Source organism: uncultured Marinobacter sp., from assembly GCF_913055835.1.
GTDB lineage: Bacteria > Pseudomonadota > Gammaproteobacteria > Pseudomonadales > Oleiphilaceae > Marinobacter.
The window spans coordinates 57,672-113,617 of record NZ_CAJXKQ010000009.1 but is presented as its reverse complement, the minus strand read 5'-3'; the positions used below and the strand labels follow the sequence as shown (position 1 = coordinate 113,617).

55 protein-coding genes (2 of these 55 cut by a window edge) are annotated in these 55,946 nt (G+C 57.7%); 19 read left to right on the top strand and 36 right to left on the bottom strand.

Annotated features, from left to right (window positions below; genetic code table 11):
• A protein-coding gene (mutY, locus tag QZ534_RS07505) for an A/G-specific adenine glycosylase (RefSeq protein ID WP_296933285.1) crosses the window boundary here: on the bottom strand, positions 1–511 show its 5' portion. 557 nt of this gene lie to the left of the window's left edge; the window shows 511 of its 1,068 coding nt (coding positions 1–511); the start codon lies at positions 509–511; its stop codon lies off the left edge, out of view.
• Entirely contained in the window at positions 511–2,676 is a 2,166-nt protein-coding gene (locus QZ534_RS07500; RefSeq protein WP_296933283.1) for an AsmA family protein, read from the bottom strand. Before QZ534_RS07500 ends, mutY begins: the two co-directional genes overlap by 1 nt.
• A gap of 193 nt (positions 2,677–2,869) precedes the next feature.
• Here QZ534_RS07500 and QZ534_RS07495 point away from each other — a divergent pair, with 193 nt between their 5' ends.
• The 5 genes from QZ534_RS07495 (at position 2,870) to hisF (ending at position 6,313) form a co-directional block, all read left to right on the top strand.
• Positions 2,870–3,331 carry an SRPBCC family protein gene (locus QZ534_RS07495; protein ID WP_296933268.1) on the top strand — a complete coding sequence of 154 codons (462 nt, stop codon included), beginning with the start codon at positions 2,870–2,872 and terminating at the stop codon, positions 3,329–3,331.
• 138 nt (positions 3,332–3,469) lie between these two features.
• Positions 3,470–4,063, top strand: a complete 594-nt coding sequence (hisB, locus tag QZ534_RS07490) for an imidazoleglycerol-phosphate dehydratase HisB (RefSeq protein ID WP_014578250.1) — start codon at positions 3,470–3,472, stop codon at positions 4,061–4,063.
• Between the two features lie 31 nt (positions 4,064–4,094).
• On the top strand, positions 4,095–4,733 hold the full coding sequence (gene hisH / locus QZ534_RS07485) for an imidazole glycerol phosphate synthase subunit HisH (protein ID WP_296933266.1): 639 nt from the start codon (positions 4,095–4,097) through the stop codon (positions 4,731–4,733).
• A gap of 59 nt (positions 4,734–4,792) precedes the next feature.
• Positions 4,793–5,530: a 1-(5-phosphoribosyl)-5-[(5-phosphoribosylamino)methylideneamino]imidazole-4-carboxamide isomerase gene (gene hisA / locus QZ534_RS07480; protein ID WP_296933264.1), complete on the top strand. Its 738-nt coding sequence runs from the start codon at positions 4,793–4,795 to the stop codon at positions 5,528–5,530.
• A 9-nt stretch (positions 5,531–5,539) separates the two neighbouring features.
• On the top strand, positions 5,540–6,313 hold the full coding sequence (gene hisF / locus QZ534_RS07475) for an imidazole glycerol phosphate synthase subunit HisF (RefSeq protein WP_296933263.1): 774 nt from the start codon (positions 5,540–5,542) through the stop codon (positions 6,311–6,313).
• Between the two features lie 194 nt (positions 6,314–6,507).
• On the opposite strand, the gene QZ534_RS07470 is transcribed toward hisF, so the two are convergent.
• From QZ534_RS07470 to gpmM, 4 genes are all read right to left on the bottom strand, one after another.
• Positions 6,508–7,323, bottom strand: a complete 816-nt coding sequence (locus QZ534_RS07470; RefSeq protein WP_296933262.1) for a divergent polysaccharide deacetylase family protein — start codon at positions 7,321–7,323, stop codon at positions 6,508–6,510.
• Positions 7,320–8,726, bottom strand: a complete 1,407-nt coding sequence (locus QZ534_RS07465) for a S41 family peptidase (RefSeq protein WP_296933261.1) — start codon at positions 8,724–8,726, stop codon at positions 7,320–7,322. Before QZ534_RS07465 ends, QZ534_RS07470 begins: the two co-directional genes overlap by 4 nt.
• 97 nt (positions 8,727–8,823) lie before the next feature.
• Positions 8,824–9,957: a peptidoglycan DD-metalloendopeptidase family protein gene (locus QZ534_RS07460; RefSeq protein ID WP_296933260.1), complete on the bottom strand. Its 1,134-nt coding sequence runs from the start codon at positions 9,955–9,957 to the stop codon at positions 8,824–8,826.
• Between the two features lie 20 nt (positions 9,958–9,977).
• A complete protein-coding gene (gpmM, locus tag QZ534_RS07455; RefSeq protein WP_296933258.1) occupies positions 9,978–11,525 on the bottom strand; it encodes a 2,3-bisphosphoglycerate-independent phosphoglycerate mutase in 1,548 nt (515 codons plus the stop codon).
• A gap of 147 nt (positions 11,526–11,672) precedes the next feature.
• Here gpmM and QZ534_RS07450 point away from each other — a divergent pair, with 147 nt between their 5' ends.
• On the top strand, positions 11,673–12,089 hold the full coding sequence (locus QZ534_RS07450) for a rhodanese-like domain-containing protein (protein ID WP_008169323.1): 417 nt from the start codon (positions 11,673–11,675) through the stop codon (positions 12,087–12,089).
• Positions 12,090–12,233: 144 nt separating this feature from the next.
• On the top strand, positions 12,234–12,737 hold the full coding sequence (secB, locus tag QZ534_RS07445; RefSeq protein ID WP_064227537.1) for a protein-export chaperone SecB: 504 nt from the start codon (positions 12,234–12,236) through the stop codon (positions 12,735–12,737).
• Positions 12,738–12,786: 49 nt separating this feature from the next.
• Here the strand turns inward: secB and trmL are convergent, their stop codons facing one another.
• The 5 genes from trmL to traF all read right to left on the bottom strand — a co-directional run bounded on the left by trmL (position 12,787) and on the right by traF (position 17,909).
• Positions 12,787–13,251: a tRNA (uridine(34)/cytosine(34)/5-carboxymethylaminomethyluridine(34)-2'-O)-methyltransferase TrmL gene (gene trmL, locus QZ534_RS07440; RefSeq protein ID WP_296933256.1), complete on the bottom strand. Its 465-nt coding sequence runs from the start codon at positions 13,249–13,251 to the stop codon at positions 12,787–12,789.
• Positions 13,252–13,257: 6 nt separating this feature from the next.
• Positions 13,258–14,436 (bottom strand): acetyl-CoA C-acetyltransferase, encoded by a 1,179-nt coding sequence (locus tag QZ534_RS07435; RefSeq protein ID WP_296933254.1) that lies wholly within the window; start codon positions 14,434–14,436, stop codon positions 13,258–13,260.
• 127 nt (positions 14,437–14,563) lie between these two features.
• The gene (locus QZ534_RS07430) at positions 14,564–15,310 is read right to left on the bottom strand and encodes a pteridine reductase (RefSeq protein WP_296933253.1); all 747 of its coding nucleotides are present in this window, start codon (positions 15,308–15,310) and stop codon (positions 14,564–14,566) included.
• Between the two features lie 10 nt (positions 15,311–15,320).
• Positions 15,321–16,442: a multifunctional CCA tRNA nucleotidyl transferase/2'3'-cyclic phosphodiesterase/2'nucleotidase/phosphatase gene (locus QZ534_RS07425; RefSeq protein WP_296933251.1), complete on the bottom strand. Its 1,122-nt coding sequence runs from the start codon at positions 16,440–16,442 to the stop codon at positions 15,321–15,323.
• Positions 16,443–16,586: 144 nt separating this feature from the next.
• On the bottom strand, positions 16,587–17,909 hold the full coding sequence (gene traF / locus QZ534_RS07420; RefSeq protein WP_296933249.1) for a conjugal transfer protein TraF: 1,323 nt from the start codon (positions 17,907–17,909) through the stop codon (positions 16,587–16,589).
• A gap of 248 nt (positions 17,910–18,157) precedes the next feature.
• On the opposite strand from traF, the gene QZ534_RS07415 reads away from it, so the two are divergent.
• Both QZ534_RS07415 and QZ534_RS07410 read left to right on the top strand, forming a co-directional pair.
• Positions 18,158–18,706 carry an LPP20 family lipoprotein gene (locus tag QZ534_RS07415; protein ID WP_296933246.1) on the top strand — a complete coding sequence of 183 codons (549 nt, stop codon included), beginning with the start codon at positions 18,158–18,160 and terminating at the stop codon, positions 18,704–18,706.
• A gap of 18 nt (positions 18,707–18,724) precedes the next feature.
• A complete protein-coding gene (locus QZ534_RS07410; protein ID WP_296933244.1) occupies positions 18,725–19,930 on the top strand; it encodes a flagellar assembly protein T N-terminal domain-containing protein in 1,206 nt (401 codons plus the stop codon).
• A gap of 12 nt (positions 19,931–19,942) precedes the next feature.
• Here the strand turns inward: QZ534_RS07410 and QZ534_RS07405 are convergent, their stop codons facing one another.
• The 8 genes from QZ534_RS07405 to yegQ all read right to left on the bottom strand — a co-directional run bounded on the left by QZ534_RS07405 (position 19,943) and on the right by yegQ (position 28,187).
• Positions 19,943–20,413, bottom strand: coding sequence for a SufE family protein (locus tag QZ534_RS07405; protein ID WP_296933242.1), 471 nt, complete (start codon positions 20,411–20,413; stop codon positions 19,943–19,945).
• Complete coding sequence (gene sufT, locus QZ534_RS07400; protein WP_296933240.1) at positions 20,414–20,956, bottom strand: putative Fe-S cluster assembly protein SufT; 543 nt, start codon at positions 20,954–20,956, stop codon at positions 20,414–20,416. It lies immediately after the preceding gene.
• Between the two features lie 80 nt (positions 20,957–21,036).
• A complete protein-coding gene (locus QZ534_RS07395) occupies positions 21,037–21,390 on the bottom strand; it encodes an iron-sulfur cluster assembly accessory protein (RefSeq protein WP_296933238.1) in 354 nt (117 codons plus the stop codon).
• A gap of 13 nt (positions 21,391–21,403) precedes the next feature.
• Positions 21,404–22,657, bottom strand: coding sequence for a cysteine desulfurase (locus QZ534_RS07390; protein WP_296933236.1), 1,254 nt, complete (start codon positions 22,655–22,657; stop codon positions 21,404–21,406).
• Between the two features lie 6 nt (positions 22,658–22,663).
• The gene (gene sufD, locus QZ534_RS07385) at positions 22,664–23,950 is read right to left on the bottom strand and encodes a Fe-S cluster assembly protein SufD (protein ID WP_296933234.1); all 1,287 of its coding nucleotides are present in this window, start codon (positions 23,948–23,950) and stop codon (positions 22,664–22,666) included.
• A gap of 12 nt (positions 23,951–23,962) precedes the next feature.
• Positions 23,963–24,736: a Fe-S cluster assembly ATPase SufC gene (gene sufC, locus QZ534_RS07380; RefSeq protein WP_296933233.1), complete on the bottom strand. Its 774-nt coding sequence runs from the start codon at positions 24,734–24,736 to the stop codon at positions 23,963–23,965.
• Between the two features lie 206 nt (positions 24,737–24,942).
• Complete coding sequence (sufB, locus tag QZ534_RS07375) at positions 24,943–26,391, bottom strand: Fe-S cluster assembly protein SufB (protein WP_296933231.1); 1,449 nt, start codon at positions 26,389–26,391, stop codon at positions 24,943–24,945.
• 476 nt (positions 26,392–26,867) lie between these two features.
• Positions 26,868–28,187, bottom strand: a complete 1,320-nt coding sequence (gene yegQ, locus QZ534_RS07370; protein ID WP_296933229.1) for a tRNA 5-hydroxyuridine modification protein YegQ — start codon at positions 28,185–28,187, stop codon at positions 26,868–26,870.
• Between the two features lie 157 nt (positions 28,188–28,344).
• Between yegQ and QZ534_RS07365 the strand changes: the two genes are divergently transcribed.
• Positions 28,345–28,701, top strand: a complete 357-nt coding sequence (locus tag QZ534_RS07365; protein WP_296933227.1) for a helix-turn-helix transcriptional regulator — start codon at positions 28,345–28,347, stop codon at positions 28,699–28,701.
• A 6-nt stretch (positions 28,702–28,707) separates the two neighbouring features.
• Here QZ534_RS07365 and fabB read toward each other — a convergent pair whose 3' ends face one another.
• Together fabB and fabA are read right to left on the bottom strand one after the other, a co-directional pair.
• A complete protein-coding gene (fabB, locus tag QZ534_RS07360) occupies positions 28,708–29,919 on the bottom strand; it encodes a beta-ketoacyl-ACP synthase I (RefSeq protein WP_296933226.1) in 1,212 nt (403 codons plus the stop codon).
• Positions 29,920–29,930: 11 nt separating this feature from the next.
• Positions 29,931–30,440 (bottom strand): bifunctional 3-hydroxydecanoyl-ACP dehydratase/trans-2-decenoyl-ACP isomerase, encoded by a 510-nt coding sequence (gene fabA / locus QZ534_RS07355; RefSeq protein ID WP_296933224.1) that lies wholly within the window; start codon positions 30,438–30,440, stop codon positions 29,931–29,933.
• 220 nt (positions 30,441–30,660) lie between these two features.
• Between fabA and QZ534_RS07350 the strand changes: the two genes are divergently transcribed.
• Positions 30,661–31,176 (top strand): SRPBCC family protein, encoded by a 516-nt coding sequence (locus QZ534_RS07350; protein WP_296933222.1) that lies wholly within the window; start codon positions 30,661–30,663, stop codon positions 31,174–31,176.
• An 8-nt stretch (positions 31,177–31,184) separates the two neighbouring features.
• On the opposite strand, the gene QZ534_RS07345 is transcribed toward QZ534_RS07350, so the two are convergent.
• Entirely contained in the window at positions 31,185–32,369 is a 1,185-nt protein-coding gene (locus QZ534_RS07345; RefSeq protein ID WP_296933220.1) for an NnrS family protein, read from the bottom strand.
• 123 nt (positions 32,370–32,492) lie between these two features.
• On the opposite strand from QZ534_RS07345, the gene QZ534_RS07340 reads away from it, so the two are divergent.
• A complete protein-coding gene (locus QZ534_RS07340) occupies positions 32,493–32,864 on the top strand; it encodes a SirB2 family protein (protein WP_104321597.1) in 372 nt (123 codons plus the stop codon).
• 1 nt (position 32,865) lies between these two features.
• Here QZ534_RS07340 and QZ534_RS07335 read toward each other — a convergent pair whose 3' ends face one another.
• Positions 32,866–33,687 carry an ion transporter gene (locus tag QZ534_RS07335; protein WP_296933216.1) on the bottom strand — a complete coding sequence of 274 codons (822 nt, stop codon included), beginning with the start codon at positions 33,685–33,687 and terminating at the stop codon, positions 32,866–32,868.
• A 221-nt stretch (positions 33,688–33,908) separates the two neighbouring features.
• Here QZ534_RS07335 and QZ534_RS07330 point away from each other — a divergent pair, with 221 nt between their 5' ends.
• The gene (locus tag QZ534_RS07330) at positions 33,909–35,261 is read left to right on the top strand and encodes a hypothetical protein (protein WP_296933215.1); all 1,353 of its coding nucleotides are present in this window, start codon (positions 33,909–33,911) and stop codon (positions 35,259–35,261) included.
• Between the two features lie 24 nt (positions 35,262–35,285).
• On the opposite strand, the gene QZ534_RS07325 is transcribed toward QZ534_RS07330, so the two are convergent.
• Together QZ534_RS07325 and QZ534_RS07320 are read right to left on the bottom strand one after the other, a co-directional pair.
• On the bottom strand, positions 35,286–35,744 hold the full coding sequence (locus QZ534_RS07325; protein ID WP_296933213.1) for an EVE domain-containing protein: 459 nt from the start codon (positions 35,742–35,744) through the stop codon (positions 35,286–35,288).
• A gap of 99 nt (positions 35,745–35,843) precedes the next feature.
• Complete coding sequence (locus QZ534_RS07320; RefSeq protein WP_296933211.1) at positions 35,844–37,205, bottom strand: nitrate/nitrite transporter; 1,362 nt, start codon at positions 37,203–37,205, stop codon at positions 35,844–35,846.
• Between the two features lie 309 nt (positions 37,206–37,514).
• Here QZ534_RS07320 and QZ534_RS07315 point away from each other — a divergent pair, with 309 nt between their 5' ends.
• Both QZ534_RS07315 and QZ534_RS07310 read left to right on the top strand, forming a co-directional pair.
• A complete protein-coding gene (locus QZ534_RS07315) occupies positions 37,515–37,976 on the top strand; it encodes a universal stress protein (RefSeq protein WP_296933210.1) in 462 nt (153 codons plus the stop codon).
• A 47-nt stretch (positions 37,977–38,023) separates the two neighbouring features.
• Positions 38,024–39,526: an MFS transporter gene (locus QZ534_RS07310; RefSeq protein ID WP_296933207.1), complete on the top strand. Its 1,503-nt coding sequence runs from the start codon at positions 38,024–38,026 to the stop codon at positions 39,524–39,526.
• Between the two features lie 104 nt (positions 39,527–39,630).
• Here the strand turns inward: QZ534_RS07310 and QZ534_RS07305 are convergent, their stop codons facing one another.
• The 3 genes from QZ534_RS07305 to QZ534_RS07295 all read right to left on the bottom strand — a co-directional run bounded on the left by QZ534_RS07305 (position 39,631) and on the right by QZ534_RS07295 (position 43,217).
• On the bottom strand, positions 39,631–40,047 hold the full coding sequence (locus QZ534_RS07305; protein WP_296933206.1) for a globin: 417 nt from the start codon (positions 40,045–40,047) through the stop codon (positions 39,631–39,633).
• Between the two features lie 161 nt (positions 40,048–40,208).
• Positions 40,209–41,801, bottom strand: coding sequence for an antiporter (locus QZ534_RS07300; protein ID WP_296933204.1), 1,593 nt, complete (start codon positions 41,799–41,801; stop codon positions 40,209–40,211).
• Between the two features lie 258 nt (positions 41,802–42,059).
• Positions 42,060–43,217 carry an NnrS family protein gene (locus QZ534_RS07295; protein WP_296933202.1) on the bottom strand — a complete coding sequence of 386 codons (1,158 nt, stop codon included), beginning with the start codon at positions 43,215–43,217 and terminating at the stop codon, positions 42,060–42,062.
• Positions 43,218–43,290: 73 nt separating this feature from the next.
• Between QZ534_RS07295 and QZ534_RS07290 the strand changes: the two genes are divergently transcribed.
• A complete protein-coding gene (locus QZ534_RS07290; protein WP_296933200.1) occupies positions 43,291–43,854 on the top strand; it encodes a YIP1 family protein in 564 nt (187 codons plus the stop codon).
• On the opposite strand, the gene QZ534_RS07285 is transcribed toward QZ534_RS07290, so the two are convergent.
• Positions 43,855–44,544, bottom strand: a complete 690-nt coding sequence (locus QZ534_RS07285) for a hemolysin III family protein (RefSeq protein WP_296933198.1) — start codon at positions 44,542–44,544, stop codon at positions 43,855–43,857.
• Between the two features lie 166 nt (positions 44,545–44,710).
• Here QZ534_RS07285 and wrbA point away from each other — a divergent pair, with 166 nt between their 5' ends.
• Positions 44,711–45,310 carry an NAD(P)H:quinone oxidoreductase gene (wrbA, locus tag QZ534_RS07280; protein ID WP_296933197.1) on the top strand — a complete coding sequence of 200 codons (600 nt, stop codon included), beginning with the start codon at positions 44,711–44,713 and terminating at the stop codon, positions 45,308–45,310.
• A 92-nt stretch (positions 45,311–45,402) separates the two neighbouring features.
• On the opposite strand, the gene QZ534_RS07275 is transcribed toward wrbA, so the two are convergent.
• Entirely contained in the window at positions 45,403–46,110 is a 708-nt protein-coding gene (locus tag QZ534_RS07275; protein ID WP_296933196.1) for a Crp/Fnr family transcriptional regulator, read from the bottom strand.
• A 172-nt stretch (positions 46,111–46,282) separates the two neighbouring features.
• Between QZ534_RS07275 and QZ534_RS07270 the strand changes: the two genes are divergently transcribed.
• The gene (locus QZ534_RS07270; RefSeq protein ID WP_296933195.1) at positions 46,283–47,200 is read left to right on the top strand and encodes an AEC family transporter; all 918 of its coding nucleotides are present in this window, start codon (positions 46,283–46,285) and stop codon (positions 47,198–47,200) included.
• On the opposite strand, the gene QZ534_RS07265 is transcribed toward QZ534_RS07270, so the two are convergent.
• Positions 47,197–47,850 carry a cation transporter gene (locus tag QZ534_RS07265; RefSeq protein WP_296933192.1) on the bottom strand — a complete coding sequence of 218 codons (654 nt, stop codon included), beginning with the start codon at positions 47,848–47,850 and terminating at the stop codon, positions 47,197–47,199. The two genes, QZ534_RS07270 and QZ534_RS07265, sit on opposite strands and share 4 nt — an antisense overlap.
• A gap of 262 nt (positions 47,851–48,112) precedes the next feature.
• Between QZ534_RS07265 and feaR the strand changes: the two genes are divergently transcribed.
• Positions 48,113–49,027, top strand: a complete 915-nt coding sequence (gene feaR, locus QZ534_RS07260; protein ID WP_296933191.1) for a transcriptional regulator FeaR — start codon at positions 48,113–48,115, stop codon at positions 49,025–49,027.
• A gap of 63 nt (positions 49,028–49,090) precedes the next feature.
• Here feaR and QZ534_RS07255 read toward each other — a convergent pair whose 3' ends face one another.
• The 5 genes from QZ534_RS07255 to QZ534_RS07235 all read right to left on the bottom strand — a co-directional run.
• Positions 49,091–50,500, bottom strand: coding sequence for an aldehyde dehydrogenase family protein (locus QZ534_RS07255; RefSeq protein ID WP_296933189.1), 1,410 nt, complete (start codon positions 50,498–50,500; stop codon positions 49,091–49,093).
• Between the two features lie 107 nt (positions 50,501–50,607).
• Positions 50,608–51,948: a hypothetical protein gene (locus tag QZ534_RS07250; protein WP_296933187.1), complete on the bottom strand. Its 1,341-nt coding sequence runs from the start codon at positions 51,946–51,948 to the stop codon at positions 50,608–50,610.
• A gap of 73 nt (positions 51,949–52,021) precedes the next feature.
• Positions 52,022–54,298, bottom strand: a complete 2,277-nt coding sequence (locus QZ534_RS07245; protein WP_296933185.1) for a stalk domain-containing protein — start codon at positions 54,296–54,298, stop codon at positions 52,022–52,024.
• Positions 54,299–54,534: 236 nt separating this feature from the next.
• The gene (cadR, locus tag QZ534_RS07240) at positions 54,535–54,993 is read right to left on the bottom strand and encodes a Cd(II)/Pb(II)-responsive transcriptional regulator (RefSeq protein ID WP_296933183.1); all 459 of its coding nucleotides are present in this window, start codon (positions 54,991–54,993) and stop codon (positions 54,535–54,537) included.
• A protein-coding gene (locus tag QZ534_RS07235; RefSeq protein WP_296933181.1) for a sensor histidine kinase crosses the window boundary here: on the bottom strand, positions 54,990–55,946 show its 3' portion. 399 nt of this gene lie beyond the right edge of the window; 957 of the gene's 1,356 nt are visible here — the last part of the coding sequence; the start codon falls outside the window, past its right edge — the gene reads right to left on this strand; the stop codon is at positions 54,990–54,992. Before QZ534_RS07235 ends, cadR begins: the two co-directional genes overlap by 4 nt.

Sequence of the window (55,946 nt, the reverse complement as noted above, 5' to 3'; positions counted from 1 at the left end):
TATGCTCTTCCGCCCGTTGCCAGAGCTGTTTGAGGACGGCGGTCTGTCCGGGCCAGCCGGGGATCGCATGGTAGCGCGCCAGTACCCGTTTGACATTGCCATCCAGGATAGCGGCGCGAATCCCAAAAGCCTGGGCCAGTATGGCGGCGGCTGTGGAGCGGCCGATGCCGGTGAGGGATTCAAGCTCTTCCTGGGTTTGTGGAAACTCGCCACCAAAATCCCGAACGACCGTTTGCGCCGCTTTCTGCAGGTTGCGGGCCCGGGCGTAGTAACCGAGGCCAGACCAGTGGCTGAGTACATCATCCACGGGGCCTTCGGCCAGGGCGTGGACGTCCGGGAAACGTTCCATGAACGCTTCAAAGTAGGGGATAACGGTGGTTACCTGGGTTTGCTGCAACATGATTTCCGACACCCACACCCGATAGGCGTTCCGGTTGTGATGCCACGGCAGGTCATGCCGGCCGTGGCTGTCGTACCATTGCAGCAGTTTGTTGGCGAAGCTGTCCGGCATCAGTTGAACAGGCCCTTCAGTTTGTCGCCGATCTGCTCCTGGACCTTTTCCTTCACCTTTTCCTCTGCTTTGGCTTTGGCCTTGTCCACTTCTTCGCGGGCTTTTGCCTTGGCGGCATTTTCCGCGATGGTCTTCAGGGTGTCCCGGAAGCGGGAGCCATCAAAGGAGCAAAGGCCGGCCGGGTCTTCGGCGAAATTGCCGCGGCACTCTACAGGAATAACCGCATTTTCCACGTATTCGGTGACACGGCAGGCGTTGTCCCTGTGAATCTCACCGACGATTCTCAGGCCCACCTCGTAGTCCAGCTGGCTCTGGGCAATATCCACGGTGCCATTGCCCTCAAGACGCATACCGGCCAGTGCTGCCACCAGATCGGTGTTATTCAGGGTGTTGCCATTGATGTCGAGGGTGCCGCGCATGTCGTTGAACGGTGTGCTGGTGCCCCAGTCTGTGGTTGTCAGATCTTCCTGGTTGACCAGGGCGATGCCCTGGCAGGCCATGCGGGTCAGGTTCATGCGGCGGAACTCGCCCTCTGCCAGGTTGAAGCTGATCTGGCCGTCAGCGTTGCTACGCAAGGCTGAAATCCGGTTGCCGGTGGTGGTGGCGTTGATCTTGAGGTTGGCGCCGCCGGCGAGCATATCCACCTCGGCCAGGTCGGTAAGCAGGGGAAGGGTCTGCACGTTGGAAACGTCTGAACCCACGGTCCATTTCGGATTGTCGCTGCGGGCGTCGATGGTCACGTTGGCGCCGAAGCTGCCCTCGTAGAGTTTGCCGCTGAATTCATCAATTTTGAGCAGGCCGCTTTTCGCGGTGGTGCTGGCTTTGATTTCGTTGATGGTCAGGTTGCTGACGATCAGCTGGCCGAGGCCCAGATCAATATCCAGTAGCAGGCTGCGGAGGGTCTCCAGGGGCAGAAGGTCGCCTTCGGGTCCGGCTGCAGCGGTTTCCTGGGATGCGGGTGCTTCCTCGGTTTCTCCCTCAGCTTGAGGGGGCAGGTACCGGTCGGCATTCAACTGGTCGCCCTGCAAGTTAAAGACGATGCCTGAGTCGGCCAGGTTGTAACTGCCGGAGCCATTGAAGGTAGTGTCATCCAATTTGATGGTCAGGTCGGTGAGCTCCACCTTTCCGGCCGGGCCGCCAATGCCGGTGGAAAAGGCGACGGCTTCAAGCACGTCCGGATCGCTGGTTTCCACCGCGGGCTGGCCCAGGTTGTTCAGAAGATCCTTAAGCGAGAACTCGGCAATGGATACCTCGCCACTCAGGGTCGGCTTGTCGCCGAATCCGGTCACATCCAGATCGGTAGACAGATTCAGGTTAGCCAGGCTGGCGGTAGAGCCGCTCAGGTTGGCGGTTTCGTTTTCCAGGTTTGCCCTGGCCGAGCCTTCGAGTTCAGCCGTGACCTCTTTGCCGCCGAACGGCTCGCCGGTCATGTCGAACACGGCATTCAGGCCGGATACGGCGAATTCGTTGAGCGCCTCGTTGGCGGCAAGGCGGGCGCTGATACTGCCGTCCACTTCGAAAGTGGGCTGGGTGGTGGCTACCCGGAACCCGATTTCCAGCGGAAACTCGGAGCCCAGCGTGATGTTGCTGGCGTTAACGGTGAAGTTCTCCAGTGTGACCGCCTGCCCGGTGCTCTTGTCGGTGTAGTGCAACTGGGCGTTGCTGATCTGAACGTTTTCAACGTTGAAGTTCAGAGGCTCGCCGCCGGCGCCCTCGCTATCCTGTGCCTGCTCATCCTGGGTCCCGGCTGTTTCCTCGGTTGCCGCTCCCGCCGCCTTCTCGGGCATGATCCGGTTCCAGTTGCCTTCGCCCTGTTCGTTTACTTCAAGCCGGGCGTCCAGTCCGTCCAGCACGAAGGTGTTTACCCGTGGCGACATGGCAATCAATGACCAGAAATCGATCTGGGCGACCAACTGCTCCAGGGCCACAAAACGATCGCCTTCCAGTTTGGCCTCTACGGAATTCAGCTCCAGGCCAAGCGGAATAAAAGACCAGCCAATGTCTCCTTCCAGAATCAGGTCCAGGTTCGTTGCATCCTCAACGGCCTGTTCAATCTGGGGCTTGTAGTCGTTGGGATTGATCACAGCCATGGCAATGGCAACGGCAGCCACGGCAAGAATGATCAGTGCAACGATGGCAATCAGCACATAACGGACGGCTTTCATGATTCAGGCTTCCTTCCTAATGTTGGGAGCTTGCAGTATTCGCGGCGAATACCAACGCCAATGACCCAAAGGATAACGCAGGGTTAACAAATTAACAGCGCGGGAGTATGACAATGCGGTAGTGTTGGGCCAAAATACACCTCCCTGATTTTCCGACTACATTGATACCTATAAACACAAGAAGGAGTTGGCCGTGGCTATTACCGTTTCGATTGAGCTGAACCGGGAACTGGAGATTCCGGGAAGCTATGATGAAGTGTTTGATCTGCTGGCGGATGTGCCACGTTCAGCCAGTCACTTTCCGAAGGTTCATAAGCTGACCGATCTTGGCGACAACGCGTACCGTTGGGAAATGGAAAAAGTGGGCGTCGACAAGCACGCAATCCAGTCCGTTTACGCCTGCAAATACCATTCGGACAAAGACGCCGGACGAATTACCTGGGAGCCGGTAAAAGGCGAGGGCAACGGGGTTGTGAGCGGCTCCTGGACCATCAAGTCCAAGGGTGACAATGCCACCGCCGTGAAGTTCCAGACCAGTGCCGAGTTGACCGTGCCCCTGCCAAGCCTGCTTAAACTGGCCATCAGCCCGGTTATCAAGCACGAGTTCAACAGTCTTGTGGACACCTACATGAATAACCTCAAGAAGGCATTCTGACAAATCCCTGTCTGCCAAATGGCCGCATTTCGCTATCGCAGTGATTAAACCGGTTGTGGGACTCCGGCGGACATAAAAGGTATAATCGCCGGATCGATTACTTCCGGCGTTATGCCGCTAAATTGTCACGGAGTCCCCATGGCCGAACGTAAGGCTCGGGTAGAACGAAATACCCTTGAAACCCAGATCACCGTTGAGATTGATCTCGACGGCACCGGTAAATCCAGTTTCGACACCGGCGTGCCCTTTCTGGAGCACATGATGGATCAGATTGCCCGTCATGGCCTGGTGGATCTGAACATCGTTTCCAGGGGGGATCTGCACATCGACGACCACCACACCGTGGAAGACATCGGTATCACCCTTGGCCAGGCCTTCAAGCAGGCTGTTGGCGACAAAAAGGGCATCCGCCGCTATGGCCACGCCTATGTGCCGCTGGATGAAGCTCTCTCCCGGGTGGTTATCGACCTGTCCGGCCGCCCTGGCCTGATGATGGATGTGCCTTATACCCGCGGCGCCGTGGGTGGCTTCGACGTTGATCTGTTCGAGGAGTTCTTCCACGGCTTCGTAAATCACTCCATGGTGACCCTGCACATCGACAATCTGAAGGGCAAGAATACCCACCACCAGATTGAAACCGTGTTCAAGGCCTTTGGTCGCGCGCTTCGCATGGCTATTGAAATGGACGAGCGTATGGCCGGCATCACCCCGTCCACCAAAGGTTCGCTGTAAGCCTTCACGAAACAGGACACCGCATTTAACTATGAAGACCGTCGCCATCATCGACTACGGTATGGGGAACCTGCATTCTGCTCGCAAAGCAGTGGAGCATGTGGCCCCCGATGTCCGGGTACTGGTCACCGATAACGCCAGCCAGATCCGTGAAGCCGACCACGTTATCCTTCCCGGTGTGGGCGCTATCCGCGACTGCATGCACGAGATCCGTCGGCTGGAAGTGGATACGCTGGTACGGGAGGTGTCCCGGGATCGACCGTTCCTGGGCATTTGTGTGGGCATGCAGGCCCTTATGTCCCGCAGTGAGGAAAATGGTGGTGTTGACTGCATCAACCTGTTCCCGGCAGAAGTGCGTTTTTTCGGCGAAAACCTGGTGGAAAACGGTGAGCGTCTGAAAGTACCCCACATGGGCTGGAATGAGGTCTACCAGACTATTGATCATCCGCTCTGGCACAACATCCCGGACGGCGACCGCTTCTATTTTGTGCACAGTTATTACGCTGAAGCGAAAGGCAATGCTGAGATGGCCGGTCGCGCGCACTACGGCGTGGACCTGGCGGCAGCGGTGGCAAGAGACAATATTTTTGCGGTGCAATTCCACCCGGAGAAGAGTGCCCGGGCTGGTTTGCAGTTGCTCAAGAATTTTACAAACTGGACTGGAAAGTAAGCAGACCGGTACGCAGTAGCCCTCCTGGTTGCTCTATTTTCCGATAGGAAAGAAATACTATGCTGATTATCCCTGCCATTGATCTCAAAGACGGCAAATGCGTACGCCTTCGCCAGGGCCGCATGGACGACTCCACGGTGTTTGGTGACGACCCTGTCGATATGGCCACCCGCTGGGTGGAAGCCGGCGCCCGCCGCCTGCACCTGGTTGACCTGAATGGAGCGTTTGCTGGCGAGCCGGTCAACGGTGAGATTGTCCAGGCCATTGCCCGCAAATACCCGGAGCTGCCGATCCAGATCGGCGGTGGTATCCGCTCGGCGGAAACCATCGAGGCCTACCTGAAGGCCGGCGTGCAGTGGGTCATCATCGGCACCAAGGCCGTGAAAGAGCCGGAATTTGTGACCGAGATGTGCAAGAAATTCCCGGGCCACATCATTGTTGGCCTGGACGCCAAAGACGGCCGCGTGGCGACAGATGGCTGGGCCGAAGTCTCGGAGGTGATGGCCACCGATCTCGCCAAGCGCTTTGCCAACGACGGCGTGGATGCCATTGTTTACACCGATATCAGCCGAGACGGCATGATGCAGGGCGTCAATGTGGAGGCTACGGCGGCGCTGGCCGAAGAGGGTGGCATTCCGGTTATCGCCTCTGGTGGCGTGACCAATATGGATGATCTGAAACGCCTGGCTACCGTGGCGGATAAGGGCATCCTTGGTGCCATCACGGGCCGTGCTATCTATGAAGGCACCCTGGATGTAGCGGAAGCCCAGGCTTTCTGCGATAGCCTGAAGGGGTAAGGAATACTTATGGCTCTGGCAAAACGCATCATTCCCTGTCTTGATGTCGACAAAGGCCGCGTGGTGAAGGGCGTCAATTTCGTCGATATCCGCGATGCCGGCGACCCGGTGGAAGTGGCCCGCCGATACAACGAGCAGGGTGCCGACGAAATCACCTTCCTCGACATCACGGCCAGCCATGAGAGCCGTGACACCACCTACGAGACCGTTGAACGAATGGCGGCTGAAGTCTTCATTCCGCTGACAGTGGGCGGTGGCGTGCGCACTGTGGATGATATACGCAAACTGCTGAATGCCGGTGCCGACAAGGTTTCGATCAACACCGCAGCCGTGTTCAACCCCGAGTTTGTTCGGGAAGCGGCGGAGCGCTTTGGCAGCCAGTGTATTGTGGTGGCCATTGATGCCAAGCGAGTCAGTAAAGAGGGCGAGGAACCCCGATGGGAAATCTTTACCCACGGTGGCCGCAAACCCACGGGGCTGGACGCCGTTGAATGGGCGCGCAAGATGGTGGAGATGGGTGCTGGTGAGCTACTGCTGACCAGTATGGACCGGGACGGTACCAAGATCGGCTTTGATCTGGGGCTGACCAAAGCTATCAGCGATGCGGTGATTGTGCCGGTGATTGCCTCCGGCGGTGTCGGAGAGCTGCAGCACCTGGCCGATGGCGTTACCCAGGGCGGCGCGGACGCTGTGCTGGCGGCCTCTATCTTTCACTTCGGGCAGCACACCATTCCTGAGGCGAAGTCCTTTATGAAGGCCCAGGGCATAGAGGTTCGTGATTAGGGTGAGTGGTTTGTCGGATTACGACTTCGTCTAATCCGACCTACTGTTATCCGCGGGTGTTTCTATCGTAGGTCGGATTAGGCGCAGCCGTAATCCGCCTGTTACCTCCCATGCAATCCACTCGTAGGTCGGATTAGGCAAATGCAATCCACTCGTAGGTCGGATTAGGCAAAGCCGTAATCCGACAGTGCAGGTTACTTTTTCTGCGCAAAAGCAGGTCGAATGGCCTGCTTTTCTCCTTCCGCAAACATTTCCCGATTGCCGTTGCGCATGGCCCAGAGGCCACTGACGGTGGCAATTGCGATGCCTTGCTCATCGAGTTTTGGCAGGTGCTTTTCCAGGTAATCCACAGTGACCTTGTGAGGATGGCCAATGCCGATGGCGCTGCCGTTTTCCCGGGCGCGCTTGATCAGCAGTTTGAACTGGCGGTCCACAAATTCCTCGGTTTGCTCATGGTCGAGAAACACGTCCCGGGTCATGGTTGGAATCCGGTAGGCGGCTGCGACGTCACCAGCAACAGATGAGGCGATGGTGCGGCTGTCGATAAAGTAAACCGGGTAGCGGAACAGCTCCTTCATCACCCAGTCCATGGGCTGCAGTTGCTGGGTCAGCAGGCTGCCCATGTGGTTGTTAACGCCCTGGACGTGTGGAATGGACTGCAGCGCCCTGCGCAGAGTCGTTGTCACACTCTGTTCGTCCATGTCTGGCGTCAGACCACCCGGGCCGAGACCATAATTGCGGGTATTGGCCATGGGGGCATGCAGCATGATCTCCTTGTGCTGCTTGTGGGCAAGGCGGGCAAGACTGTCGGTATGCCGGCGATAGGGCAGGAATGCCAGGGTGAGCGGCTGATCCATGTTGGCCAGTCGCTCGCCTTCAGCGAGGCTGTGGCCCATGTCATCGATAATGATGGCAATGGTCGGGGGCAGAGCTGTTCTGGCCCGTTCCGCCGACACTGCGCCGGCGGCAATGCAGAATGCCAGGGCCAGCAGAGTACTCGCCACTCTCACTGATCGTTTCCTTCTGCCTTGTCCTTTTTGTTGGGGTTCAGAATCCGGATGCCTTTAAGCAGGTTCAGTGCCGAGCGCAACTGATAATCCCGGTCCGCCATGGAGCCGGATTGGCCCTCTGCGCTGTTTTCCTCGTTTTGCTGTTCGCCCTCATTCTGGCCTTCAAGATGCCCGCTCAGGTCTGCTTCGGTAAAGAAGGGCTTGCTGTCGAGTTCCTTCAGCTCCGCCGGGCGTACTTCGATGTCCGGTTTGATACCGGTTGCCTGGATGGAGCGTCCATCGGGCGTGTAATAGCGCGCGGTGGTCATCTTGATGGCATGGGTCTCATCCAGCGGAATCACTGTCTGAACGCTGCCCTTGCCGAAGGATTTAGTACCCATCACCACGGCCCTTTCATGGTCCTGGAGGGCACCGGCGAGGATTTCCGAGGCGGAGGCAGATCCGCCATTGATCAGAACCACAATGGGCGTGCCTTCCATGATGTCACCAGCCCGTGCGCTGAAGCGCAGGCGGGAGCTCTGGATGCGGCCTTCGGTGTAGACGATCAGTCCTTCATCAAGCAGGGCATCGGCAGACTCTACAGCGGCTTGCAGCACACCGCCCGGGTTGTTTCGCAGGTCGATGATGAGCCCGTCAAGGTCCCGGCCAAGTTCGTCTTCCAGCCCGTTGAGGGCATCCTTGAACTGTGAGCCCGTATCGGCCTGGAACTGGGTAATGCGGACATAGCCGTAGCCATTCTCCAGCATGCGGGATTTCACGCTGGTCACCTTGATGATGTCGCGCTCCACTTCGATTTCGATGGGTGCGCTTTCGCCCTCACGCATGATAGTGAGTGTCAGGATCGAGCCGGGTTTACCCCGCATAAGCTGAACGGCTTCCTCCAGGCTCATGCCTTTGACCGGCTTTTCATCAAGTTTGATGATCAGGTCGCCGGCCCGTACGCCCGCCTTCTGTGCCGGCGTGTCGTCGATGGGCGCAATCACTTTCACGAAGCCGTTTTCCATGCCCACTTCAATGCCCAGGCCGCCGAACTCGCCGGAGGTGCTTTCTTCCAGCTCTTCGTAGTCTTTCGGTGCCAGGTAGGTGGAGTGTGGGTCAAGGTCTGACAGCATGCCCTTGATAGCGCTTTCGAGGAGCTTGCGATCGCTCACTTCCTCTACGTAGGCATCCTTTATGCGGCTGAATACCTCGGTGAACTTGCGGAGGTCTTCCAGCGGCAGTTGTTTCTCGGGATCCGGCAGGCTGATTTCTACCCTTTCGCCGTTCTGGATGCCTTCCAGCAGCTGTTCGGTGGCGGCGTCTTCATCCTGGGCCCAGGCCAGTCCGGAAGCGGTTGCGAAACAGGTGGCGAGCGCAATGCTGCGCAATGGAAAGGCGTGGAGTGTACTTCTGACCCGTTTCATTCACATATCCCGTTTTTATTCCGATAGTTGGACTGGATTCCCTGATTCCGGACAGTATGGCGTTACCCGCGGCGTTTGTCAGCCCTCCAGGGGCTTCTCAGTTTGCCAGCCACCGGCCGGGGTTGTCGGGCTTGCCATTGTGCCGGACTTCAAAATACAGGGCCGGGGAATCGGTGCCACCGGTACGGCCAGCCTGGGCGATGGGCTCGCCGGCAGCCACCCAGTCCCCGGGGCTGGTGAACAGGCTGCTGCTGTGGCCGTACAGTGTCATGTAGCCGTCACCGTGATTAATGATGGTGATCAGGCCAAATCCCCTCAGCCAGTTAGCAAACACGACCCGGCCATAATGTATGGCGCGGATCTCCGCTTCCTCCCCGGTAGCGATAAGCAGGCCATTACGCCGGAGTTTGCCGTCGGCATAACGCTCACCGTACCGGCTCAATACCCGGCCCTCTGCCGGCCAGGGCAGCTTGTTGCGCAATGAAGCGAAGGGCTGGGACTCATTGGGTGAGGGTATGTTATTAATGGCCTGTTGCACTTCCTCAAGCAGATTTTCCAGCCGCTTGCGATCCGATTCCAGCTCTTCCCGTTCGCTGCGGCGGTTCTGGATATCGGCATTGAGCGCTGCCAGGGTCTGCTGGCGTTCCTGTCTGGATTCGGTCAGCTCCTGCTGGCGCTTGGCGACGTTCTCTTCCGTCCTTGCCAGCTCAACACGGGTTGACTGCACTTTAGCCTGAGTGCTTCTGAGTTCCTGCAAGCTTTTCCGGAACGCCTCCAGCCGAGTAACCGTGTCCTTACTGAGGTATTCGTAGTAGGTCATGGTCCGGGCAATCTTGTCCGGATCAATTTCATTGAGAAGAACCTTCACTGCCGGCGCATCCCCTTCCATCCAGGCTGCGCGGATCTGCTTCTTGAGGCTGTCCCGCTGGCGGTCTAGTGTGCGGGTCAGTTCCTGCGCCTCGTTCTCCAGTTCCCGGAGTCTTTGCTGCTGCTGTTCTGCCTGCTGTCGCAGGGAGCGACGCTCGCGGGTCAGGCGGCTGATGTTCTTTTCGGTCGCGGCAAGCTGCCGCTCCAGGGAGGAGCGGTCTTCTTCGGCATCTTCCAGCCAATCATCGATATCCTCAATGCGCTCCTTGAGTTCCTCGATCTGCGCTGGTGTGACATCCTGCTGGGCGAGTGCCGGCGCTGCACCCAGAGAAAGGATGAGCGCCAGAATTGCGGTAAGTCGCAAAGGTTGTTTCCGTACCAGGATCAACCGATTTCAACCAGGCTGTGCCCGGTCATTTCTTTCGGTTTCTCCAGTCCCATCAGGGTGAGCAGCGAGGGCGCAACGTCGCTCAGACTGCCGTCGTTCCTGAGCACAACCTTGCGGTGACCGGTGTATACCAGTGGCACCGGGCCGATGGTGTGGGCGGTATGAACCTGGCCGGAGTTCGGATCGGTCATCTGTTCGCAGTTGCCATGGTCGGCGGTGATCAGGGCCTCGCCGCCAACTTCATCCAGGGCCTCAACAACGCGCTTCACGCACTCGTCCAGGCATTGGGCTGCCTTGATGGCCGCATCGAGCTTGCCGGTGTGGCCAACCATGTCACCGTTGGCGTAGTTGCAGACTACCAGATCGTATTTGCCGCTCTTGATAGCTTCTACCAGCTTGTCTGTGACTTCTGGCGCGCTCATTTCAGGCTGCAGGTCGTAGGTGGCAACTTTGGGAGAGGGCACCAGGATACGGTCTTCGCCTTCGAACGGCGTTTCCAGGCCACCATTGAAGAAGAAGGTTACGTGGGCGTATTTCTCGGTCTCGGCAATGCGCAGCTGGGTTTTGCCCTGCTTCGCCATATATTCGCCAAGGCCATTGGTAAGCTGCTCCGGCGGGTAGGCGCAGGAGGTTTTGATGTCGGCCGCGTACTCGGTCAGCATGACGAAATCGGCCAGTTCCGGGTGCTTCTTGCGCTCGAAGCCATCGAAATCCTTTTCAACAAAGGTGCGGGTCATTTCCCGGGCACGGTCGGCTCGGAAATTCATGAACAGAACTGTATCGCCATCGTTGATGGTGCCCTCGGGCTCGCCCGGTGCATGGATGCGCGTTGGTGTTACGAACTCGTCGTTTTCCCCCCGCTCGTAGGCCTGTTCCAACCCGGATACCGGATCGGCCGCGGTGAACTCTGCGGTGCCCTGGGTCATCAGGTTGTAAGCGGATTCCACGCGGTCCCAGCGGTTGTCCCGATCCATGGCATAGTAACGGCCCACAATCGACGCAACCCGGCCGACACCCAGGCTCTTGAGCCTGGCCGCCGCTTTTTCCAGCGACGGTTTGGCGCTGCGGGGTGGCATGTCGCGGCCATCAAGGAAGGCATGAATGTAAACTTCCTTCGCCCCGCGGGCGGCAGCCAGTTCAGCGGCAGCAATAATGTGGTCCTCGTGGCTGTGAACACCACCGGGAGACATCAGACCCATGAGGTGAACGGCGCGGCCGCTCTGGACGGCTTTGTCGATTGCGGAGCACAGTACCTCGTTCTTCTGGAAAGTACCGTCTTCGAGATCCTTGTCGATACGAGTCAGGCTTTGATAGACCACGCGCCCTGCGCCCAGGTTCATGTGGCCAACTTCCGAGTTACCCATTTGCCCCTGCGGCAGCCCCACAAACATGCCCGAAGTATTGATCAGGGTCTTGGGCTGGTTCTGCCAGAGTTTGTCCCAGAACGGGGTGCTGGCGTTGCTGATGGCGTTGTCTTCAGCCGGGTCGCGGTGGCCCCAGCCGTCCAGGATAATCAGTGCAGTCGGCTTGCGCATTGCAGTCATCATTCAGTCCGGAAGTAAAATGTTAGTAAATTTACTAAAACGAAAATTGAGTTTATCTATTTTCGCATTTACTGGCCAGTTTCGTCACCTTCTGTCCGGGGGGCAGGCTGTGTATAATCCGGCCAAACTCATTATCAGGGTAAATTCATGGACCGGTTGTTTGAATTTGTCGTTAACCACTACATTCTTGTGTCGCTGTTCGTGGCATTTCTGGTCGCCATCCTTATTCTGGAGTCCCGTCGTGGCGGTGCCAAGATTTCGGCCCAGGGCGCGGTTAATCTGATTAACAAGGATGAAGCCGTTGTAGTCGACATCCGGGACCGCAAGGAGTTTGGTGAGGGCCGCATCACCGGCTCAATCAACATTCCCCTGAACAGTCTCAAGAGCCGCGTTGGCGAGCTGAGCAAGTTCAAGGACAAGCAGATCATCGTTGCCGACAAGATGGGCCAGCATTCCGCCATGGCGGTCAAGCAGCTGAATGCGGAAGGCTTCAGCAATGTTGTTCGTCTGAATGGCGGTGTTGCGGACTGGAAGGCAAGCAACCTTCCGCTGGTTAAGAAATAGGTCGGCCCTTGATCTGAAGAGCATTCTGCCGCACTGTTTCACATTAGCCGGCCCGGCCTGAACGTAGAATGTCCCGGCAGCAAGCTCTAGAGCATCCCATAACAACGGGCCCTGAGCCCACGATTGAGAACGAAAGGACTGAAAATGGCTGAGAATCAGCAAGCCGCAGCAGGCAGTGACAACCAGAACCAACCCCAGTTTGCCCTTCAGCGTATTTATGTGAAGGACCTGTCTTTTGAATCGCCCAACTCTCCCACCGTGTTTCAGGAGCAGTGGAAGCCGCAGGTTAACCTGGATCTGAATACCTCCCACAATAAGGTCAGCGACAACCAGTATGAGGTTGTGCTTTCCCTGACCGTTACCGCGAAAGTCGGTGAGAAAGTGGCTTATATCGTCGAGATCCAGCAGGGCGGTGTGTTCCTGGTTCAGGGCATCGAAGGTCAGCAGCTGGGCCAGATGCTGGGCGCCTACTGCCCGACTATCCTGTTCCCTTACGCTCGCGAAGCGATCGACGGCATTGTGAACAAGGGCAGCTTCCCGGCCCTGATGCTGGCGCCGGTGAACTTCGATGCCATCTATGCCCAGGCGCTCAAGCGCAAGCAGGAAGAAGCTGCGGGTGAGGCAAACGAAGAGCAGCAGACTCACTGATCTGCGGTAAGTGAAGAAGTAATAAAGAAACCGGCTCCGGCCGGTTTTTTTATGTCGCTCCGTAGAATCCCAGCTGCCGCCAGGCCTCGTAAACCACCAGGGCTGCGGTGTTGGAGAGATTCAGGCTGCGGCTTTCCGGTTGCATCGGAACCCGCAGGCGGTGCTCGGGCAACAAACCCTCGCGGACATCAGCGGGAAGGCCGCGGGTTTCCGGGCCGAACATCAGGTAGTCGCCATCCTGGTAGCGCACTTCATGATAGTGGGTGCTGCCTTTGGTGGTCAGCCCGAACAGGCGTCCGGGCTGCTCGCTGGCCAGGAAGTCCTGGTAGTTCCTGTGGATCTTGACCGTGGCATACTCGCTGTAATCCAGCCCGGCCCGCCGCATCTGTTTGTCTTCCAGGTTAAAACCCAGTGGTTCAATAAGATGCAGCTGGCAGCCGGTGTTGGCGCACAGCCGGATGATATTGCCGGTATTCGGCGGTATCTCCGGCTCGTACAGCACAACGTGAAGCATGAACGCTTAGCGCTCGACGGCCAGGGCAACGCCCATGCCGCCTCCGATGCACAGCGTGGCCAGACCTTTGTGCACGTCACGGCGAACCATCTCATGCAGCAGGGAGACCAGGATGCGGCAGCCGGATGCGCCGATAGGGTGGCCCAGGGCAATGGCGCCACCGTTTACGTTTACCTTACTGGTGTCCCAGCCCATGTCGCGATTCACGGAAATGGCCTGGGCAGCGAAGGCTTCATTGGCTTCCACCAGGTCCAGTTCATCCGTGCTCCAGCCGGCAAGCTTTAGGCAGCGCTGGCTGGCGGGAATCGGGCCGGTGCCCATGATGGTGGGGTCCACGCCGGCGTTGGCGTGCGCCTTGATGGTGGCGATCGGGGTCAGTCCCAGTTCCCTGGCCTTTTCGGCACTGCACACCATCACAGCAGCGGCGCCATCGTTCAAGGAGGAGGCGTTGCCGGCGGTGACTGTGCCGTCCTTCTTGAAGGCCGCGCGCAGGTTGCCCAGCCCTTCGGCCGTGACGCCATCGCGAGGTCCTTCGTCGCGGTCCACGACAATCGGGTCGCCCTTACGCTGGGGGATGGAAACCGGAACAATCTGGCCATCAAAATAGCCGGCTTCGCGAGCGGCGGCGGCTTTCTGCTGGGACGCCGCAGCAAACTCGTCCTGCTCTTCACGGCTGATGCCGTACTTCTCGACGATATTCTCGGCGGTAATGCCCATGTGGTAATCGTTGAAGGCATCCCAAAGGCCGTCCTTGATCATGGTATCTACCATGGACCAGTTGCCCATGCGCTGGCCGTTACGGCTGTTGGGCAGTACATGGGGCGCCTGGCTCATGCTTTCCTGGCCACCGGCAATCATCAGTTCGGCGTCGCCGCAGCGAATCGCCTGCACCGCCATGTGCACGGCTTTCAGGCCGGAACCGCAGACCTTGTTGATGGTCATTGCGGGTACAGAGGCAGGAATGCCGGCGTTGATGGCAGACTGGCGAGCCGGGTTCTGGCCGCAACCGGCGGTAAGCACCTGGCCGAGCACCACTTCGTTGATCTGGTCGCCGGCGACGCCGGTTTCTTCGAGCAGTGCCTTGATAACGGCAGTTCCCAGCTGGTCTGCGCTCAGGCTGGAGAGACCTCCGCCAAAGGTTCCGATAGCAGTACGGCGGGCGGCAACAATTACGACATCACGCATGGGAAATCTCCGGATCAGAGGCACGCGCGGAATCATGTCCTGCGCGTGCAGGATTGAAATCTGCCGGCATTGTATCCGGAAAGCTGCGCCCGGCCAAAGCAAGCGGGCCGGCAGGAAGTAATCGGGCTTACATGTTCAGGCTTCGACCGCCGTCAACAGAGACGATCTGCCCGGTGATGAACGGCGCATCGCAAATCAGGAAGGCGATGGTTTCGGCAATATCGCCCGGATTGCCGGTACGGGCCAGCGGGGTCTTGTCGAGAATCGCCTGCTGGGCGGATTGATCCATCTCGGCTTCGCCTTCAGGCCAAAGGATGGCGCCAGGCGATACGCCGTTCACCCGCACGTCCGGTGCCAGATCTTTTGCCCAGGAACGTGTCAGGGCGGCCAGGCCTGCTTTGCTGGCGCAGTACAGAGGGTGGTCGTCGATGGGTCTTTCACTGTAGATGTCAATCAGGTTCACCACGCTGCCGCGGTTCCGTCCCAATTCAGGCAGGCATGCCTGCACCAGGAAGAAGGGGGCTCTGAGATTGGTATTCAGGATGGTGTCCCAATCGTGTTCGGTGGCGTCCCCGGTAGGGGTGGGGTAGAACACAGAGGCATTGTTCACCAGTGCATCCAGTCGGCCCCATTGTTCGACGGCGTCACTGGCCAACCGGTCTATCTCGGCTGTCTGGCTCAGATCTGCCTGAAGGGCGCAGGCGGAGTCCGGTCGCTGACGGTTCATTTGCGTAATCAGTGAGTTAGCCTGCTCGTCCCGGCTCCGATAGTGAATCACCAGATTCCAGCCTCGTTCGTGGAGGGTCCGTGCAGTTTGTGCGCCAAGACGATGGGCTGCGCCGGTGACCAGGGCAACAGGCGTTTTGGACGGCATGGAGAACTCCTCAGTCGTTGGTCGTGGTAATGGCATCGTCGATACGTTTCAGGCGTGCACTACGGATCGCACTGCCCAGTTCTTTACCTTTATAGCCTTCCGCCAGGAGGGCTTTCGGATCGACGCCGGTAGCCGCCTCCGATACGGTTCGAAGCAGGCTAAGTGGGTAAGGGTCGCCGGGCAGGGCGCATTCCAGCACGTTCAGGAGTTGCGAGAACCGTTCCGGTCGGCGCCACAAATCCGCCTGATCCAGCAGGTTCAGCAGGGTCTCGGCGTCAGGATGTTGGGGATGGATGTTCCGGATCTGAGCCGTGAAGGCCGTCGCCAGTCGTGCCAGGTTCCGGCAGTCGTTGGGTGCCTTCAGGGCTTTTGCCCTCTCGAGGGCTACAGACGCTTCCAGGGGAGACAGCAGGGCGGCAAATCGTTCCTCAGTGGTCGCCCCGGATTGGTTGTGGACGCAGTCGAGTGCCGCCATCGCCAGCTGAAAAACATTTGATGGTGCTATTTCCGGAACCAGTACCGCCAACGCGCCACAGTCACGGAGAACAGCGAAAAAGGCCTTTGGCGCCTGTTCGTGTAGCGCCCGCTGGAACTCCTGCCAAACCCGTTCGGCAACCAGATGGTCCACTTCACCGCTGTCTACCATGTGTTTCATCAGGGCCATGGTCTGGTCGCACACGGCAAATCCCAGTGGCTGGAATCGGGCTGCGAACCGGGCGGTGCGCAGAATCCTCAGGGGGTCTTCGGCGAAGGCTTCCGAGACATGCCGAAGCTTGCGATTCGTTATGTCACTGCGACCATCAAAGGGGTCGACCAGGTCGCCGTTTTCGGATTTTGCCATCGCGTTGATGGTCAGGTCGCGTCGCCTGAGGTCCTGTTCAAGAGTCACATCCGGCGCGCTGTAGACAGTGAATCCGTGGTAACCATGCCCCTGTTTCCGCTCAGTGCGGGCGAGGGCATATTCTTCACGGGTACGGGGATGTAGAAAAACCGGAAAGTCCGCCCCCACCTGCTTGAATCCCTTGGCAAGCATTTCCTTCGGTGTTGCGCCGACGACAACCCAGTCACGGTCCTTGACCTCAAGGCCGAGTAATTCGTCGCGAACGGCACCGCCAACCAGATAGGCCTGCATGAAATGTCTGATTCCTTTCGGGGAGTGTGTCGGTGGATTATCCGGTTCCCGGGCGGGGCAGGCAAACTTGTGGAGGGACTGGATATAAAAAGCCCGCCCATTGTTGCATGGGCGGGCTTGAGAGGGCTTGTTGCAGGCTCCTGATCAGAACGCGGTGCCAAGCTCCAGAGCAGCGCCCACATCGGCATCGCTGTAAAGAGCGCCGATATCGAGGCGTACGCCCACGATGTTCAGGCCAAGACCGGCGGTGAACTGGGTTTTCTCTTCAATGCCATCATTGTCTTCGTTGCTGGCCAGGTTGTGGCGAGCACCGACCCGAAGCTGGGCGTAACGGAAGGCATCGAATTCAGCGCCCAGGGCTACCCATTGCGTATCGTCCTCAAAGCCGAAGGCTTCTTTCTTGGTCAGGTCGATTTCTGCGGTGACTACGTGGTACTCACTCTTGTGGGCGATTCCGACCGTGGCCATGGGGTTGAGTTCCAGTGTACGGACTTCTTCTCCCAGCTCAGGACGGCTGGCAGCAGAGTCCAGCTCCATCGGGATGAGGTTCTTGACGACGATGCCCGCATTCCACTGCTTCTCATCGCCAAATGAGTAAGCTGCGCCGATATCCAGGTTAAAGCCGCTCTTGTCGGTCTGATACTGGTCGCCGTCGAACTCGTCATCCTCGAACCCGGACACCGATTCTGTGTATTGGAAGGTGCGCAGTTCGACGTATTTCGGGGAAACCCCCAGCTGGAAGCTGTTTCCGTTGGAGAGGTCGAACTGGCGGGCAAAGGAAACGCCCACTTCGCCAACGGCTGAGGCGAGAATCCGGCCTCTGGAGTTGAAAATGATATTCCCGTCCTGGTCAACAGCTGCGTTGTTTATGACGTTTTCCACGTTCGTGACATTGCCGGTTTCTGCGGCTGTGACAATGCTGTCGAGTAGAGCCTGGTCATCGTCGGAAAGCTCGCCGCGAACCGTTGCGGTGAGATTGGCGTTGGTAAATACGCCCACAGAAAGCGACTTGCCAGGAACGGCCAGGGCCAGGCCCAAGCCTGCGTTGGCGCGCATGGTATCCCTGTCAAAATCTACCAGGCGGTCGCGAAGGTCTCCGGCAGTCAATGCCAGGGAGTCGGCATTGGCCTGGGTAGGATCGATTTCGAGTTGTGACACCAGTTGATCAAATTCGTCGATAACGTCCTGGATATCATCCACCTGATCGACCGTCTCTTCCTCGTCCGCCGCCCGCACATTCACGGAGGGCAACGTGAGCCCGAAATCGTCGTTCCAGCTGTGATGATCCGCCGCCATCATGGCCGGGTTTTCCGCAGGGGCGTCAGCAGGTACTGCAACGGCAACCCCGGTACCACCCATGGCGAACGAGCGGGCAGACATAAAAGACTGCGGGCTGGCGAGCACAGAGGAGGTGGCGATGGATAGGCCAATGGCTACGGAAAGTTTGGTCAGACGGTGTCCGGTCATGAGGAATCCTGTTGGTTAAAAAGGCAGATTAAATATTACGTAGCTGAAAGGTTAATCCAGAACGTTTGCCGGTACATGACGCATGGGGTAACGGTTTGTTTTCGATGTGTAAACAGAGGCAGTTTTTTGCCGCATGCCGGAAGCAGAATAGTCACATCAGCTGTTGTTGAGCGTAATATCAGTGGCTTAGAAAAACTGGCGTAATTCTTTCATAGGGAACCGGAAATGATGTTTTCTGGAGACACGCAATGAACCTTCGCTGGATACTCATGTCCTTGTTGGCCACAACGGTCGCAGCCTGTGCGCCGATTGGCAGCCACCAGGGGGATAACGGCAGCCAGCCACGCCAGGACACGATGCTTGAGCCGATAACAGTGCGGGTGAGTGGTTTGGGGACCTATGAGGATGTTGCGGCCGACCGTTCGGATACCCGCAAACGCCTGATGGCCCGCCGAGCCTCCCAGCTGGATGCCTACCGCAATCTCGTGGAACGCGTATACGGTACCGTCGTTTACGGAAGTTCCACCGTGAACGATTTTGTCTTGCGCAATGACATGTTCAGAACCTACGTCGACAGTTACATACGGGGAGCGAAGCTGGTCGCCGTGAACGAGCACAGCGACGGAGTCTTTGAGACCGTGATGGAACTGAAGCTTGAGCCCCGTTTCCGGGCCTGTGTCGCCGAGGTGGCTGATGATCAGGTGCAGGATCTCTGCCCGATCCCCATGCCGCAGGAAAATGACAGCGTGGGCGATGTGCAGAGCAAGGGCGTGGATTCCCTGTATTACCTTGATTGATCGAGAGTACTGAAAGCTATGAAACGCTTGCTGTCACTGGTCGCACTTGGGGCTCTGGCCCTTGTTCTGGTTTCCGGCGCCCATGCGGTTGTTCTGGAGGGTGTGGGCCACGCCAATATCCACAACGGCAATCTGGAAGCCGCCCGGGCCGAAGCCCGCAAGGCCGCGATCCGGGATCTTTCCCTGCAGTACGAGGCCAGGGTAAGTACGCACGATACTATGGAAAATGGTGTTATCACCGAGTCCCGGATGGATCTTGCATCAAGCGCCAGGGCCAGGAACGTGCGGATAATCGATGAGTACCAGAGTGGCAACCTGCTAAGGGTGATTGTTCGTGGAGATATCAGCGAGAGCCGCAGTCAGTGCGGCGCTGGAGATGCTGGCCGCCTGAAAAAGCGGGTTGCAGTGACCGGCTTCCCGATGGTGTACCCGGACCAGGCCAGAGTAGGGCGCATTGACGATGCCGGCGAAATCTTGCCGCAACAGCTACAACAGCGTTTGGTGGCCCAGGGAGGGCTGCAGGTTTTCGGGGCTACCACGTCCAGAATGTTTACCGACCTGTTGAACGCACCGACGGTTCAACAGGGGGATAATCGACTGAGCAACGTGCTCGAGCTGGCCCGTGAAATGGGGGTGCAGTTCGTGGTAACAGGGGTTATTCGGGATCTTGGAGTTGCAGACCCTTCGGCGTGGGGCACTTCCGTACTGGACAGGATGCAACGGGGTATTGGTGTGGTGGATCAACGACGTCGGTTCGCTGCAGACCTCATTATCTTTGACGGTTTCAGTGGTGCGCCGGTATACCGGCAGCGGTTTGCTACGGCAGCAGACTGGGACGCCAGCCCCGGCAGTTCAGCCGGATTCGGTTCGGCGGGCTTTCAAAAGACCGCCTATGGTCAGGCAGTCAATGGCGTAATCGGGGACATGGCGGCAGCCGTGACCGAGGCGCTGGCTTGTCAGCCCTTTATAACCCGGATTGCGCGGGTGGACGGCCACGGGGTTACATTGGAATCGGGTGCGACCGCAGGGCTCAGGCCGGGCGACGAGCTGAAGCTCTACCGGAGCAAGCGCTATCTGGATGCTCCGGGGGATTCTCCGGAGCTGCAGGACAGTGAGGTCTCTGTGACCCTTGATAGGGTCCAGCCACATTTCAGTCGGGGCACCATGCCGCAACTGGGAGGCATCTTGAATATTCAGAGGGATGATATAGCGATTATCTGGTAGGGCTGGCGGCTATCAGCTGCTGGCGCCGGCCGCCTCGGCAGCCGCAATATCCCGGATCTTGCCGACCATGGCCCTAAGTCCGTTGCCGCGGGTCGGTGAAATATGGCGGAACAGGTCCAGTTGCTCGAACAGCTCATCGATGTCTGTGGCCAGAAGGTCCCTGGGCGTTTTGCCATTAAGGGCGACCAGAATGATGGCGGCCAGCCCACGGACAATCATGGCATCAGAGTCAATCAACAGGTAAAGCCGGCCGCTGTCTTCGTCGTAGTGGTGGATCAACCAGACCTGGCTCTGACAGCCGTGAACATAGTTTTCTTCAACCCGGGATTCTTCCGGGAAAGCAGGAAGCTGTTTGCCCAGGTCAATGATGAAGGCGTAGCGCTCTTCCCAGTCGTCCAGCAGTTCGAAGCCATCCAGAACGTCTTCGAGGGTGGTGTCTTTGCCCAGGGGGTTGTTCAGAAAGTCCTGTTCACTGGCAGTCATTTACAGCATTCCCAGTTCGAGTTTGGCTTCGTCGGTGAGCATGTCGTTGCTCCAGGGTGGATCGAAAGTCAGCTCAACAGTGACCTTGTCCACGTTGGGTACGTGCTCCAACTTGGTTTTCACATCCTCGGTAATCACCGGGCCCATGCCGCAACCGGCGGCAGTCAGCGTCATCAGCACGTAGACATGATTGCCGTCTTCGGTGCCGTTTTCTATCTTGCAATCGTAAATCAGACCCAGATCGACCACGTTTACCGGAATTTCCGGATCATAGCAGTTCCGCATGGCTTCCCAGACCTGGTTTTCGTTGACGGTGCCGTCTTCAGGGGTCTCGAAGCTGCTTTCCAGAGGTTTCTTGCCGAGCGCATCGGCATTGTGGCCTTCAATCCGGGCGAGATTGCCATTTACGGCGACCGTAAAGGTACCACCCAGTGACTGTGTAATAGTCACAAAGGTGTCCGACGGAATCATGATTTCGGTTCCGGAAGGAACAAGGCGGGCTTCCACCTCGCGTTTGGTCAGGACCACTTCCCGTTCTTGCATGCCTGTTCGGGCCTCGCTTTTTCTCGATCTTTGGTGTCGGATTACGCTTTGCTAATCCGACCTACTAACTCATCATCAGGTCAGGCGACGGTAAAACTCTCGCCGCAGCCGCATTCCGCGGTGGCGTTCGGATTGCGGAACTGGAACATGGAGTTCACGCCCTCCGTCACGAAATCGATCTCGATGCCGTTCACCAGCGGCAGATGCTCTTCTTTCACGAAAACATCAACGCCATCTATGTGAAACACTTTGTCGTCAGCTGAGGCCTCTTCCACCCATTGGGTTTCGTATTTGAAGCCAGAGCAGCCACTCTTTTTAATGGCCAGCCGGATGCCCTTGGCTTCCGGCTTTTTCTCGAGCTGTTTGCGCACGTGTTTGACGGCGCTCGGCGTCATGGTGACGGCAACGCTCGGGGTGAAGACTTCGGCTGTCATGATTCCACCTCCATCAGGCAAACAGACGCTGGACTTTCTGCAGGGCGGTAAACAATGTATCCACCTCGTCCAGTGTATTGTAGAACGCGAATGAGGCCCGGGCTGTACCGGGAACTCCATAGAAATCCATCAGCGGCATGGCGCAATGGTGGCCGGTGCGGATCGCAATGCCCTGCTGATCCAGCAGCGTGCCTATATCACTGGGGTGCAAACCGGCAATTTTAAAGGACATGACCGGCACTTTGCGCTTTGCGGTGCCGATGATTTTCATGCCGGGGACCATCTCCACCAGCTGGTTGGCCCGCTCAAGCAGGGCGGCCTCGGCCGCTTCCATGGCTGGACGGTCCAGACCGTTCAGGTACTCGATGGCCGCTCCCAGCCCGACCGCCTCGGCGATAGCCGGGGTGCCGGCTTCGAATTTGTAGGGCAGGGTGTTCCAGGTGGTCCGCTCGAAGGACACCCGTTCAATCATCTCGCCACCGCCCTGGTAAGGAGGTATTTCCTCCAGCAACTGGGCCTTGCCATAGAGCACGCCGATCCCGGTGGGGCCGAACAGTTTGTGCGACGAGAAAACGTAAAAATCACAGCCAAGTGACTGCACATCCGGCTGGTAGTGAGGTACCGCCTGGGCACCGTCCACCAGAGTAATGATGCCGTGGGCCTTGGCCTGTTCAATCAGGGCCGCCACAGGGTTCACGGTGCCAAGCACGTTGGAAACGTGGGTGATGGCCAGCACACGGGTTTTCTCATTGAGCAGGCTGGTGAAGGATTCCAGATCCAGCTCGCCGTCCGGGGTTACCTGAACAGGCACCACTTTCGCACCCGTGCGCTCGGCGATCATCTGCCAGGGGACAATGTTGGCGTGGTGCTCCATGTGGCTCACCAGAATCTCGTCACCGGCCTTCAGGCGCGGTGCCAGCCCGTTGGCAACCAGGTTGATGGCCTCGGTGGTGCCACGAGTCCAGATGATCTCCCGGGTACTTTCCGCATTCAGGAAGTTGCGGACAGTCTCACGGGCACCTTCGAAAGCAGCGGTCGCCCGGTCGCCAAGCGTGTGGGCGCCACGGTGAACATTGGAGTGCATCTCACGGTAATACCGATCCATGGCGTTCAGCACGGCCTCCGGCTTCTGGGCCGAGGCGCCATTGTCCAGATACACCAGGGGCTTGCCGTTCACCTGCTGAGACAGGATCGGGAAATCCCGGCGAACGGCCTCCACATCAAAGGTGGTGCGCTTGGCTGTACTTGCCACGGACAGATCGGTCATAACCGCTTACGCCTCCTGGAATGTCTGTTCGAAGAAGTGGTTCAGCCGGCCCTGGACCGTTTCCCGCACTGCTTCAACCGGAATCTGCTCCACCAGCTCGTTGATAAACGCCATGGTAAGCAGAACGTTCGCTTCACGCCGTCCGATGCCCCGTGAAACCAGATAGAACAGCGAGGTCTCATCCAGCTGGCCGATGGTTGCGCCGTGGGCACACTTCACGTCATCGGCGTAGATTTCCAACTCCGGCTTGGTATCGATTTCTGCCCCGTTGGACAGCAGCAAGTTCTTGTTGTTCATATCCGCGTTGGATTTCTGGGCATCCTGATGGATATGAATCCGGCCATTGAAAACCGCATGGGACTGGTCCGCTGCAATATTGCGATAGGTCTCTTCGCTGTTGCAGTGGGCAGCCACATGTTCAATGGTGGTGTGGTTGTCGTAGTGCTGCTTGCCCTGGGTAACAACCACGCCGTTAAGCTTGCACTCGGCGCCTTCACCCTCCAGCCGGACCTGCAGGTCATGCCGGCGCAGAGGGCCGCCAAAGCCAACCGTATGGCTTTCAAAACGAGAACTGCGCTGCTGCACCACACCGGTAGAGCCAATGTGCTGGACATTCTCGCCTTCCATGTTCAGGCGGATGCTGGTGATGTTGGCGCCTTCGGCTACGTTGAACTCGGTGACGGTATTGACCATGACCGGGGCCGATCCGCTGGAGATGTATTCCTCCACGAGGGTAATCTGGCTGTGACGACCGGCATCCACGAAAATACGCGGGAAGGCCGAACCGCTGGCCTCGGCCGTTACTTCGTGAACAATGAACAGCGGCTGGTCGAGCACCGCGTCCGGCTTGAGACGAATCAGCAAGCCATCTTCAAAACGCGCCGAGTTCAGCCGGGCCATCTGGACGGCCTTGTTGTCCAGGGTGCTGTCCAGTCGGTCCGCCAGATCACTGGCGTCCTCGTCGCTCAGATCACTGAAGCTCTGAATGCTGATGCCATCCAGATCCGGGTACTCACAGGCTTCCGGCATCATCACGCCGTTGAGAAACGCAACCTTGTAGCCGGGTACCGCCAGGCTGCTGCCGGTCTTGCCTTCCGCCGGAAGCGAAATGGCCATGTCGTCGGTCAGCTTCAGGTACTTGCTGGAGTATTTCCAGTTCTCGGTTTTCCGGGTCGGCAACGGCATGTCGACCAGCGCCGTTCCCCGTTGCTTGCGCAGGGCAAGCAGGGGCTCGGGCAGTGACTGGCCGGCCGGATGCAGGAACGCGGTAGAAAGAGTGGGTGCTGGTTTCATTCCGCGACCTCCTTAATTGGCTGTACTGTCGGCAGGTTCTTCATCCTTGATGCCCAGCCAGCCGTAGCCGCGTTCTTCCAGCTCCAGGGCCAGTTCGCGGCCACCGGATTTGATGATCTTGCCGCCGGCCAGCACGTGCACATAATCCGGCACGATGTGGTTCAGCAGGCGCTGGTAGTGGGTGACCATCAGGATGGCCCGGTCTTCCGCGCGCAGAGCGTTTACGCCGTCAGAGACAACCTTCAGGGCGTCGATATCAAGACCAGAATCGGTCTCGTCGAGAATCGCCAGCTTCGGCTGCAGCAGCAGTGCCTGGAGGATCTCGTTACGCTTTTTCTCACCACCGGAGAAGCCTTCGTTGACGCCCCGCTTGAGGAACGACGGGTCCAGATCCACCTGTTTGGAAATCTCTTTGGCGAGCTTCATGAACTCGGCCGCGTTCATCTCGTCCTGGCCTTTGTGCTGGCGCATGGCGTTCACGGCGGTGCGCAGGAACTGCAGGTTGCTTACCCCGGGGATTTCCACCGGGTACTGGAATGCCAGGAAGATGCCTTCACGGGCACGCTCTTCGGTTTCAAGCTCCAACAGGTTCTCGCCATTCAGAGTGATTTCACCCTCGGTGACTTCAAATGCTTCGTTGCCTGCAAGCACCTGAGACAGGGTACTTTTGCCAGAGCCGTTAGGACCCATAATGGCGTGAACTTCCCCGGCCTTGATTTCCAGGTTGATGCCTTTGAGGATTTCTTTGCCCTCAACGGATGCGTGCAGGTTCTTGATGCTCAGCATTTGTGGCTTCTCTCTATTCTGAAATTCTGTCTGTAAATTTAGACCCTTTCGGTGCCCGGAAAATGTTCGGGGCAGTGAGCGGGGGAGCTTTCCGGGATCGTCAAAATCATGGATGATTTTGTCGATCGTACAGGGACGTATTCACAGCGTATCCCGGAAAGCTCCCCCGCTTGCTGACCTCCCCAAGGCCAGCGGGGCATAGACGTTTAACCAACGGACCCTTCGAGGCTTACCTCGAGCAGCTTGCCGGCTTCGACCGCGAACTCCATGGGCAGCTCCTTGAACACTTCCTTGCAGAAGCCGTTCACGATCATGGAAACCGCCTGTTCCGGGTCGATGCCGCGCTGGCGGCAAAGGAACATCTGCTCGTCGCTGACCTTGGAGGTCGTTGCCTCGTGCTCGACAATGGCCGACTTGTTCTTGCTCTCAATGTACGGGAAGGTGTGCGCGCCGCAGCGGTCGCCGATCAGCAGCGAGTCGCACTGGGTGAAGTTACGCGCGCCTTCCGCACCCGGGCCGAATTTAACCAGTCCACGGTAGGCGTTGGAGCTCTTGCCGGCGGAAATACCCTTGGAGATGATCGTGCTGGAGGTGTTCTTGCCCAGATGGATCATCTTGGTGCCGGTGTCGGCCTGCTGGAAGTTGTTGGTCAGCGCTACCGAGTAGAATTCGCCGACGCTGTTCTCGCCCCGCAGAACGCAGCTGGGATACTTCCAGGTAACCGCGGAGCCGGTCTCGACTTGGGTCCAGGAAATTTTGGAGTTCTTGCCGATAGCAGCGCCACGCTTGGTGACGAAGTTGAAGATGCCGCCTTTGCCTTCTTCGTCGCCCGGGTACCAGTTCTGTACGGTTGAGTACTTGATCTGGGCATCGTCCAGGGCCACCAGCTCGACAACCGCTGCGTGCAGTTGGTTTTCATCCCGCATGGGCGCGGTGCAGCCTTCAAGATAGCTCACGTAGCTGCCTTCGTCGGCGATGATCAGGGTACGCTCGAACTGTCCGGTATTAGCCGCATTGATGCGGAAGTAGGTGGACAGTTCCATGGGGCAGCGAACACCCTTGGGCACGTAAACGAAGGTGCCGTCAGAGAAGACCGCCGAGTTCAGGCCGGCGAAGAAGTTGTCACCGTGGGGTACAACGGTGCCGAGGTACTTCTGGACCAGTTCCGGGTAATCGCGGATGGCTTCGGAAATGGAGCAGAAAATCACGCCGGCCTTGGCCAACGGTTCTTTAAATGTGGTTGCCACGGAGACGGAATCGAACACCGCGTCTACGGCCACGCCCGCGAGCTTTTCGCGCTCGTGCAGGGGAATGCCCAACTTCTCGTACGTTTTCAGCAGTTCCGGATCCACTTCGTCCAGGCTCTGGGGCATGTCTTCCTTGCGCTTGGGCGCGGAATAGTAGGAAATCGAGTTGTAGTCGATTTTCGGGTAGCCCACATGGGCCCAGTCCGGCTCGTCCATCTCGAGCCAGCGACGGTAGGCTTTCAGACGCCACTCCAGCATCCACTCCGGCTCTTTCTTGATGCCGGACAGGCGGGCGATAACGTCTTCATTCAGGCCGGGCTCGAACGTGTCGGATTCGATGTTTGTTACGAATCCGTGTTCGTATTCCCGTTTGATCAGCTCGTTCACCTCTTGGTCGGTGGTCGCCATGATCGTCGCTCCGTATTCTCTCATCGCGGGCTTGCGCCCTTGGTGTCGCCGACAGCGTCAAAAGTGGCTGTCGATCGGATGTTATCAGTTTGGGTGTTGCAGTGGTCGCTCGTCCTGTGAGTACGCCCTGCAATCGCTTTTTGGATGACGGATTTTCCGGGCTGTTGCTGGTAATTGAGCAGAAAAGCAGCCGGAATCCATCGCTTCTGGCGAGCGATTATACAATACCAGAGTAAAATAGTCAGGTATTAATTTGTGCGTCGGGTGATTATACCTTAATCGGCCTTTGGGGCACTAAGGGGGTGGTAATGAGGCTGATAGTCTGGTTCTTGTAAGCCTGGATCTTCTGAGGTGGGCGCCAGGTGGGACTGCCTCCCAAAACACGCCGTGAACCCATCCCTGGGGGGCTCGGCATTGCCATCCATGGCAATGCACGGTTTTGGGAGGCAGTCCCGCCCGGCGCCTCAGACTAATTGCTAGTCGCCGGTAGCCAGGATTCTGGTGAGGTAGCTGTGCTCCAGAGTTTGTGGAAGATCAGCCGGTTTCGGGATGCGAACGATATGTCCGCTGCCAGGCGCACAGTCCATGGCCTGGCCGTTTCGGTTTTCCATGATGCTGGCGGAGAACCGGATGTTGCCGGCAGGGCTGATCAGTTCCAGTTGGTCGCCGGGGGAGAACTTGTTTTTCACATCGATAGTCAGCCATTGGTCGTCGGTGTCGGTGATGGTGCCGACAACCTGTTGGGTGCCCAGGAATGAGGAGCCCTGTTCGTAGGTCTGGTATTCCCGGGGAAGATGGCGGCGGAGGAAGCCTTCGGTGTAGCCGCGGTTGGAGAGGGCTTCCAGTTCGTCCATCAGGTTCATATCGAAGGGCTTGCCCTGCATCGCCTCGTCGATGGCGCGGCGGTAGACCTGGGTGGTGCGGGCTACGTAGTAGGTGCTTTTCGTTCGCCCTTCGATTTTCAGGGAGTGGACGCCCATCTTTGCCAGTTCGGCGACGTGCTGAACGGCTCTCAAATCCTTTGAGTTCATTATGTAGGTGCCGTGTTCGTCCTCGTAGGCGGGAATGAAGCCGCCCGGGCGGTTGGGCTCTTCCAGCAGTATTTCTTTTGGCGTCACTTCCTGGACGTCGCTACCGCCACAGGTGGCGATCAGGTCGCCGGTCTGGTCGTGGCCGTGCTGTACCTGTTTGTAGTTCCAGCGGCAGGCGTTGGTGCAGGCACCCTGGTTGGCATCCCGGTGATTCATGTAACCCGAAAGCAGGCAGCGGCCCGAGTAGGCCATGCACAGGGCACCGTGGACGAAGACTTCCAGTTCCATCGCAGGGACCCGGTCGCGGATCTCTCGGATCTCGTTCAGAGCCAGTTCCCGGGACAGGATGACCCGGTTGATGCCCTGGCGGCGCCAGAACTCGACGGTTGCCCAATTCACCGCGTTGGCCTGTACCGAGAGATGGATGGGCTGGTCCGGCCATGTTTCCCGAACCAGCATGATCAGGCCGGGATCCGACATGATCAGCGCGTCGGGTTTTTGTTCCAGTACTGGCGCCAGATCCCTGAGGTAGGACCGCACCTTGTCGTTGTGAGGTGCTATGTTGGAGACAAGGTAGAACTGTTTACCCAGTTCGTGGGCCCGTTCAATTCCTGCACCGAGGGCTGCAATGTCTTTGAAACTGTTGTTTCTTACTCTCAGCGAGTAGCGGGGCTGGCCGGCGTAGACAGCGTCGGCGCCGTAGGCAAAGGCCGTTTCCAGGTGTTCTGGGGTGCCCGCGGGGGCGAGCAGTTCCGGGGTGTTCATAGTGGCTCCGGGGGATTCTGAAAGCGGGGCATTTTGCCGTATGCGGGTGGACGTTCCCTTGATCCTGCTCAAAGGTCGTATTGATTATTTTCGGCTAACATGTGTACGCTCACGGTCTCGGTTTTCGGGACGAAGCGTTCCAAAGGAGGAGTTCCAGATGGCATCAAAGCCTCTGACGCCAGAGGTGGCGCGGGCTTCGCTGAGTGTCAGGGTCAGTTCCCTGATCAGTTTGCAGTTAGCTCGTGGCAAGGTTGGTGTGGAAGTCGTGGCGTCGCAGCTGCATATGAGCCGTTACACGCTGCACAAGAAGTTGAAGCGTGAAGGGCTGACGTTTGCCCGTTTGCTTGAGGATGTTCGCCGCAGGCAAGCGCTGACCTACATGCAGGATAAGACCAAACCGCTGGTGGAGATTGCCGAGCAGCTCGGGTTTTCGGAGTTGAGCGCATTCAGCCGGGCTTTCAAGCGCTGGATGGGGACATCCCCGGCTGAATACCGCTCTGTCAGGCTGTCCTGATCAGTCTCAGACCTTCTTGAATACCAGCGTGGCGTTGGTACCGCCGAAGCCGAAGCTGTTGCTCATCACCAGGTCGAGATTCTGGTTGTCCATGCGCTCACGGACGATCGGGTAGCCCTCGGCACCCTCATCAAGAGTCTGAATGTTGGCAGAAGGCGCAATGAAGCCTTCACGCTGCATGATCAGGCTGTAAATGGCCTCATGAACGCCCGCCGCGCCCAGGGCATGGCCGCACAGGGGTTTGGTGGAACTCAGCGGCGGAATCTTGTCACCAAAGGTCTCTTTCAGCGCTTTCAGCTCGGTTACGTCACCGGCCGGTGTGCTGGTGCCGTGGGTATTGATGTAGCTGATCTCGCCATCCAGATTCTTCATGGCCTGTTGCATACACCGCACTGCGCCCTCGCCACTCGGCGCGACCATATCGGCGCCGTCTGACGTGGCGCCAAAGCCCACCAGTTCCGCCAGGATATTTGCGCCCCGGGCTTCGGCGTGCTCCAGCGCCTCGAGTGCCAGCACACCGCCGCCACCAGAGATAACAAAGCCATCCCGGTTTGCGTCATAGGTGCGCGACGCCAGTTCCGGCGTGTCGTTGTACTTGGTCGACAGGGCGCCCATGGCATCGAACAGAAGGCTCAGGGTCCAGTGGATATCCTCGCCGCCGCCGGCAAACATCACATCCTGGCGCCCGAGGGCAATCAGGTCCGCGGCATGGCCGATAGAGTGCGCGCTGGTGGCGCAGGCAGAGGTGATGCCGTAGTTGATGCCGCGAATGCCAAACCCGGTTGCCAGGGAGGCATTGATGGCACTGCCCATGGTGCGGGGCACTCGATAGGGGCCAACCCGGCGAATACCGCGATCGCGGTGGGTATCAATGGAATCGAGCAGCTCAACTGTCGAGGCGCCGCCCTGGCCAAAGATGATACCGGTGGTGTCTGCCTTTATGTGCTTGTCGGTCAGCCCGGCCTGCTCAATGGCTTCAAGCATTGCCAGATAGGTGTAGCCGGAAGCCGGGCACATGAAGCGCCACAGCTTACGGTCAATCAGTTCGGGCAGGTTCAGGTTGATCTGGCCGCAGATGTGGCTGCGCAGACCGTTATCCCGGGCTTCCTCACTGAAGCCGATGCCGGAACGGGATTCCTTGAGGGACTGGGCGACTTCCTTCTGGTTGGTACCAAGGCTGGAAACTATGCCCATACCGGTGATTACAACACGACGCATCCTGTTAACTCCTAAAAATCATCGGTCGAGGTGAACATGCCAACCCGCAGGTCTTTGGCAGTGTAGATTTCCCGGCCGTCTACTTCCATCCGGCCATCAGCAATTGCCATGGTCAGTTTGCGCCGGATCACGCGTTTGAGATCCAGGTGGTAAGTGACCTTCTTGGCTGTGGGCAGCACCTGGCCGGTAAACTTCACTTCACCGGCGCCCAGTGCGCGCCCCTTGCCTTCGCCGCCACCCCAGGCCAGGAAAAAGCCCACCAGCTGCCACATGGCGTCCAGGCCAAGGCAGCCCGGCATCACCGGATCGTCAACAAAGTGTACCTTGAAGAACCAGAGGTCCGGATTGATGTCGAGCTCGGCTACGAGGCTGCCCTTGCCGTAGAGGCCATCGTCGTCCGCGATATGGGTAACGCGGTCGAACATCAGCATTTCGTTGATGGGCAGGCGCATGGAGCCGGGGAAGAGCTCACCATGGCCGCATTTGATCAGGTCTTCTTTGTCAAAACGATCCGGATTCATAGTGCCAGTATCTCTGTTACAAAATGATTTCCTCATACTTTAGCTCGAATTTCGCGAGGAGCTATTGACCTTTAGTGGATGATTGCCGGTTTGAAGTTCCCGGATTTCGTCTGTTTGCCCCGTTTGATGGTCATCAAGGTGCTCACCGGACCCTGCGAATAGAATCATCCAGAGGTTGTTTTCGTGAAATCCGTAAAGCCGAAACTGGCAAGGAGGGGGTATGTCCGGGGATGAGGAAACCATCGAGTGCAAGGTCCGGCGCAAGGGTGACCGGGTTATGGTGCTTCTGGAAAGAGAGGTCGGGCACAGGCCTGAGAGTGTGTGGGCCATGCTGACAGACTCGGTGTATCTGGCAGAGTGGTTGGCTCCGGGTACACTTGATGCCAGGCCGGGCGGTCGGGTTCAGCTGGATTTTGGAAACAGTGGTATGCCGATCGATTGCCGGGTCACAGATTGCCAGCCCAATCGTCGCCTCGCCTATTCCTGGAGTTCGGGTAATTCCCCCGAGCGACCGCTGGTTTGGGAGCTTGCACCAATCGACGAGGGAACACGCCTGTCACTGACCTTGCTGCTGCCTGATGATGACCTGGTGCCCATTGCCTGCGCGGGTTGGGATGCCCACCTTGAAATGTTGCTGGCGGCACTGGAGGGAATCAGTATTCACTTCCCGGCCAGCCGGTTCCGCCAGGCAAGGGCAAGGTTCGAGTTGCTGGTCAGGCAGGAGTTGGCCGCCTGACCAGCGGGTCAGCCTTCGCGACCATCCGGTCTGGGGCTGGCCAGGATACCGGTGTACCGGTAGAGGAACATACCGAAAGCAAACAGCCAGAGCAGGGTGCTGCTGCCAATGCCGCCGTGCCATGGAATGATTTCAAAGGCTGTGAGTACTCGTACCAGCGCCGCCAGATGAATGGCGATGAAGGCAAGTACCATCCCCCTGGGTAAAACCAGTGGTCTGCCACTGTGGCCGAGTGCGACCCGGGCAATAACCCCCAAAATCAGGCACGCCACTGCCCCGGTGCCGGCGGCATGGCTCCAGGCATTGGAAGGCCAGCCTGCGAACAGTGTGCCTGCCAGCAGGAACAGGGCCACTGGCACCCAGAGTATGGACAGGTGCAGAATCCAGAGCAGGGGTTCCTGGCGAACTAGCCAGCCTTTCCAGCCCGCCAGACGCACCAGCATAAGCGCACCGGACAGCAACGCCAGCACTCCGGTCACCGTTTGCCAGCCAGTGACCAGAGAGACCATCAGCAGAATCAGGCTGAAGATCGTTGCCATATCGAGGGCGGGAACCGTTTTCACGGCGCTGCTGTCGAGGCCCCGCTGGCGCAACCAACCGGTGGAAAATGCGGGAGTAATGCGACCACCGATAATACTGATCAGTGCCATGGCCATGATCAGGGCGCCGTAACTGAAAGTCATATCGAGCCGGGTTACAAAGCCGATCTGCATCAGCCAGAGCAGCCCGAGCACCACCATGATCATCAGTTGCCGTTTTTGCCGGGCGTGCCAGATTCGCCAGCCGGCATCCACCATTACCAGAGGAAGGAAAGCGAGGTTCACGCCCTGTACCAGCCAGTACGGCAGGTCGGCACCGGTTGCCAGCAGCAGACGGCCTGCAAGCCAGACGCCCCACAGCAGCACTAACCTGAATCCGTGGGTACGCTCGGTTTGGGTCCATACGCAAACGGCAGTCAGCAGGAACCCCGCGATTGCTGCCGACAGGAACCCGAACAGCATTTCGTGTTGGTGCCAGAATAAACCGGGCATTGCCAGAGGCAGGCGGATAACTCCGTTTACCTGCATTACCCACAGGGGAATGGCGGCTAGGGCCAGAACGGTCATGGACAGAAAGAATATCCGGAACGGATAGGAAAATAACTGACCGACGCTGGCAGACGCCCGATCAGGGCAAGTCGGAATGGCCCACATAGATGTCTCCCATATACATGTATTCTGTGTATATGTTAAACCTTGCCGACTTTGTTAACCATACCTGCTTGGAGGTAGATTGCGTACAATAGGTGCAACCCATTCAATTACAAGGGAACTTTCATGACGTCGTACATGATCCTGAAACACCTGCACATGACTACCGCGTACCTGACCATCACGCTGTTTGCCCTGCGCCTGCTGCTGGACGCGGTCGGCCGGCCGGGCTGGCGCCAGACCCCGCTGCGGTTTATTCCCCATATCAACGACACGATTCTGCTGGTCGCGGCCATTTCCCTGGTCTTTGTCGCCGGCTACGCCTCGGCCATGCCCGGGTGGCTGATTGCCAAGATCGTATTGCTGTTCGGCTACATCATTGCCGGCGTATTCGCTCTGAAGACCACCCTGGGCAAGCCCGTTCGAATTTCAGCCGCCGTGCTTGCCCTGGTGCAGGTGAGCGCGATTCTGCATCTGGCGATGACCAAGCCGTTCTGAGTCAGCGTTTTTCGCTGACCTGCTTCGTCAGCTCCGCCAGCTGCACCTGAACGGCCCGGAGCTGGCGAGCAATCTCATCCCGCTCATCGTGGGCCTTCTGGGCCTGCTTGGCATTGTGCTCCTCACTCATGACCTCAAGAATCGCCCCGATCATCATGTTCAGGAATACAAACGCCGTCAGGAAAATGAAGGTGATGTAGAAGATCCAGCTGAGCGGGTATTGCTCCATGGTGGCGTACATCACATCGGTCCAGTCCTCGAAAGTGGCCACCCGGAACAGGGTCAGCATGGCAATGGCTACGTCGCCCCACAGCTCCTCGTCCACGCTGGCGAAGAACATGGAACCCATGGCCGCGTAGATGTAGAAGATGATAAACATCAGCAGGGCGATGTAGCCCATGCGAGGGATCGCTTTCAACAGCGAGTTGATCAGGAACCTGAGTTCCGGCACCACCGACACCAGACGCAACACCCGGAAAACCCGCAACAGGCGCCCCAGTAATACCGCTTCGGAATTATCCAGAGGAATCAGGCTACCGATAACCACCAGGGTATCGAACAGGTTCCAGCCGTCGAACAGAAATCGCTTCTTGTTGGCGCAGACACCGAACCGGAACAGGATCTCCACCAGGAAGAACAGGGTGATGGCGTTGTCCATCACGATCAGCGACTTTTCCACCAGGGGTGGCAGGTCATAGGTTTTAGCGCCAATGGTCAGTGCCGACAGGATGATGATGGTAATGACGGCGCCCTGAAAAACCTTGCTGGACTCAATGCGGCGGAGTTTCTCGAAACCGGAGGCAGGGCTTATTGAGGACGACATGGCAGACTTCGGCTCCAGACAGTTCGGGGGGAGGGCAGAATTCTAAAGGGCTGAGACGGAATTGGATAGCCTGGCTGATGATCGGGCGCGCCTGCCAGCGGAACGGCCGCACGTAATAAGCATGATTTATTCAGCTTGATCAGAAATATTCATTCGTGCGATGGACAAACCCTTTCCATAATCAGGTTACAAACAACAATACCAAAAGCGAGTGACATTCCATGGAAGACAGACCGGAGTTAGCCGGCTGGCGCTGGGGGCCGTTTACCTTCCGCGTGCCGTTTTACCATACCCGCCTGTGCTGGTCCGAGTTCCTGCAGGGGCTGTTTGTTTCCGCTGCTACTGGCCTGGCGCTGATTCCCGTGATGACCGCCTTCTTTGGCCTGAGTTTTGAAGAAGCCGTCGCACTGTCCATGATTCACGCCTCCCTGATTGCCTCGGCGGTGATCGTTTTTGGTGAGCCTTACGCGGGAGGCTGGATTACCCCGGCGTTGCCCCTGATTCTGGCGTTTGTCATAGGCGGCTATGAGGACCCGGTCAGCCGGTTCCAGGCAATGACCGCGCTGAGCCTGGTATTTGCCACCCTTGTGCTGTTTCTCGGGATAACCGGCCTGGGCCGGCGTTTCGTGATCTGGCTGCCCGACACCCTCAAGGCAGGCATTATCCTGGGAGCCTCCATTGCCGCGCTCAAGCGGGTGTTCGTGGATGATGCCGAACGCTTTCTGCTTGAGCAGCCGATTGCCACCGGTCTTGCCTGCGCCATCTGCCTGATCTTCACCTTTTCGATTCCGATGCAGAAGCTCAAGGAACGCAGCCGGTTCTTCTTCATGCTAGGCGCCCTGGGCCTGTTGCCAGGATTCCTGGCGGCCGCGATCGTCGGGCCGCTGGTAGGCGAGGTGAGCTTCGATATCCAGTGGGGATTCCTGGTGCCGCCCCTTGGCGAGGCTTTGGCGAAAGTGTCACCGCTGGTCATTGGCTGGCCGTCACACGAGATGATTCTCCAGAGTATTCCGCTGGCACTGATTGCCTACATTATCCTGTTTGGTGATCTGGTTACCGGCAACGAAGTGCTCAGGGACGGATTGAAGGTACGCAAAGACGAGCATGTGGACATCAACCTCAACCGCACCCACTTTTCCCTCTCGATCCGCAACGCGATCATGGGCATTGTTGCGCCGTTCTTCCCGACCCAGGGCGCGGTCTGGACCGGGGTGCATGTAATTGTCGTCCAGCGCTGGAAGCAGGGGCCGAAGGCCATGAACAGCCTGCACAGCGGGCTGGCCTCCTACTACCTGATGGGCCTGCCGTTCATCTTCTTCCTGCTGCCGTTGCTGACCGGGCTCAAACCGCTGCTGGGCGTGGCGCTGTCGCTGACCCTGGTGCTGACCGGCTTTGCCTGTGCCTACATTGCCATGTCGATCCCGAGGGATAATGCCTCCCGGGGCACGGTGGTTCTGATTGGCGCCGCCCTGGCGTTCTTTGAACCCTGGATGGGGCTGTTGATTGGCGTGGTGGCAACCCTGGCGCTGGTGGGCTGGGATCGCAGCCCGGATCCGATTCCCCACGACGAGTGACAAGCCGATGGCAGATCCCTGGTCTCAGCCAGCCTGGTTAAGGATGATTTGCCACTCCTCTTCACTCACCGGCATGACGGAAAGCCGGTTTCCTTTCCGGACCAAAGGCAGGTTCTCAAGCCCGGCCATGGTCTTTAGCTTATCCAGCGGGATCAGCTGTGGCAGGGTGCGGACATACTTCATGTCTACAGCCTGCCAGCGGGGCTTTTCTTTTGTGCTCTTGCCATCGTAGTAGGGCGATTCCGGGTCAAACTGGGTCGGGTCCGGATAGGCGCTGCGAACGACTTTCACGATACCGGCAATCCCGATGTGCTTGCAGCTGGAGTGGTAGAGGAAAACCTCGTCGCCTTCTGCCATGCGGGCCAGAAAATTCCGGGCCTGGTAGTTGCGCACGCCGTCCCACGGGATGATCCCTTCCGGCGCCTTGGCGAAATCCTCGATGCCGCACTCCGCAGGTTCTGATTTAACCAGCCACTTCGCCATGATGGTTCTCCCGTTTACCGAATCAGCCTCATTGCAGTGCCGCCATTATACGAAAAAGCCCCGCAGTGCGGGGCAACGAGGGGCAATCGTTACGGTAGTCTATGATTTCCCGGCTGTTGGCGGTGGCGCCAACGGTTCTTTGGGCACTTTTCGGTTCAGTGGGTAAAACAGTTGTGGCGAGGCCAGCTCCGGGAGGTCTGTTCGCTCCTCATTGGCAGCCCACTCGACCCGCTCGGCAGACCGGATTGCGTAGTGCATCCAGGCCAGGGCAGCTGCAACGATCACGAACATCAGCATAAAGCAGCTCTGCCAGATGCCTGTAAGGTCGTTCAGTACGCCGAAGGTCAGTGGCAGGATAAACCCTCCAAGCCCGCCAATCATGCCAACCACGCCGCCTACAGCGCCGACGTGCATGGGGTAGTAAACCGGAATGTGCTTGTACACGGCGGCCTTGCCGAGAGACATGAAGAATCCGAGGATAAAGATCAGCGCCACGAACATGGGCAGGTTCATGGCCAGGGTAAAGCGGATATCGCCATCAATACCCTGAACCACGTAATCGGTGGGCGGGTAGCTCAGCAAAAAGGTGCACAGAACCGAAGCGCCGAAGGTCCAGTACATTACCCGGCGAGCGCCGAACCGGTCTGACATCCAGCCGCCGAGAATCCGGAACAGAGAAGCCGGAATGGTGTAGAGCGCGGCAATGATACCGGCGGTTTTGATGTCCAGGCCGTAAACGCCAATCAGGAAGTGGGGCAGCCAGAGCGCCAAAGCTACAAAAGCACCGAACACGAAGAAGTAGTACAGGGCAAAACGCCAGACCCTCAGCTCTCGCAGAGGCTCCATCTGCTCCAGAAAGGATTTTGACTTGCCGCCCGCTCGCTCTGCCGCCAGGGGATCTTCCCTGGCCAGCAGAATGAACACGACACCCATGATCGCCAGCACCGTGGCGTAGATCTGGGCGGTGCTTTCCCATCCGAACGCCACCAGCAAAAACGGGGCCCCGAAGTTGGTTACTGCCGCGCCCACATTACCCGCGCCGAAAATGCCCAGGGCCGTTCCCTGACGCTCCGGCTCAAACCAGGCTGCGGTGTACGCCACACCCACGATAAAGGCGCCACCGGCCAGACCCACGCCGAGAGCGCCCACCAGGAGCATGATGTACGTGGTTGCGAAGGTGAGCAGGTACACACAGGCGGCGGTCGTGAGCATCAGAATACCGAACACCCAGCGGCCGCCGTACCGGTCTGTCCAGATGCCCAGGAAAAGCCGACTTATCGAGCCGGTGAGAATGGGGGTCGCCATCAGCAGCCCCAGTTGGGTATCGGACAAACCGAGATCTTCGCTGATGCGAATCCCGATGATGGAGAAAATGGTCCACACCGCAAAGCACAGGGTGAAGGCGAAAGTGGATAAACCCAGCGCGCGATATTGCTCGGGTTTTGTCGGGCTAGTGGCCATGTTTCCCCTCCTTTCAGATATCCGTCGAGTGCTCTCCGAAAGCACCTCTTAAACCATACCAAAAACAGGGTTTTTCCATGCGGGGCATTGGAGGTACCTCCTGTTGGGTGCAGTAGTGGTAGGCAATTGGAGGGTTTTGGCGCGCAGGGGATAGGCCCTTGATTTCTCTCGTGGGGTACGCGTTGAAAGGGTTGATATACGTCAATTATGGGCGCCACCAGAGTGTGGGCTAATGCTGACAGATATCAATGGATGCCTTTTGAAATCGCCTTTGAAAGGGGGGCAAAACGCCCTCGGGAGAACCCAGAAATGAAAATCATGATTGCCTATGACGGATCGCGAAATGCCAGGTTGGCACTGGCTCAGACCATCACCATGTTTCGCGATCTCAAACCTGTAATCACCCTGGTTGCAGTTGCCGAGAATCCCCGGGACATCACCTCCGGAAACGAAGACCTGTTCCAGGAAGAATTGAGCGATCTGAAAAAACACATCGCCGAGGCCATGGAAGTGTGCGAGAGGGAGCAGGTCTCCGCGGAAAATATGGTGCTGGAGGGCGATGCCCGAAAGATGCTGCTGTTTGCCGCGGAAAAGAAGGTCCACCCGGACATGCTGGTGATTGCCCGCCACAGCCATGAGCCTGACGGTGGCTTCATCGCCCGCTCACTGACCTATTTCGTGGACGAACTGGATTACATGACCTTCGGCAGCGTGAGTTCCTTCCTCGCCCGCCGCATCCAGTGCCCGCTTCTTATTCTGCCCAGCCGTTGAGTCTGGCTAGCAACCGTTTCTGTATTTGAAAGCCCAGGGAGGCTGACATGAAAGTCGCAGACGTTTTCCGCGTCAAGAATCCGGAAGTCAGGGCACTGCACCTGACCTGGATTGCATTCTTTATTACCTTCTACGTGTGGTTCAACATGGCGCCGCTGGCATCGAGCATGCTCAAAAGCGTCAATTGGCTCACCGCTGATGACCTCCGCCTGTTTGCCATCTGTAACGTGGCACTGACCATTCCTGCCCGGATCATCGTGGGCATGGCCCTGGACCGTTTCGGGCCGCGCCGGGTGTTCTCCGTGTTGATGGTGTTGATGGCTATTCCCGCTCTGGTGTTTGCTTTTGGTAACACCATGACTCAACTGCTGGTCAGCCGTCTGGTTCTCAGTTCCATCGGTGCCAGCTTCGTGGTCGGCATCCACATGACTGCCATGTGGTTCAAGCCCAAAGACATCGGCTTTGCCGAAGGTTTCTATGCAGGCTGGGGCAACTTCGGTTCCGCCGCGGCGGCTATCACCCTGCCCACCATCGCCCTGCACATGTATGGCGGTGAAGACGGCTGGCGCTGGGCCATCGCCCAGAGCGCGATCGTGATGGCGGCCTACGGTGTGTATTACTGGTTTGCGATTACCGACGGCCCTGAAGGCACAGTCCACCGCAAGCCCCGCAAGGCCGTAGCGCTGGAAGTCAGCAGCTGGGGCGACATGATCAAGCTGATCCTCTGGACCATTCCCCTGGTGGGTGTTCTCGGCATTCTGGTATGGCGAATCGAGAACATGGGCTACCTGAGCGCCACTGGAGCGGCCATCTGCTACGCGGTGATTGTGGCCATCGTAACCTACCAGATTATCCAGATCCTGCGGGTGAATGTCCCGATCCTGAAAAAGGGCGTGCCTGAAGACGACAAGTACCCGTTCAACAGCGTTGCCGCCCTGAACAGCACCTATTTCGCGAACTTTGGTGCCGAGCTGGCGGTGGTATCCATGCTGCCGATGTTCTTCGAGGAAACCTGGAGCCTGAGCGCGACCGCTGCCGGCCTTATCGCTGCCTCCTTTGCCTTCGTGAACCTGGTGGCGCGCCCCATGGGTGGCCTGGTGTCAGACCGTATGGGTAACCGCCGGTTCGTGATGCTCAGCTACATGTTCGGCATTTCCGTGGGCTTTGCGCTCATGGGCCTGATGAACTCCAACTGGCCGCTGATTATTGCCGTGGGCATTACCGTATTCACCTCCTTCTTCGTGCAGGGTGCAGAAGGCGCGACCTTCGGCATTATCCCCTCCATCAAGCGGCGTCTCACCGGCCAGATTTCCGGTATGGCGGGCGCTTATGGCAACGTGGGTGCGGTGGTGTACCTGACCATCTTCACCTTCGTAACCCCGACCCAGTTCTTCTACATCATTGCCGGCGGCGCATTTATCAGCTGGCTGCTGTGCATCATGTGGCTGAAAGAGCCGGAAAGCGGATTCTCCGAGGAATACCACGTGTCTTCTGTGGATCTGCAGATCGAGGAAGAGGAGCGTCGCCGGCAGGCTGCCGCTACCAGCTAACCCGTAACTGTCGAAGAGAAAGCCGCCGAGGCATTGCCCGGCGGCTTTTTTGCGTTTGGAGGGACAGCATTTCGGTGATCAGGCCTGTCCTCCTGTGCCCCGGATCAGAAGTGGTCATAGCTGAACTTCATGTAGGTGATTCCGGGGCTCAGGACCAACCGCCAGGCCAGCTCGATGTCATCGCTGCACTCCCAGTCATAGGTTCGTACAGTGTCCGTCAGACAGTCTAGCCACAGGTCATAGAGGTGGGGCTTGATACTTAGATGGCGGGCGCTGTGCAGGCAGGCAATCCGGTGGAGGACATCGTCCACGTTGCCGCTGGCGTAAAACGCTACCAGGCTGAAAAAGGATTTCTTCAGCATACTCCGCTGAACCGCCATATCGGTATTGCGAAACAATGCTCGCACCTCCGGCGAAGACATCAGGAACCGTCGATAGAAGGCCTCAAAGAAGTCAGGGAACTCGGGAGAGGACTGCAGAACGCGTTCGTAGCTGGCGTCGAAGAGTTCTTCGAAGGACATGGCAGGCTCCCCGGTTCTGGCGCAGTTTAATCCAATATCTCGAATGTAGCATTTGCGGCTGGCGGCGTCATTGGTGCAGGCAAGAAGGCAGCCTTCGATAAAACACAGGCACAAAAAAACCGGCGCCCTTGTCGGGCGCCGGTTTTTACAGGGGGCTGATATCAGGGATTCTTGATGTATGCGTTCTTGCGCAGGTAGAACCACCAGTTAACCACCAGGCAGAGTGCGTAGAACACCGCAAACCCGTACATGGCCACTTCCGGAGTGCCCGCCTGGATTTCCTGTCCCATCACCCTGGGGGCGATGAAGGCACCGTAGGCGGCAACCGCGGAGGTCCAGCCCAGAACCGGGCCTTTCTGTTGCTGGTTGAAGATGAAGCCAATGCTGCGGAAGGTGGAACCGTTACCGATACCACTGGCCGCAAACATGATGATGAACAGGATCAGGAACGGCGCAAAGTAGGTATTAGGATCGGTGGAGTTGTAGGCCAGCATCATCACATAGCCGGTGGCCACGGAAGCTGCAACCATCACAACCGAAATGATCTGGGTAACAATGGATCCGCCCACCTTGTCGGAAATCCAGCCACCCACAGGGCGAATCAGGGCGCCGACAAACGGCCCCATCCAGGCCCAGGTCAGTGCGCTCGGCGCATCCGGGTTCACCACACGGGTTACCGTGCCATCAGCCGCCACTTCCATCATATTGCCGAAGATAACGCTGATAGACAGGGGCAGGGCAGCGGAGAAGCCAATGAACGAACCGAAGGTGAGGATGTAAAGCACAGTCATGGACCAGGTGTGCTTGTTGCTGAAGATCGCAAACTGGGCTTGGATGTTGGGCTTGATATCGCCGGGGATCAGTCGCAGAAGGATCAGTGTGAGCACGATGGTCAGGGGCAGGGCGAGCCACATGTTCAGTACGCCGAGGGCCCAGACGCCTGCGATAGAGGCGAGAATGCCTACGCCATAGAGTCCCAGAATCTTGCCGAAGGCGGAGAGCGGGTTGCCCGGATTCGGGGTAACCACTTTCAGGTTGTTCATGCCAAACCAGCCGGCAAACGCCAGCGGAATCAGGAATACCAGCCAGATAAACCCGGCGTTCTGGATCCAGGTGTCGGTGCCCGCTTCGATGCGGCCAATCAGGGTGCCGCTCGGGCTTTGCAATTGCATCGGGTCGCCGGCGAGGGCGCCGAAGATGCCGACAGTCATCACGAGCGGAATGACCACCTGCATGGTGGTGACGCCGAAGTTGCCGAGACCGGCGTTCATACCCAGGCCATAGCCCTGTTTGCTTTTCGGGTAGAAGGTGCTGATGTTGCTCATGGAGCAGGCGAAGTTACCGCCACCAATGCCGGAGAGCAGTGCCAGGGCCTGGAATACGATGAATGGCGTATCCGGGTTCATCAGCGCTATGCCGGTGCCGGCAGCAGGAATCATCAGCAGGGCGGTGGTCAGGAACACCGTGTTTCGCCCGCCGGCAATCTTGATCATGAAGGAGGCCGGGATCCGCAGGGTGGCGCCCGACAGGCCTGCAATCGCAGACAGGGTAAACAGCTGATCAATGGTAAAAGGAAACCCCAGGTTCTTCATCTGGGTGGTGATCATTCCCCACATCAGCCAGACGGCAAAGCCCATCAACAGGCTGGGGATGGAAATCCATAGGTTGCGGGAAGCAATACGCTTGCCCTCCCGCTCCCAGAATTCTTCGCTTTCGACATCCCAGTTTTCGATGTCTGCGTTGGTTTTGGCCATGTTTTTGACTCCCTCGGTTAACATGCCCTCGGCCCCGTTTCTGGTGGCGCTTGGGCTTCTCGACACCATTGTGCTAACGGAGGCGGGGAGTCATTCTTGATATTTCTCAAGGACAAAATGCCGTTCGCTCTGGCCGGTTTTCGGGTGGTATTCCCCTCGTGTTTTTGGTTCTGAAAACGCATTTAATTCAATAAGATGCGATGGTGATATCCCGGAATGGGTAGTCATTTCAGTCGTGAGCGCAGTGGAGGTAGCCAATCATTTCCGTCGATTCTGGCTGTGCCGGAACAGAGCAATGAGTTGGAATGCCACGAAGAAATAGATGCAGGACCAGCTTGCGGCCGAGAGCCAGAGCAGGCCGGGTTTGGCGAAAGGCGTAATGCCCGCAGCAAAACGGGCCAGTGCTGCGATGGCCATGCCGATGGCGATCCCGACAACCTGCCAGGAGGGTGGCGTGATCCTTTTGGCGCGCTGCCAGGCCAGCCGGAGCATCACGCTGGCGGATAGAGTTCCGAGAGCCCCGATGGTGATCAGGTGCATGGAGGGAATCGGGTCAGTTCCCTCCAGAATACTGAACCCGGTGGCACCGGCGCCTGCTGCCAGCCAGAGATAGCCCAGGGCGAGAACCAGCAGATCCGGCCGGTTTGCGCAGCGCCACAGTTTCCAGCGAGTGGTGCGAATGACGATCAGAACGGCAGACGCCAGCAACAGAAGTCCTGCGGCCGGTGCCGCGAACGGCACAACAATCAACACCAGTGCCAGCGGCAGAATGATCAGCAGCGCCCCTTCAATCTGCGGTTGCACCCTCGCCGCGAGGGGAATGCCTCGCTTCTCCAGTGTTCCTGCCACAGCCGGCGCAATGAGCCTGCCTCCGATGAACGTCATCAGCATCAGCAACCCGACAATGGCCGCCATCATCACCCGGCGGGTTTCCGGTATTGGCTGAAAGTCTTCTGTCAGGGGGCTATTGGCAAGCCAGAAAGCCAGTGACAAAAGACAAAGAACCAGGATAAGCGGGCCAGCCATTCGGTTGCGCCATTTCTTGGCAGCCTGGAATCTGGGTACGGCATAGCGGGCGAGCAATATCGCAAAAGCCGGGCTGAGGAGTTGGGCCACGAAACTGCCAGGAACCAACATCCAGGTGATCCGGGCCAGTAGCCACAGCAGGAATAGCACCATCAGGACGCCTCGGGGCTGGGGGCCAAGGGTATAACCGGCAATCAGGGCCAGGGCAAAACCGAAAATCAGTTCATGTCCGTGTCCGGCACCGAGAAAACCCGGAGGCCAGCCTGAGCCTGAGAGAACGCTTTGAACGGATAGGGGGACCACCATTGCGGCCAGAAGTGCCGCCGCCGGGAAAAACAGCCAGAACGCATGAATGTTCTTTTTGGGTATGGCCGAGTTGTCTGAAGTCATCTCGTGTCCTTGACCGTTGGGCGCACCGAAACTATCAGTAAAAATAACGCGGGAAACATTCTAAAGGTGCATCATGAATATTACACAACTTGCCCGTCTACCATTTTCTGGCAATGGCGCCTGGTCAGAGCTGCGGCGCCTGGATCTGTCCATTCCATTCCTGGCGTGGGTGGTGGTCGTCCCGATGTCGTTTCTGCCGCCGGTGCTGCTCTATTACGCGGGCACGCAATACGGCGACGCGTTTATGCAGGGCTTCGGTGGCAAGGAGTGGCGGTTTATAACCACCATTCTGTTCCTGGCGGAGTTGCTCACCTTCTTTGTGATGGGGTGGCTTATCCACGCCGTCATGGATAGCCATCAACTGAAAATCAGTTATCAGGATGCCTATTTGCTGGCTGCTATCGCACCGCTACCGCTCTGGCTGTCATCCTTGGCGTTGCTGGTGCCCCTGCTGGCGGTGAGTGTTGTTGCGGTTTTTGCCGCTCTGTTTCTGTCCTGCGCACTGGTCTATCAGGGCGTTCGGTCATTCTGCGAACGTGGCGATAACGATGTCGTGGTCATGTCCGCCACCTACACGGTGATGGCGGCTTCACTGCTGGCGTGGGGCGTGCTGATGGCGATGGTCTGGGCGTTCTGATCAGACCGTGTGAGGCAGCACGCCAAAATAGATGGCACTGAAGTGGCAGGCGCTGCCGCCGATCACGAACAGGTGCCAGATCGCGTGCATGTAGGGAATGCGGTCGGCGAGATAGAAGGCGACACCGGCGGTGTAGACAATGCCGCCGGCAATGGTCAGATTCAGGGCTGTTTCACTCAGGTTTGCCACCAGATCGGAGGAGGCGAACGTAATCAGCCAGCCCATGGCCACATAGATGCCAACCCTGGCGAGCTTGAAACGGTTCTTGAAAATAACCTTCAGCACCACGCCGGTGATCGCCAGTGACCAGATCACGGCAAACAGTGTCCAGCCCACCGTTCCCCGCATGTTTACGAGCAGAAACGGCGTGTAGGTGCCCGCGATCAGCAGAAAAATGGCGCAATGATCAAGGGTTTTGAATGCCCTCTTCAGTTCTGGCTTCCGGGCACCGTGATACAGAGCCGAAGCCATGTAGAGCAGGATCAGGGAGGCACCGAAAATACTGAAACTGACAATCTTCCAGGCATCCCCGAGTTGACTGGCGCCGAGGATCAACGCAGCCGTGCCTACAACGCTTAGTATCGCGCCCAGCCCGTGGGTGGCGCTGTTCACCCATTCTTCGATTCGGTGATGGATTGTCTGTGCGGCGGATTGAGTTGCTGTCACTGAGTGGTCTTCCCTATTAGCCATGGCCCTAAAATACTTGAGCGTACACGTGTACGCAATGGGCGGTCGAAACCAACCTGTGATCCTGTTCAGAAAAACTGAATGACCTGTCGGAAAACTTCCGATTTCTCTCGAGTCTGCCTCTGGTTAGCATGCGTATAACGTTTCCAAAACATAGGAGGTTTGATCCATGGCAAAAGTACTTGTTCTCTATTACTCGATGTACGGCCACATCGAAACAATGGCAAACACCGTTGCCGAAGGCGCCAAAGATGTCGAAGGCGCTGAGGTTACGATCAAGCGGGTTCCTGAAACCATGGCTGATCAGGCGTTCCTGAGCGCTGGCGGCAAGTCAGACCAGCAAGCGCCCGTAGCCGACCCGAAAGAACTGGCAGAATACGATGCGGTGATTTTTGGCACGCCGACCCGGTTCGGCAATATGGCCGGGCAGATGCGGACCTTCCTGGACCAGACCGGCGGACTGTGGGCTGAGGGAAAACTCCACGGCAAGGTGGCCAGCGTGTTTACCTCCACCGGCACCGGTGGTGGGCAGGAGCATACAATCAGCTCTTTCTGGACCACTCTGGCCCACCACGGCATGGTGATTGTGCCGCTTGGTTACGGCATTCCCGAGTTCTTTGATATCTCGGAAGTGAATGGAGGAACACCTTATGGTGCGTCAACCATCGCCGGTGGTGACGGTTCCAGGCAACCGAGTGAAAAGGAACTGTCGATCGCCCGGTTCCAGGGCAAGCACGTTGCCCAGCTGGCAGTGAAGCTGCACGGCTGAACCTGAATTTCAGCAAAGCGTTGAGCGTTTTCCAGGGCAGCAGGCGAGGGCTTGCTGCCCTTTTTTATGTTTTATCGGGTTGGCTTTTAGGCTCAGGACCCGCGTTTTGCCGTTGCGGTCTTCAGCCGGGAAAAGGTCGCCGGCACGACACCGAGCCACGATGCCAGTTGATTATCCGGCACCCGTTTGACCAGTTCAGGGTATTCTTCCAGCAATAACTTGTAGCGTTCTCTTGCCGGCATGGTGTGCTTGCGGAACTCTCTCATGCTGGTCAGCTCAGCGATCTCCTCCGTTAGGGCAAGAGCGAACTGGGGCCAGAGCCCCTCACCGTGGGACTGGATTGCAGACCGGAACGCAGCGAAGTCAGCAACCCAGGCCGTTACCGGCGTTACCGACGTCAGGCAGAGGGTATTTCGGACGGTTCGGCTGCGGCCAAAAACCGGCCAGATCATATCGCCTTCGGAAAAAAAGTGATGCACGGACACTTTGCCGCTGGGTGCTTCCCGGAACAGCCGAAGAATGCCGTACTGAACCAGGTATACGTTGGCCCAGGGCGTGTCGTGTTTTTCCATTGCGGTTTCGGGCTCCACCCTGCAAAGGTGAAACAGGCGGGCAAGGTCTGCCAGAAACCGGGCGTCCGGGTCATTCTCGTGCCCTGCCAGGCGAATACCGAAGACCCGACTGAGGCCATTGAGCAGAGCCGTCGACTCCGGTGCGGCATCCTGCTGGATAATCTCCGGGTTGTTATCTCCCAGCATGCACGGGGCGGAGGAAACGTCTGGCCTGAAAATGCTGTTCATGGCGTTGACCCTGTTATGAGTGTCAGTGAAATTATGGTATCAGAGAAGCATCTTTTGAAATGACTTAAATCATTAAGGCTTTTTCACTGAGTCGATATCGCGATCTGATGAACGTTCAGTGATAGACTCCCGCACCTGTCGCTGGAGTTTCCCCTTTCCTCATGGAGTCCCGATGGCCGCAGCCTTCGCCCTGTTCTTCAAGCTTATTCCGCTCTACGTAACGGTCGCCCTGGGTTGGGTTGCTGGCCGATACCTTGAAGCCAGTGGTCGCCATATCGCCGGCATCATGTTGTATATCGTGACCCCATCCGTGGTGTTCTCGGGAGTCATGGCAGCGCCGCTCTCTCCGGAAGTTATCCTGCTGCCGTTTCTGGTGTTTGGTATCTCGTCGGTTCTCGGAATCGTGCAGTTAAAACTGGCAAAGAAGGTTCTTGCAGACGGCAGTGCCAACATCATTCCCCTCTGTGTCGGCTCCGGGAATACCGGCTACTTCGGGGTGCCCGTGGCCTTGCTGCTGTTCGGGGAAGAGGGGCTCGGGCTGTACATCGTATGCATGCTCGGCACCACGCTGTTCGAGAACTCGGTGGGCTTTTACCTGGCGGCGAGAGGACGCTACAGCATCAGAGATGCGCTCTGGCGGGTACTGAAGCTCCCGTCGGTATACGCCTTCCTGGCGGCAGTCATCCTGAATCTGGCCGGCATTGGTATACCGGATATCTTCGTTCCGCTGTTCGAGAATCTCCGCGGCGCCTACAGCATTCTGGGCATGATGATCATCGGCATGAGCATCACCAGCTTTCGCGGACTGGCTGGCAATGTCCGTTTTACGGCCCTCGCGTTTTTCGGGAAATTCGTTATCTGGCCATTGGTGGCCATCGTGTTCTGGTGGCTTGATTCAGCAGTTCTGGGTATTTATGAACCGGCCGTACACAAGGCCATGTTCCTGATCTCGATAACCCCGATTGCCGCCAACACCGTGGTCATCGCCACCTTGCTGGATACGTCGCCAAGGCAGGCAGCGGGTACCGTGTTGCTTACCACGCTGTTTGCCCTGGCGTTCATACCGGTTATGATTTCGCTGGCCTTCTAGCGACTGCTTGAGGGTGCAGCTGAGGCCTGGGGCTCGCCGGCTTTGGCTTCTGCGATGTCGCTACGGGCGTGACGCACCACGCTGATACCGGCTGTTATCGCCAGCGTACCCATGATCGCGGCCACGATTAGGTCGGGCCAGGCAGTGCCGGTGCCGAAGACGCCCAGGGCCGCAATCATCACCGCCACGTTCCCGATGGCGTCGTTTCGGCTGCACAGCCAGACCGAGCGCATGTCCGAATCCCCTTCACGGAATTTGAACAGTATTATGGCCACGCCCACGTTGGCGGCAAGTGCCAACAGGCCAACAGCCCCCATGGTCAGCGGTTCCGGTGTAATGCCGGCCTGAACTACCCAGACTGCACGCCCCCAGACCACCAGGCCAAACACCGCCATGGTAACGCCCTTAACCATCGCTGCACGCCCACGCCAGAGCATCCCCATGGAAAGGACTGTGAGAGAAAGAATGTAGTTGGCGCTGTCGCCGAAGAAATCGATGGCGTCCGCCATCAGCGAGACAGAGCCCGATGACAGGCTGGCGATGCCTTCCACGACAAACATGGCCAGGTTGACCCACAAGGCGATCCATAACGCCCTGCGAAAGCCCGGGGCAGGGGATTTGGGTTCGGGGGCAGAACAACTGCACGCCATAAAGACCTCCTGTATTCGAATGCCTTTATTAAAAACCCTGTAGTTGCTACAGGGTCAAGCCTCATCGATAAGATTTCATACACGCATCGCTTCCGGAACGGCTAAAAAAGCGATTCAAAAGCAAGAAGGTAGATTGGTTATTGGGTATCGAGTTGCTTACTAATCGCTCTCAATGGCGCCAAATAACGGCTCTTGACATATACGAAGGAACTGGTCAGTCTCTGTACAAATAATCATAAATGCCGATTTCGGTGGACAAGTCATGCTTGGAAACACCTCTCCAAAGGTAGGATTTGATCGTTGGATCAGTGATGTAAACCAGATCTGCGGGCCTTTTTCGGCAGAACCTCTCAAACAGGAATTCTCCGGAAACATCAGCAAAATGGGCTCCAGCGCACTGGATATGTCCCACGTTACCATCCGTGGCGCGCAGCTTGTTCGTGGCCGAAGCGAAATCCGTCGTTGTGTCACTCCGGAATTCTTCTGTGTGTTCCAGCTTCGCGGAAAGTCGCGGGTTGAGCAGGCTGGTAATGGGTCCATTCTCCAAGCAGGGGATATTGTCCTGGTAGATTCCGCTCTTCCTTTCAGCTTTACCTATGATAATGAATCTGAGCAGATTTCCCTGATCCTGCCACGCGCGATCATAGAGCGGACATTGAACGTGTCAGGAATCGAGCTTGGTGTTCGCATTCCCTCCGATAGTCACATTGCCCGAGTTGCCAACTTGTTGATTAGCGGGGCAGCTGATTACGACAGTCTTGATGAGGAAGAAGGCGCCGCGATCATTGATTCACTGATCATGCTGATCAAACCCTCCGTGATCCGAAGCGTAGGACAGAACAGCCCCGGTGAGCGCATATTCCTGCAAGCCGCCTCGTACATAAGGGAAAACATTGGAGAATCCGAGCTGAGCGCGCGGATGGTGGCAAACACCACCGGCACCTCGGTTCGAGGACTTTACCGCGCGTTTTCAGCCCGATCCCTGACCGTGTCCGGGTATATCCGGACTCAGCGGCTGGAAATGTGTGCTGATTATCTGAAGACGTCAAAGGGCAAGGTGAATCTGACCGAAGTTGGGTACCGTTTCGGCTTTGCCAGCCCAAGTGCCTTTTCTACCGCTTTCAGACAGCACTTTGGGGTGACCCCCTCAAGCTTCTGTCAGGGCCGTATGTCCTGAAAAAGGGGAGCTGTCAGGCCCTTGAGTCTGGCAGCTCCCGGAAGGGGCAGTGACGCCGACGCTTTATTTCTTGATACTGATAACTCTGGGCTGGGTGACCGCTTTCAGTCCTTCCAGGCCAAACTCGACCCCATAGCCGGAGGCTTTGTTGCCACCAAAAGGTACCATGGGATGGATGGCACCGTGCTGGTTGATCCAGACGGTCCCGGCTTCGAGCCTCATGGCAACCGGCTGCGCTTCTTCTGAACTGTTGGCCCAGACGGAGGCGCCAAGGGCCGCCGACAAACCGTTGGCAGAAGCGACAGCTTCGTCCACGTTTTTATAGCGGACGATTGGCAGTGCCGGGCCGAACTGCTCCTCGTCCACCAGCCTTTGCCCGTCCTGGATGTTGCCTACCAGAGTTACAGGAAGAAAGTAGCCTGTTTCAGGTGTATCGCCGAATTCCATGACCTCGCAGCCATTGGCCCTGGCATCCTCGACCAGCTCTTTCACCTTGCTGTACTGCATTTCGTTCTGAAGCGGGCCGACCAGATTGTTCTCGTTCATGCCGTCGCCAATGGGCATCTGGCGGGCAAGTTCGCTAAGGGCCGCAACCAGCTGGTCGTAGTCGTTTTCGTGGACGTACAACCGCTTGATGCAGGCGCAGGTCTGCCCCATGTTCAGGAAGGCACCCCAGAAAAGCCCTTCTGCAATGGCCTTGGCGTCCGTGCCTGGAACCACGATGGCGGGGTCATTGCCGCCGAGCTCCAACGTGATCGGAGCCAGGTTTCTCGAGGAGGCTTCGATAATACGTCGACCTGTCGACTCGCTGCCCGTGAACATGATCTTGTCGATGTCGGGGTGGCTGGTCAGGGCGGCTCCGATGCGGCCGTCTCCGGAAACGGTGTTCAGAACACCCCGAGGCAGCACCTGATTTATCAGGCGGACCATTTCCAGGGTTGCAATCGGCGTGTATTCAGACGGCTTCAGAACCACCGTGTTGCCCATGCGGATGGCGGGGATGATCTGCCAGATAGCAATCATCAGAGGCCAGTTCCAGGGGGCAATCGCCGCGACAACACCGAGAGGCACCCGGTGGAGTGTGTCTTTGCGTTCTTCGTCTTCGTAGACGGTTTCCGGAGGTAGTGACAATGCTGCTGGTACCTGTGTCCAGCCCACGCACGCCTGCATCTCGAAGCGGGAACCGGGACCAGACAGAGGTTTGCCTTGTTCGCGTGTGATCAGTTCGGCCAGGTATTCCGAGTTATCCTGAAGTACCTGGGCTACCTGTGTAACTGTCTCCTGACGCTCCTGGTCACTGGTGTTCGCCCAGATTTTCTGTGCTTTGCGGGCCGCAATGACTGCGTCGTTCACATCCTGGTCGCTGCTCAGAGGCGCTAACCCCAGAAAATCGCCAGTGGCGGGATTGAAGATTTCCTGGTGCTCGGCTGCTTCAACAGCTTTGCCATTCACCAGATTCGTAAAGGTTTGCATAACAATGCGCTCCCAAATGTGTTTGTTAGAGCCAGACTGAGAATCCGTTAAAACTGCCCATGGTTTGGTCCCTGGGCAGAGTCTCCGGCACGGCTGGTGGAGATGGATCAGAATGGAACAATGGCAATGATTTGAGCGTAAGCGTTGGTGTCGTCACTGCCGATCTGGCTGCCTCCCTCTGAGGCACTTTTGTCAGGCATATAAAAGCCAACGAGAGGGCTGAGGATCAGATGTGGCGCTGCCACCCATTCGGCATAGATATCCACTTCCTGAGCGTTCAGATTCCCTGTACCGCCTGCGGTGTCAGTGAAATCGAAGAAGAGCGCGCCAATACTCAGGGTTTCTGAGGGGGTTGCCTTCAGGCCGACGTGATGCACGGAGGCATCGGAGTTGAACGGTCCGGCGTAGTTGGCGGCGACTTCACCCTGAAACCAGGTGCCGTAGCCCCGATTGAAGCCGAAAAACAGCGGGTCGAAGCCCTCATCGAAGCTCGAATATCGGTAATTGACGCTGGGTGACCAGCGGGTCTCGCTGAAGGTCCAGCCTGCCTCGGCGTACCACGCCTTGGCATTCTCATCAGAGCCTGCTCCGGCTTCCTGATTGACAATCTCGGCGGAGAGGAACAGGTTATCGACACCCCCATTGCCCTGATAGCGGAGGCTTGTAGTTTGTTGCCCGTCTCTTGAACCATACCCAAGGATAGGGGCGAAGGTGTCATCAACGTCCAGCCCTTCGATGTAAGCCAGACCAAAGGTACCTTGTGAAGTCACATATTCCGCATTTAAACCTGCAAGCTCCATCTCAGCCTGAGCTTTGTTGTCAGAGGCCAGCCAGAAAAGATCGGCACGCAGGCCGTCCGAGCCTCCAATGCGGGCAATGGCGGTCTGGTCAAAGGCCTTGCGGGCTGCAAGCCAGTAGGCGCCTCCCCGGTCAAAGTCCAGGCCCCCGCCATTCAGTGCATCGCCAAAATTCAGGGCGTCGCTATTGATCAGGAATCCGTCGCCGATGGTGAACTGCTGACGGCCTACGGAAAAATCCAGACCGTCCTCTCCGAGCGCCGGGATCAGAGTCCCGGAGCGCCAGCCGAGGTAGGCATCTTCCAGATCGGTTTCCCGCTCGTTACCGGACGTAATGCCTCCGGCATCGCCATCGCCCCAGGTCCCTGAGGAGACCAGATTCACTGCGCCATATATCTGGCTGCCAGAGCCGACACGCTGACTGCCGGAAAGCCCATACTTGATGTAACCCTCCTGCCACTGCGAATCACCAGATTGGGTTTTGGCGCCAAGGTTGTAGGTTTCCTGGCTGGAAAAGACACCCAGAGCTGCCTCGATATCCAGATTCAATTCTGTACCGTTCTGGTTGTAGACGTTGTAGGCCGAAGCCGGTGCCGACAATCCGGCCGCAGCCAGGCACAGAATGCTTTTCATGAAATGCTGATGTTTCATCTCTTATGATTCCCGTATCTCTGTTTTTTGTGTTCAGGCTTCCCTGCCTGGATGGTGTCCCGTTTTCAGCGAATCAGTTCTCCGGTGTCTCTTGCTCGGGCAGATTCAGGGTTGGGGTCTGGTCAAAGAAGTTCCATGGTTTGAGCATCGAGTGGACGTACTCAGTCGGCATGATGGGCCACTCCTCTGCTCGAGCTACGTGCGTGGCACCGGTCGTCATCCAGAGCACCGTATCGACGTTCTCGATAGACTCGTTATCCGCAACAAAGGTTTTCAGCCCCGTGTCAGTTTTGGCCCGGTTCGGGTATTTGCCTTCCGGATAACGCTCCTCTGGCTTGTACTGAGTGACCCAGATCTGCTTGTCCATGAAGCTGACACGTTTGAACAGCCACTCGTCCTCGCTGAACAAAGCACCTTTAGCGATGGGGTGGGTGCCACCGGCAAACGGGATGATCTGGTAGCCAACCGGGTAGCCCATTCGGTTTTCTTTATTGGGGTTGGTCATCAGACGGACGGTTGACGGATCGAACTTTTGCACCGATTCCTGTTCGGTGGAAACAACCCGCTCGTTGGTGATCATCACGCTCTCTCGTGGGCCGCCCGCTGTGTTTTCCGCGACTACCGGATTGATTTCCTTCAGGCTGTTCTGTTCGCCATCAACATCCAGATCCAGTCGGAAGTTGTAGATGTGCTGGTGGGTAGTGCCAACGATGTTGTGGTCGATCAAGGTGCCGTAGCGAGTGTCTTCTTCGGCAGTTTCGTCGTGGATGGTGCGCGATTTCACCGCCTTCACCGCCTCGATACCTGACGCTCCGACAGTCAGCTTGATATTGCCGTTGGCCATGAAAATCCAGTCGAACATATAATCGTAGTTGCCGATGGTGCTTACCCAACGCACAACCAGTTCTCGCCGTTCGCGGCTCTCGTTGCCGGGGCTGCTGCCCAGCATTTCCGTGTGCTTGAATTCTGGTCCGGCGTAGCGCTCGAAAACCGCAATCGCGTTTGGAATGGTGAAGGGCTCGCCTCCGTTATCGACCAGGGTCGCCGGCAGTAGAGTCGCGTTATTGGGAGTGTCGACGCCGCCAACCAGAGGAGAGGTCAGGTTGCCCATGCCGTAATCGCCCGAGTCCAGGTAAGACTTGAAGTACCAGCCCACGTCAGGATCTCCGTAGGGCACGATCATGCCGCCCAGTGATCCCTCGTACATGATTTTCCGTTTTTCGCCCTGGTCGTTATAAGTCAGTGTGGAAATGACGGGCCCAACGCGGGAGTTGAGCTTCAGATGGAAGTTCCAGTTCTGCCACTGGATGGTGTTGCCGGCCATTGATATGTTGGAGCCTTCCGGTTGCACCACCATCAAAGGTTTCACATCAGCGATTTTTTCCTGATCACGTCCATCATAAGGACGAGGGGCCATTGGAACGGGAATGACGCCATCGTCCTCGATCTTGAGGATGCTCTTTTTTTCCAGGTCGACGACGGCCACGAGGTTTTCGATCGGATGCGCCCAGTAGTTACCGTCCCCAACGTCGAGATAGGACACCACTTTCAACAGCTTTAATTCATGCTCAAGGCCATCATCCCCGCCGAAATAGCCTACGGTCAGCGGCGTCGCGACAACCTTGTCCACGTCGTCGATACCCCGCTTTTTCAGAGCTTTCTTGTAGGCCTCACTGTTTGAAACGATCTCCTGTACTGCGAGAAAATCATCGAACGTCACCATGCCATGGGCACCTTCGATGTAGTCCCAACTGACGACAGTTTCAGAGTCGAGATCGACGGTGCCTTCGTATACTTTCCTGCCGTCCACGACCGTAAAAATGGCTTGACGTGCGAAATCGTGGCCTTCGCCAAATGACCAATCCCAGACTTTTTCTTTACTGGGATCGGCAAGTCTAATTTGCGTGAAGCGAATCGCATCCTTCCAGTGCTTGGAAGCCTTTACTGCATTTGCTGCCGTGGTGATCTCATCTGCCGATAACGGGTCCAGAGGATGGGATTTATTGGCAATTTTAAGGCTTTGGGTAACATGGCCGGAAAATAGGTCATTGGCAAAGCTCCTCTCTACGAGAATCTCGCCGTCATGCAGCTTTACAGGGGCTGATAATTCAATTTGGTCGCCATTGAAATAGGCAGTTTTTTCCCCCAAAGGGACCCGGAATTCCCGGTCTCCGGAGGTGACGAGTAATTCGCTTTTGTCCTGGCTCAGTTGGTAGCTGGCACCTGATGAAATCAGCGCTTTCGAGACTGGCATATAATCCGCTGAGCCCCCGTGCGCGAATGCCATTGGACTGGCAACGAACAACGACGAGGCCAGAGCGACCGAGAGTGCGAGTTTATTCTTGTACATAATGACTCCTGACAATTTTTGCTGTGAGCATGAAAATCAGTTCAGCCGAGCTACTAATGCCAACCCGGCTGTTCCAGGGGCAGGCGAACCTAACCGTGCATCTGTAAGACATAGAAATATCATTTCGATGGCTAGGAGGCTTTTGAATGACTGCCAGAGTTTTTTAGAATCGTGCCGGATGGGTTGCAGACAGCGGCTGCTCGTTGGATGGGAGATGGTCAGTGGGTGGAAGTGTTTCAGTTATTGCCAGGCCCATGGGTGCCGGGAACGTGGTTGTGGCGGTCCTCGGGCTCGGGTGTTTCAAGCTCCGAGCTGAGTCCCCCGAGAATGCCGCATTCCCGCACAGTGCGACCATCGGAGCAGGCTTCCTGAAGCTGCTCGAGCGTATCTTCAAGGCTCGCCAACTCCTTCAGGCGTTCCCGCACGTGATTCAGATGGCGGGCCAGCAGGGCATCGACTTCGCTGCAATCCGCTTCCGGTTCTTCTGCCAGCCGTATCAGCTCGCGGATCTCGTCCTGGGCCATATCCAGGTTGCGACAGCGTTTGATAAAGAGAAGGCGTTCCAGGTGGGCATTGCGGTAGGAGCGGTAGCCGCTGTCATCTCTGTCCGGTTCCGGCAGCAGGCCGATCTTTTCGTAGTAGCGGATGGTTTCAACAGGAATGGCTGTTGTCTTAGCGAGTTCACCAATTTTCACTGTTTGATCCCCCCGGTTGTGCCCGGAAAATGCACCGTTGCCTTCAGCCCTCCGATCGAGCCGGAGCAGAAAGTCAGGGTACCACCATAGCGTTCTGTAATCTCCCGAACGATGGCCAGCCCCAGGCCGTGCCCCGGCGTTTGTTCGTCCAGGCGCAGACCGCGGGTGCCCAGGGTGTCCAGCGCGTCCGGAGGAATTCCCGGGCCGTCGTCTTCAACGGTGATGGTAAACCCCTGCCGGTCCTCGTTCAGGCCAAGCTCCACGAATCTGGTGGACCACTTCCCGGCGTTGTCCAGAAGGTTGCCCAGCACCTCGTTCAGGTCGTGTTCTTCAATGGGCCAGCGTCTCTCTTCAGTCAGGACGGTCGACATTTCGAAGGATATTGCCGGGTACAGCCGGCCGAGCATCCACAGAAGGTCCCGGGCCTGCTTCAAAGGGTAGGCGCTTTTGCCAACCTGTGGACCGGCAAACCGGCTGCGTCGCATTTCTGCTTCCAGTTGTCTGTCGATATCGTCGAGACGACCGGCCATTTGTTGCCTGAGGTCGTTGGGGAGAGGGCGGTCGGTATCCTCCAGAATCTGGCGAACGGCGGCAATAGGCGTCTTAACGCTGTGTGATAGGTTGGCCAACGCGTCCCGGGAACGCTCCAGCCGCTGGTCCAGGGAGTCGAGCAATTGGTTAAGCTGCAGCACCAGAGGTTGGAATTCCTCGGGCGCTTTGACATCAATCCGCGATATCTCGCCATCCTGCAAACGCTTTAACGCTGCCTTGAGGCTCACCACGGGGCGCATGGACAGGTTGATGCCCAGCCAGAGAACGCCAACCAGCAGCAGGATCAGCAGCAGGGAAACAACAGCTGTCCAGGCATGAAGCTCGGTCTGGCTACGACTCAAGGCACCAAGGTCCTCGGAAACGATCACCACAATGGGCTGGTCGTTCACGCGAAAGGACTT

Bases quoted from the DNA above. Each gene is read 5' to 3' on its own strand.
- QZ534_RS07295 (WP_296933202.1), bottom strand. From the start codon at position 43,217: ATGACTTCAGACAACTCGGCCATACCCAAAAAGAACATTCATGCGTTC.
- wrbA (WP_296933197.1), top strand. From the start codon at position 44,711: ATGGCAAAAGTACTTGTTCTCTATTACTCGATGTACGGCCACATCGAA.
- QZ534_RS07340 (WP_104321597.1), top strand. From the start codon at position 32,493: ATGACGTCGTACATGATCCTGAAACACCTGCACATGACTACCGCGTAC.
- QZ534_RS07430 (WP_296933253.1), bottom strand. From the start codon at position 15,310: ATGCCGTCCAAAACGCCTGTTGCCCTGGTCACCGGCGCAGCCCATCGT.
- QZ534_RS07270 (WP_296933195.1), top strand. From the start codon at position 46,283: ATGGCCGCAGCCTTCGCCCTGTTCTTCAAGCTTATTCCGCTCTACGTA.
- fabA (WP_296933224.1), bottom strand. From the start codon at position 30,440: ATGAATCCGGATCGTTTTGACAAAGAAGACCTGATCAAATGCGGCCAT.
- QZ534_RS07465 (WP_296933261.1), bottom strand. From the start codon at position 8,726: ATGAAACGGGTCAGAAGTACACTCCACGCCTTTCCATTGCGCAGCATT.
- hisA (WP_296933264.1), top strand. From the start codon at position 4,793: ATGCTGATTATCCCTGCCATTGATCTCAAAGACGGCAAATGCGTACGC.
- QZ534_RS07310 (WP_296933207.1), top strand. From the start codon at position 38,024: ATGAAAGTCGCAGACGTTTTCCGCGTCAAGAATCCGGAAGTCAGGGCA.
- sufD (WP_296933234.1), bottom strand. From the start codon at position 23,950: ATGAAACCAGCACCCACTCTTTCTACCGCGTTCCTGCATCCGGCCGGC.
- QZ534_RS07395 (WP_296933238.1), bottom strand. From the start codon at position 21,390: ATGACAGCCGAAGTCTTCACCCCGAGCGTTGCCGTCACCATGACGCCG.
- QZ534_RS07275 (WP_296933196.1), bottom strand. From the start codon at position 46,110: ATGAACAGCATTTTCAGGCCAGACGTTTCCTCCGCCCCGTGCATGCTG.
- QZ534_RS07345 (WP_296933220.1), bottom strand. From the start codon at position 32,369: ATGTGGGCCATTCCGACTTGCCCTGATCGGGCGTCTGCCAGCGTCGGT.
- QZ534_RS07330 (WP_296933215.1), top strand. From the start codon at position 33,909: ATGGAAGACAGACCGGAGTTAGCCGGCTGGCGCTGGGGGCCGTTTACC.
- QZ534_RS07305 (WP_296933206.1), bottom strand. From the start codon at position 40,047: ATGTCCTTCGAAGAACTCTTCGACGCCAGCTACGAACGCGTTCTGCAG.
- QZ534_RS07415 (WP_296933246.1), top strand. From the start codon at position 18,158: ATGAACCTTCGCTGGATACTCATGTCCTTGTTGGCCACAACGGTCGCA.
- QZ534_RS07405 (WP_296933242.1), bottom strand. From the start codon at position 20,413: ATGACTGCCAGTGAACAGGACTTTCTGAACAACCCCCTGGGCAAAGAC.
- feaR (WP_296933191.1), top strand. From the start codon at position 48,113: ATGCTTGGAAACACCTCTCCAAAGGTAGGATTTGATCGTTGGATCAGT.
- gpmM (WP_296933258.1), bottom strand. From the start codon at position 11,525: ATGACTGCAATGCGCAAGCCGACTGCACTGATTATCCTGGACGGCTGG.
- QZ534_RS07350 (WP_296933222.1), top strand. From the start codon at position 30,661: ATGTCCGGGGATGAGGAAACCATCGAGTGCAAGGTCCGGCGCAAGGGT.
- QZ534_RS07250 (WP_296933187.1), bottom strand. From the start codon at position 51,948: ATGAAACATCAGCATTTCATGAAAAGCATTCTGTGCCTGGCTGCGGCC.
- QZ534_RS07290 (WP_296933200.1), top strand. From the start codon at position 43,291: ATGAATATTACACAACTTGCCCGTCTACCATTTTCTGGCAATGGCGCC.
- sufT (WP_296933240.1), bottom strand. From the start codon at position 20,956: ATGCAAGAACGGGAAGTGGTCCTGACCAAACGCGAGGTGGAAGCCCGC.
- QZ534_RS07320 (WP_296933211.1), bottom strand. From the start codon at position 37,205: ATGGCCACTAGCCCGACAAAACCCGAGCAATATCGCGCGCTGGGTTTA.
- yegQ (WP_296933229.1), bottom strand. From the start codon at position 28,187: ATGAACACCCCGGAACTGCTCGCCCCCGCGGGCACCCCAGAACACCTG.
- QZ534_RS07315 (WP_296933210.1), top strand. From the start codon at position 37,515: ATGAAAATCATGATTGCCTATGACGGATCGCGAAATGCCAGGTTGGCA.
- hisF (WP_296933263.1), top strand. From the start codon at position 5,540: ATGGCTCTGGCAAAACGCATCATTCCCTGTCTTGATGTCGACAAAGGC.
- QZ534_RS07410 (WP_296933244.1), top strand. From the start codon at position 18,725: ATGAAACGCTTGCTGTCACTGGTCGCACTTGGGGCTCTGGCCCTTGTT.
- QZ534_RS07450 (WP_008169323.1), top strand. From the start codon at position 11,673: ATGGACCGGTTGTTTGAATTTGTCGTTAACCACTACATTCTTGTGTCG.
- QZ534_RS07285 (WP_296933198.1), bottom strand. From the start codon at position 44,544: ATGGCTAATAGGGAAGACCACTCAGTGACAGCAACTCAATCCGCCGCA.
- trmL (WP_296933256.1), bottom strand. From the start codon at position 13,251: ATGCTTCACGTTGTGCTGTACGAGCCGGAGATACCGCCGAATACCGGC.
- QZ534_RS07425 (WP_296933251.1), bottom strand. From the start codon at position 16,442: ATGCAGGCCTATCTGGTTGGCGGTGCCGTTCGCGACGAATTACTCGGC.
- sufC (WP_296933233.1), bottom strand. From the start codon at position 24,736: ATGCTGAGCATCAAGAACCTGCACGCATCCGTTGAGGGCAAAGAAATC.
- hisH (WP_296933266.1), top strand. From the start codon at position 4,095: ATGAAGACCGTCGCCATCATCGACTACGGTATGGGGAACCTGCATTCT.
- QZ534_RS07255 (WP_296933189.1), bottom strand. From the start codon at position 50,500: ATGCAAACCTTTACGAATCTGGTGAATGGCAAAGCTGTTGAAGCAGCC.
- secB (WP_064227537.1), top strand. From the start codon at position 12,234: ATGGCTGAGAATCAGCAAGCCGCAGCAGGCAGTGACAACCAGAACCAA.
- traF (WP_296933249.1), bottom strand. From the start codon at position 17,909: ATGACCGGACACCGTCTGACCAAACTTTCCGTAGCCATTGGCCTATCC.
- QZ534_RS07335 (WP_296933216.1), bottom strand. From the start codon at position 33,687: ATGTCGTCCTCAATAAGCCCTGCCTCCGGTTTCGAGAAACTCCGCCGC.
- QZ534_RS07365 (WP_296933227.1), top strand. From the start codon at position 28,345: ATGGCATCAAAGCCTCTGACGCCAGAGGTGGCGCGGGCTTCGCTGAGT.
- hisB (WP_014578250.1), top strand. From the start codon at position 3,470: ATGGCCGAACGTAAGGCTCGGGTAGAACGAAATACCCTTGAAACCCAG.
- QZ534_RS07435 (WP_296933254.1), bottom strand. From the start codon at position 14,436: ATGCGTGATGTCGTAATTGTTGCCGCCCGCCGTACTGCTATCGGAACC.
- QZ534_RS07245 (WP_296933185.1), bottom strand. From the start codon at position 54,298: ATGTACAAGAATAAACTCGCACTCTCGGTCGCTCTGGCCTCGTCGTTG.
- QZ534_RS07500 (WP_296933283.1), bottom strand. From the start codon at position 2,676: ATGAAAGCCGTCCGTTATGTGCTGATTGCCATCGTTGCACTGATCATT.
- QZ534_RS07265 (WP_296933192.1), bottom strand. From the start codon at position 47,850: ATGGCGTGCAGTTGTTCTGCCCCCGAACCCAAATCCCCTGCCCCGGGC.
- fabB (WP_296933226.1), bottom strand. From the start codon at position 29,919: ATGCGTCGTGTTGTAATCACCGGTATGGGCATAGTTTCCAGCCTTGGT.
- sufB (WP_296933231.1), bottom strand. From the start codon at position 26,391: ATGGCGACCACCGACCAAGAGGTGAACGAGCTGATCAAACGGGAATAC.
- QZ534_RS07390 (WP_296933236.1), bottom strand. From the start codon at position 22,657: ATGACCGATCTGTCCGTGGCAAGTACAGCCAAGCGCACCACCTTTGAT.
- QZ534_RS07325 (WP_296933213.1), bottom strand. From the start codon at position 35,744: ATGGCGAAGTGGCTGGTTAAATCAGAACCTGCGGAGTGCGGCATCGAG.
- QZ534_RS07300 (WP_296933204.1), bottom strand. From the start codon at position 41,801: ATGGCCAAAACCAACGCAGACATCGAAAACTGGGATGTCGAAAGCGAA.